40 protein-coding genes (1 of these 40 cut by a window edge) are annotated in these 57671 nt (G+C 54.2%); 30 read left to right on the forward strand and 10 right to left on the reverse strand.

Annotated elements, in window-relative coordinates; all coding sequences use genetic code 11:
- From Mag101_RS04245 to Mag101_RS04310, 14 genes are all read left to right on the forward strand, one after another.
- Window positions 1–1102, forward strand: the 3' portion of a protein-coding gene (locus tag Mag101_RS04245) for a mannose-1-phosphate guanylyltransferase/mannose-6-phosphate isomerase (protein WP_335645075.1). It extends 272 nt beyond the left edge of the window; only the last 1102 of its 1374 coding nucleotides appear in the window; the start codon falls outside the window, past its left edge; it ends in the stop codon at window positions 1100–1102.
- A gap of 178 nt (window positions 1103–1280) precedes the next feature.
- Window positions 1281–3980, forward strand: coding sequence for a glycosyltransferase (locus Mag101_RS04250; protein WP_077401264.1), 2700 nt, complete (start codon window positions 1281–1283; stop codon window positions 3978–3980).
- A 27-nt stretch (window positions 3981–4007) separates the two neighbouring features.
- A complete protein-coding gene (locus tag Mag101_RS04255) occupies window positions 4008–4733 on the forward strand; it encodes a sulfotransferase family 2 domain-containing protein (RefSeq protein WP_077401267.1) in 726 nt (241 codons plus the stop codon).
- Between the two features lie 40 nt (window positions 4734–4773).
- Window positions 4774–5862 carry a glycosyltransferase family 61 protein gene (locus tag Mag101_RS04260; RefSeq protein ID WP_077401269.1) on the forward strand — a complete coding sequence of 363 codons (1089 nt, stop codon included), beginning with the start codon at window positions 4774–4776 and terminating at the stop codon, window positions 5860–5862.
- A gap of 306 nt (window positions 5863–6168) precedes the next feature.
- The gene (locus Mag101_RS04265; RefSeq protein WP_077401272.1) at window positions 6169–7311 is read left to right on the forward strand and encodes a glycosyltransferase family 92 protein; all 1143 of its coding nucleotides are present in this window, start codon (window positions 6169–6171) and stop codon (window positions 7309–7311) included.
- 22 nt (window positions 7312–7333) lie between these two features.
- Window positions 7334–8284 (forward strand): sulfotransferase family 2 domain-containing protein, encoded by a 951-nt coding sequence (locus Mag101_RS04270; RefSeq protein WP_198040085.1) that lies wholly within the window; start codon window positions 7334–7336, stop codon window positions 8282–8284.
- A 35-nt stretch (window positions 8285–8319) separates the two neighbouring features.
- Window positions 8320–10578: a glycosyltransferase family 2 protein gene (locus Mag101_RS04275; RefSeq protein ID WP_077401278.1), complete on the forward strand. Its 2259-nt coding sequence runs from the start codon at window positions 8320–8322 to the stop codon at window positions 10576–10578.
- 24 nt (window positions 10579–10602) lie between these two features.
- The gene (locus Mag101_RS04280; protein ID WP_077401281.1) at window positions 10603–11553 is read left to right on the forward strand and encodes a hypothetical protein; all 951 of its coding nucleotides are present in this window, start codon (window positions 10603–10605) and stop codon (window positions 11551–11553) included.
- A 20-nt stretch (window positions 11554–11573) separates the two neighbouring features.
- On the forward strand, window positions 11574–13616 hold the full coding sequence (locus Mag101_RS04285) for a capsular polysaccharide biosynthesis protein (protein ID WP_232325131.1): 2043 nt from the start codon (window positions 11574–11576) through the stop codon (window positions 13614–13616).
- Window positions 13617–13632: 16 nt separating this feature from the next.
- Window positions 13633–14664, forward strand: a complete 1032-nt coding sequence (locus Mag101_RS04290) for a phytanoyl-CoA dioxygenase family protein (RefSeq protein WP_198040086.1) — start codon at window positions 13633–13635, stop codon at window positions 14662–14664.
- A gap of 210 nt (window positions 14665–14874) precedes the next feature.
- Window positions 14875–16125, forward strand: a complete 1251-nt coding sequence (locus Mag101_RS04295; RefSeq protein ID WP_077401291.1) for a capsule biosynthesis protein — start codon at window positions 14875–14877, stop codon at window positions 16123–16125.
- Window positions 16126–16329: 204 nt separating this feature from the next.
- The gene (locus tag Mag101_RS04300) at window positions 16330–17745 is read left to right on the forward strand and encodes a mannose-1-phosphate guanylyltransferase/mannose-6-phosphate isomerase (RefSeq protein WP_077401294.1); all 1416 of its coding nucleotides are present in this window, start codon (window positions 16330–16332) and stop codon (window positions 17743–17745) included.
- A gap of 108 nt (window positions 17746–17853) precedes the next feature.
- Window positions 17854–18594, forward strand: coding sequence for a tyrosine-protein phosphatase (locus tag Mag101_RS04305; RefSeq protein WP_077401296.1), 741 nt, complete (start codon window positions 17854–17856; stop codon window positions 18592–18594).
- A 202-nt stretch (window positions 18595–18796) separates the two neighbouring features.
- Window positions 18797–20653, forward strand: a complete 1857-nt coding sequence (locus tag Mag101_RS04310; protein WP_077401299.1) for a DEAD/DEAH box helicase — start codon at window positions 18797–18799, stop codon at window positions 20651–20653.
- Between the two features lie 82 nt (window positions 20654–20735).
- On the opposite strand, the gene Mag101_RS04315 is transcribed toward Mag101_RS04310, so the two are convergent.
- Together Mag101_RS04315 and Mag101_RS04320 are read right to left on the reverse strand one after the other, a co-directional pair.
- Window positions 20736–21284, reverse strand: coding sequence for a cytochrome b (locus Mag101_RS04315; protein ID WP_077401302.1), 549 nt, complete (start codon window positions 21282–21284; stop codon window positions 20736–20738).
- A gap of 22 nt (window positions 21285–21306) precedes the next feature.
- Complete coding sequence (locus Mag101_RS04320; protein WP_077401305.1) at window positions 21307–22242, reverse strand: LysR family transcriptional regulator; 936 nt, start codon at window positions 22240–22242, stop codon at window positions 21307–21309.
- Between the two features lie 114 nt (window positions 22243–22356).
- Between Mag101_RS04320 and metE the strand changes: the two genes are divergently transcribed.
- Entirely contained in the window at window positions 22357–24591 is a 2235-nt protein-coding gene (metE, locus tag Mag101_RS04325; protein ID WP_077401308.1) for a 5-methyltetrahydropteroyltriglutamate--homocysteine S-methyltransferase, read from the forward strand.
- Window positions 24592–24649: 58 nt separating this feature from the next.
- Here metE and pepQ read toward each other — a convergent pair whose 3' ends face one another.
- Window positions 24650–25954, reverse strand: coding sequence for a Xaa-Pro dipeptidase (pepQ, locus tag Mag101_RS04330; RefSeq protein ID WP_077401311.1), 1305 nt, complete (start codon window positions 25952–25954; stop codon window positions 24650–24652).
- A gap of 177 nt (window positions 25955–26131) precedes the next feature.
- Here pepQ and purU point away from each other — a divergent pair, with 177 nt between their 5' ends.
- The gene (purU, locus tag Mag101_RS04335; RefSeq protein WP_077401314.1) at window positions 26132–26968 is read left to right on the forward strand and encodes a formyltetrahydrofolate deformylase; all 837 of its coding nucleotides are present in this window, start codon (window positions 26132–26134) and stop codon (window positions 26966–26968) included.
- A 16-nt stretch (window positions 26969–26984) separates the two neighbouring features.
- Window positions 26985–27377, forward strand: coding sequence for a hypothetical protein (locus Mag101_RS04340; protein WP_077401317.1), 393 nt, complete (start codon window positions 26985–26987; stop codon window positions 27375–27377).
- A 96-nt stretch (window positions 27378–27473) separates the two neighbouring features.
- On the opposite strand, the gene gcvP is transcribed toward Mag101_RS04340, so the two are convergent.
- Window positions 27474–30365, reverse strand: coding sequence for an aminomethyl-transferring glycine dehydrogenase (gcvP, locus tag Mag101_RS04345; protein ID WP_077401320.1), 2892 nt, complete (start codon window positions 30363–30365; stop codon window positions 27474–27476).
- A 466-nt stretch (window positions 30366–30831) separates the two neighbouring features.
- Here gcvP and Mag101_RS04350 point away from each other — a divergent pair, with 466 nt between their 5' ends.
- Window positions 30832–32607, forward strand: coding sequence for a diguanylate cyclase domain-containing protein (locus tag Mag101_RS04350; protein ID WP_157520158.1), 1776 nt, complete (start codon window positions 30832–30834; stop codon window positions 32605–32607).
- Window positions 32608–32855: 248 nt separating this feature from the next.
- The gene (locus Mag101_RS17975) at window positions 32856–33095 is read left to right on the forward strand and encodes a putative signal transducing protein (RefSeq protein ID WP_010133582.1); all 240 of its coding nucleotides are present in this window, start codon (window positions 32856–32858) and stop codon (window positions 33093–33095) included.
- A 42-nt stretch (window positions 33096–33137) separates the two neighbouring features.
- On the opposite strand, the gene argS is transcribed toward Mag101_RS17975, so the two are convergent.
- The gene (gene argS / locus Mag101_RS04360; protein WP_077401326.1) at window positions 33138–34874 is read right to left on the reverse strand and encodes an arginine--tRNA ligase; all 1737 of its coding nucleotides are present in this window, start codon (window positions 34872–34874) and stop codon (window positions 33138–33140) included.
- A gap of 139 nt (window positions 34875–35013) precedes the next feature.
- On the opposite strand from argS, the gene sbcB reads away from it, so the two are divergent.
- The gene (sbcB, locus tag Mag101_RS04365) at window positions 35014–36465 is read left to right on the forward strand and encodes an exodeoxyribonuclease I (protein ID WP_077401329.1); all 1452 of its coding nucleotides are present in this window, start codon (window positions 35014–35016) and stop codon (window positions 36463–36465) included.
- A 112-nt stretch (window positions 36466–36577) separates the two neighbouring features.
- Window positions 36578–37594, forward strand: a complete 1017-nt coding sequence (locus Mag101_RS04370; RefSeq protein ID WP_077401332.1) for an aspartate carbamoyltransferase — start codon at window positions 36578–36580, stop codon at window positions 37592–37594.
- A 110-nt stretch (window positions 37595–37704) separates the two neighbouring features.
- On the opposite strand, the gene Mag101_RS04375 is transcribed toward Mag101_RS04370, so the two are convergent.
- The 3 genes from Mag101_RS04375 to Mag101_RS04385 all read right to left on the reverse strand — a co-directional run bounded on the left by Mag101_RS04375 (window position 37705) and on the right by Mag101_RS04385 (window position 41512).
- Window positions 37705–38979, reverse strand: coding sequence for an aminotransferase class I/II-fold pyridoxal phosphate-dependent enzyme (locus tag Mag101_RS04375; protein WP_077401335.1), 1275 nt, complete (start codon window positions 38977–38979; stop codon window positions 37705–37707).
- A gap of 246 nt (window positions 38980–39225) precedes the next feature.
- Window positions 39226–40095 (reverse strand): DUF6279 family lipoprotein, encoded by an 870-nt coding sequence (locus tag Mag101_RS04380; protein ID WP_077401338.1) that lies wholly within the window; start codon window positions 40093–40095, stop codon window positions 39226–39228.
- A 58-nt stretch (window positions 40096–40153) separates the two neighbouring features.
- Window positions 40154–41512 carry a substrate-binding domain-containing protein gene (locus Mag101_RS04385; protein ID WP_077401341.1) on the reverse strand — a complete coding sequence of 453 codons (1359 nt, stop codon included), beginning with the start codon at window positions 41510–41512 and terminating at the stop codon, window positions 40154–40156.
- A 484-nt stretch (window positions 41513–41996) separates the two neighbouring features.
- Between Mag101_RS04385 and nagK the strand changes: the two genes are divergently transcribed.
- The 4 genes from nagK to Mag101_RS04405 all read left to right on the forward strand — a co-directional run bounded on the left by nagK (window position 41997) and on the right by Mag101_RS04405 (window position 46652).
- Window positions 41997–42947, forward strand: coding sequence for an N-acetylglucosamine kinase (gene nagK / locus Mag101_RS04390; protein WP_077401344.1), 951 nt, complete (start codon window positions 41997–41999; stop codon window positions 42945–42947).
- Between the two features lie 87 nt (window positions 42948–43034).
- A complete protein-coding gene (nagB-II, locus tag Mag101_RS04395; RefSeq protein WP_232325132.1) occupies window positions 43035–44078 on the forward strand; it encodes a glucosamine-6-phosphate deaminase NagB-II in 1044 nt (347 codons plus the stop codon).
- A 43-nt stretch (window positions 44079–44121) separates the two neighbouring features.
- A complete protein-coding gene (gene nagA, locus Mag101_RS04400; RefSeq protein WP_077401347.1) occupies window positions 44122–45249 on the forward strand; it encodes an N-acetylglucosamine-6-phosphate deacetylase in 1128 nt (375 codons plus the stop codon).
- Window positions 45250–45320: 71 nt separating this feature from the next.
- Window positions 45321–46652: a sugar MFS transporter gene (locus Mag101_RS04405; protein WP_077401350.1), complete on the forward strand. Its 1332-nt coding sequence runs from the start codon at window positions 45321–45323 to the stop codon at window positions 46650–46652.
- Window positions 46653–46794: 142 nt separating this feature from the next.
- Here the strand turns inward: Mag101_RS04405 and Mag101_RS04410 are convergent, their stop codons facing one another.
- Window positions 46795–49260: a TonB-dependent receptor plug domain-containing protein gene (locus tag Mag101_RS04410; RefSeq protein ID WP_077401354.1), complete on the reverse strand. Its 2466-nt coding sequence runs from the start codon at window positions 49258–49260 to the stop codon at window positions 46795–46797.
- A gap of 401 nt (window positions 49261–49661) precedes the next feature.
- A complete protein-coding gene (locus Mag101_RS04415; protein ID WP_077401356.1) occupies window positions 49662–50711 on the reverse strand; it encodes a LacI family DNA-binding transcriptional regulator in 1050 nt (349 codons plus the stop codon).
- A gap of 311 nt (window positions 50712–51022) precedes the next feature.
- Between Mag101_RS04415 and pgi the strand changes: the two genes are divergently transcribed.
- From pgi to eda, 5 genes are read left to right on the forward strand one after another with little or no spacing between them, the layout of a single operon-like run.
- Window positions 51023–52756: a glucose-6-phosphate isomerase gene (pgi, locus tag Mag101_RS04420; protein ID WP_077401359.1), complete on the forward strand. Its 1734-nt coding sequence runs from the start codon at window positions 51023–51025 to the stop codon at window positions 52754–52756.
- A 46-nt stretch (window positions 52757–52802) separates the two neighbouring features.
- Window positions 52803–54635: a phosphogluconate dehydratase gene (edd, locus tag Mag101_RS04425; protein WP_077401362.1), complete on the forward strand. Its 1833-nt coding sequence runs from the start codon at window positions 52803–52805 to the stop codon at window positions 54633–54635.
- 60 nt (window positions 54636–54695) lie between these two features.
- A complete protein-coding gene (gene zwf, locus Mag101_RS04430; RefSeq protein ID WP_077401365.1) occupies window positions 54696–56153 on the forward strand; it encodes a glucose-6-phosphate dehydrogenase in 1458 nt (485 codons plus the stop codon).
- 46 nt (window positions 56154–56199) lie between these two features.
- Window positions 56200–56910 carry a 6-phosphogluconolactonase gene (gene pgl, locus Mag101_RS04435; protein WP_077401368.1) on the forward strand — a complete coding sequence of 237 codons (711 nt, stop codon included), beginning with the start codon at window positions 56200–56202 and terminating at the stop codon, window positions 56908–56910.
- A 59-nt stretch (window positions 56911–56969) separates the two neighbouring features.
- The gene (gene eda / locus Mag101_RS04440; RefSeq protein ID WP_077401371.1) at window positions 56970–57599 is read left to right on the forward strand and encodes a bifunctional 4-hydroxy-2-oxoglutarate aldolase/2-dehydro-3-deoxy-phosphogluconate aldolase; all 630 of its coding nucleotides are present in this window, start codon (window positions 56970–56972) and stop codon (window positions 57597–57599) included.
- The last annotated feature ends 72 nt before the right edge of the window (window positions 57600–57671 follow it).

The raw sequence follows: 57671 nt of genomic DNA on the forward strand, positions 1-57671 counted from the left end.
GGCCGGTGAAGATTCCTTGTTGCTGGTGCTTGCTGCGGATCACGTAATTAAAGATCACGACGTCTTCCAGTGCGCCGTGACTGCTGCGGCTGAGAGTGCAAAGGCCAACAGTCTGGTTGCCTTTGGTGTTGTACCACGTTCTGCGCATACCGGTTACGGATACATTAAGGCCGAATCCATCCACAAGCCCTCCACGATTGAGCGGTTCGTGGAAAAACCTGATGCGGAGACCGCTGCTTCCTACCTCGCCAGCGGCGAATATTTCTGGAATAGCGGTATGTTTATGTTCCGTGCCCAGGCATACCTCGAAGAGCTCGGTCGCTACCGCCCAGAAATACTAGAATCTTGTCGCATGGCTATGGCAGATGCGAGTAAAGAAATGTGTTTCATTCGCCCCGAGGCCGACACGTTTAGTGCCTGCGCTGAAGATTCAATTGATTACGCTGTGATGGAGAATACGGACAAGGCGGTAGTCGTTCCAATGGACGCTCAGTGGAGCGATGTGGGATGTTGGGCAAGTATCTGGGAAATCAGTGAGAAGGATGACCGGGGTAATGTCGTCCGAGGCGACGTGATTGGTTGGAACAGTCGTAACTGCTATGTTGATGCTGGTGAAAGACTCGTTGCCACTGTGGGCCTGGAAAATATAGTCATCGTACAGTCAAAGGATGCACTACTCGTAGCCCATCGCGACAGTGTTCAGGATATTAAGAAGGTCGTAACCCATTTACAGGATAAGGGACGATCTGAATACCTTCACGATCGAGAAGTATATCGCCCTTGGGGCAAGTACGATTCCATCGATTTCGGCGAACGAGATCAAGTCAAACGAATTACAGTAAATCCGGGCGCTAAGCTGTCAGTCCAAATGCACCACCATCGTGCCGAGCACTGGATAGTGGTCTCGGGGACTGCGCGTGTGACCGTGGGAGACCGGGTATCTCTGATTAGTGAGAACGAATCTACCTACATTCCGATTGGTGTTGTCCACTGCCTGGAAAATCCGGGTCAGATTCCTCTCGAAATGATCGAAGTTCAAACCGGATCCTATCTTGGGGAGGATGACATTGTGCGGTTTGAGGATCAGTATGGTCGTACTTAGTACGTTAAATCCAAATTTTGCATTTTAACTATTAATTGGTTGTCAGGCTTTTTGGCTTGGCGACAAGTATCTTAAAAATAAATTGTTTTCGGGGGAGCTCGTGACGAGTCCATTACAAGGCGCTGTAGATTTAGGTGAGACACAATCACAGACTGCTAACGAACCTGCGATAAAGATCATGGGTAGTATCGATGCGCTTGAAGCTGGTGTTATTCGCGGTTGGGCCGCTGTGATTGGCGAAAGCGAACCAGTACCGCTGCAGGTCGTGGTCGATGATCGTGTGGTAGGTGCTGGTACCGCAAATATTCATCGCCCTGACTTGGTTGGTGCGGGAATAAATGATGGCGAACATGGGTTTGAAATCCCGGTTGATATTGTCACCTCACGTTCTGGAAACGTTGAAGTCACTTTGCTTCATGGTGAGACTTCCAAGCCTGTCGACCATCAAGCTTTTGAAGTCGTCGTGAATGAACAGGCGGTATTTGCTGAGTTGCTGCGAGTGCGTGACGGCCATATCGTGGCGCGCCTTCAGGCGACGGTATCGGTTGGCGTAAGGTCTGTCACACTCTACCACGATGATCTGCCTATATTCTCCCGCGACCTTGATTGTACTGCTGAAGCTCAGGAAGTTCTATTGCCCATACCGGTCAGCTTACAAGATGGCCGGCCCAAACTGTTTAAACTGGGCATACACGGGGAGCCGAATGCTCTCGCGATGGAATGGTTTACAGTACATCCGGTTTCCACGCCCTGGCAATTTATTCGTGAGAGCTACCGCGAACCTGGCTTTATGTCGCGCCCTCCGCAGGCTGGGCATCGTTACGAGTCAATGAATTATCACCTGGAAGCACAGGCGAAAGCTGAGTCCGTGCTAGAAATTGCGGATTTAGCTACTGTACATAAAGTGATAGTTGAGGGCCATGAAGGCCGTCGAAAATTCCCGAGTTTCAATCTGCCGAAATTTGACGCTCCGCGAGTTTCCATAATTGTACCGGCGTACAACAAGTTTGAACTCACATACCACTGTATCGCATCCATCGCGCTTGCCTATAACAAGGTGAGCTATGAAGTGATCTTAGCAGATGACTGTTCAACGGACGAAACGCGCTTTGCAGAGCAGATAGTAGGCAATTTAGTAGTATCCAGAAATCCTGAGAATTTGCGTTTTCTGCGTAGCTGTAATCGTGCCGCTGAAGAGGCAAAGGGCGAGTTTATTGTATTCCTGAATAACGACACCGAAGTTACATCCTATTGGTTGGATGAGCTGGTGAACAAGTTGGACAGTGATCAATCTATTGGTATGACTGGTTCAAAGCTGTTGAACCTTGACGGTACGTTACAAGAGGCTGGTGGTATTGTTTGGGGTAACGGCGAACCATGGAATGTGGGTCGCAACGAAAATGCGTATACTCCTGAGTACAATTATGCCCGCGAAGTCGATTACCTTACTGGCGCTGCCATGTGTATCCGTTCCGATCTATGGGAACAGGTAGGTCGTTTCAGTGAAGAGTTGGTTCCGTGCTACTACGAAGATACTGACCTCGCTTTCAAGGTCCGTGATGCAGGGCTCAAAACGGTCTATGTTCCCCACTCTGTGGTTGTACATTTTGAAGGGCAAAGTCACGGCCGCGATGTCACTAAGGGGCTCAAACGCTATCAAGCGGTTAATGAGCGGACTTTCCGTAGCAAATGGTTCAAGGAGTTCCGCTACAACGGTCAGCCCAGCTTTGAAGCATTGGCCCAGGAAAAAGACCGCAATGTTGATCAGCGCATTCTTGTAATTGACTATGCCAGCCCAATGCCGAACAAAGATGCGGGTAGCTATGCTGCGGTCCAGGAAATCAAGCTAATGCTCGAGCTCGGCTTCAAAGTAACTTTTGTCCCCGAGAATATGGCACACTTCGGCAAGTACACGGTTGAGTTGCAGCGCCTTGGTGTGGAAGTTCTTTATGCGCCTTTTTACACCTCCGTTCAGAACGTATTGGAGCGACGTTTACCGGAAATGGACGCGGTATATATCACGCGGTATGAGGTCGCGGAAAAATTCATTGATCAAATCAAGCAGACCTCTAGTGCGAAGATTATCTTCAACAATGCTGATCTTCACTTCTTGCGCGAAATGCGCGGGGCCCTTAAAGGCGAACGGGACGAAGCGAAACTTCAGCAAGCGCTGGAGACCCGTGATAAAGAGCTTGCGGTTTGCAGGAAGGCCGATGCCGTATTGTGTTACAACGCCACCGAGCACGCGGTAATTACATCCCATATTCTTGAGGCGGAAAAGTTACATATAACCCCTTGGGTATTGGAAGGAAAAAGTGAGGGGCCAGATTTTCAAAAGCGTGAAGGTATCGCTTTCCTCGGTGGATATAACCACTACCCCAATGTTGAAGCAGTAGAATATCTTGCCCGCGAGGTAATGCCACGCTTGGGCAAAAGTAGGCCGGATATCTGCCTATATGTTTACGGAAGTAATATGCCGGAAAGCTTTAAAGAATTTGAGGCCGAAAACATAAAAATGGTTGGCTTTGCTGAGCACTTGGATCAAGTGTATATGGGGCACCGAGTGTTTGTTGCACCTCTACTTTCTGGCGCTGGTATCAAGGGGAAGGTTCTCGAATCGATGGCCTATGGGTTGCCGACGATCCTGACTGAAGTTGCGTCGGAAGGGACTGGGCTCACCAATGCGGTTAGTGCTCTCATTGCTGAGACCCCAGATGCTTGGGTTGAGGCAATAAGTAAGCTTTACGACGATAAAATGCTCTGGAAAAGATTTTCAGAAAATAGCAAGGCGATAGTGCAGGAGCAGTTTTCATTGGAGCATGGAGTAAGTCAATTTAAGAATATATTTTCGTCAATTGGTGTGTACTCTGTTCGTTGATCGTTGTTGGAAAGATTTGAGGTTTAAATGAGAAAAATTATTTTTCATTATCATTTGTTCAAAAATGCAGGTACATCTTTAGATGCGGCATTTAAAGAAAATTTGGCTGTGGACGAGTGGGTTACAAGCGAATTTCCTGGGAATCCTTCCTTAAACAGAAAGATGGTCCAAGAATGGATTGTTAGCAACCCTAAAGCAAAGTGTTTCTCATCTCATACTGCTGTGCTTCCACCGCCGAATATAAAAGGTATAGATATATTGCCGGTGATATTTGTTCGTCATCCAATTGATCGTATTGCCTCGGCATATGCATTTGAGCGTAAGCAGGATGGATCTTCTTTTGGGTCTGTGCTAGCGCGCAATACGGACTTTAAAGGGTATGTTGAAACTAGGCTTGCTTTATTGCACGATCGGCAATGCCGAGATTTCCACGCCCAAAAATTGTCGGCAATGTTTGAGCAGGGCGACGAGAAGAGTAGAGCGTTTAGGGCTTTAGATGCTTTACCTTTTGTTGGTTTGGTAGAGGATTTTCAAGGATCATTAAAGACTCTTAACGCTATGGCTATTGATCGAGAGTACACAGATACTCCGCTATCGATAGTTAGGAAGAATGTCTCTCGAGCTTCAAGTGGAACCCTGGAGGATAAAATTGATCAGATACGGGAGCAGCTTGGTGATGAACTGTATAGCCGTTTGATTGATTGTAATAGTATCGATCTCGAGATATTTGAGTACTTAAAGAAAAACATATAAATACTTTTCAACTTTCAGCTGGTTTCCTTGGGGGTGTTTAATGTCTCGTTTTTTTTGTTTCGATGAGCTTCTCAAGGGTGAAGATCTTGATGTCGAAGTCGAAAGAAGGTGTCTTGTTGATGCTAAGAGGGAAGTCTCACTTTCAGCAAGATTAAAGGCCACCGGCCCTCGTTCTTCGACTTTTCAGGAAAAACATAGAGGTTTTTTTGTTTATCCCGCGTTGGGAGTTTTGGAAATTGCTGAGGCAGAGATATTGTGCACAGGCGTTGTTAAATCTAGATGCGGTTCTTATGTGGCAAGCAAAAACCAATTTTCTGAGGAGCAATTGACGAATTTTAGCTATAGCCCAGTAGGAATTCCTAAAAGAGTGTCTGATTCTGTCGTTCCGCTTTTGCGCCCAGGTGACCATATCTATGGTCATTGGTTGGTAGATATTTTGCCTCGTCTTTGGCTGTTGAAGCAGGTGTATGATTTTAAAGAGCTAAAGTTTCTCGTAAAGGAGTCTGTCCCTGCCTTCGCTTTGAGGCTTCTAAGCGCTGTGGGGGTTGGTAGTAACCAGATTTTAAAATGGGACGCTAAGTCTGGAGGCTCAATTATAGCGAAAAGGGTTGTGATGCCTACAAACCTTCGCTATGGGCAGGTTATACACCCTAGATTGGCGGAATACGCGAGTTGGTTAAAAGGTCAAATTCGCCCCTCTTCTCGAGGATTGGCGGGGGATAAAAAGGTATATCTCTCTAGAGGAAAATGGAGGAAGACCTCTAATGCTACTAGGGATTTGGCGAACTCCTCGTGTGTCGAAGAAATGTACATAGCGAATGGGTATAAAGTTATATACCCAGAAGAGTACAGTTTAGAGGAACAGGTTCGAATTTTTCATGATAGTGATGCGGTTGCCGGGGAAGAAGGGTCTGCGTTGCACAACAATATTTTCATGAGAGAGGGAACTCTTGTTACTTGCTTTCGGGGTGAGCTAAATCATTCTCTAATTCAAAGTACTTTATGTAGTGCCATGAGTCAGCGTTCTGAGCATGCATTCGGTAAAGTCGCAGAGGGAGTCGCGATTCCGAGTAGGACATCGCCGTATTCTGTCGATCTGGCGACGATCCGTGAGCTTATATCGAGTTAGATTAATCATTTCCCGGTCGCGACCTTAAATTTGTTTGTCCATATGATTGAATAGTGTTTGTTCGATATCTGAAGGCACGTGGGATTCTGGACTCTATTGTAGAGCTTTACGAGTTGTATTTATGTTGCTCTGTATCTAGATTGAGGTCGAAGCTAGGCAGTCCATATTTATGAAGTGCGAATTCTTTTCGATTGATTTGTCAGTCTATGAACCGATTGTATAGGCTTTCAATTTAGAAGCGCATGTTTGTGGTAGTTAGTGTGTGGTCGAGTTTAAATTTCCGCACCGAATTTTGGGGTTTACCTTATGACAGTTCCGCGCGTTGGTGTAGCGGCCATATTCAAGAATGAGTTTGAGTACATTCTTGAATGGATTGCATATCATCAGTTGATAGGCGTAGACCATTTTTATATCGCAGATAACGTAAGTAGCGATTATTCGTCAGAGCTTCTTGAGGCACTTGACGCAATGGGAGTTATTACCCGAGTGTATTTTCCTCGGGTAGGAGATCAAGGGCCTCAGGCAGGCGCATATAATAAAATCCTGACTGAATTTGGTGGCCAGGTAGATTTGATGGCATTTATCGACGCCGATGAGTTCATAGTTTCAACGAATGAAAAATCTTTAAAGGAACATCTCCAGCCGTTTTTCGAGTCGGAATCGGCAGGCGCAATGGCACTGAATTGGCGAAACTACGGATCTTCTGGGCATGTGCTGCAGGATTGTGGTCCGGTACTTTCAAGATTTACGCGGTGTTCAGAGCAGCATCACGACTTCAACCGGCACATCAAAACTATCCTGAAGCCTGCTAAGACTAAGCGGATGAACATACACGAGTGCGAACTAGTCGCAGGTAGGTATGTGATGGCGGATATGTCACCAGCAGAGTTTGAAGGCGATGTGGACTTTGGCCCGAAAACTAAGACGGTCTCCTATCCAGGATTGCGGATTAACCATTACGTTGTTAAGTCGAAGCAAGAGCATATTGTTAAAAAAGACCGAAAAGGCTCGGGTGCTGGTAGTGCCGCTCGCCGTAAAGGCGTTGGCTACTTTCGTGGGCATGACTTAAATAGTGTGGAAGATAAATCCATGCTGGATTTTGTTCCCGGTGTTATCGATCGAGTGAACAGTTTAAGAGCTCGGTTGGTCGCTGAATCACCTTTTATGTCGTTTGGTGGTGGTCATGTGGATGTTAATGCTGATGTCATATCTGGTTGGGTTACCTCGGAAGTGGACGTTCCGCTAAGTGTAAAAGTTTTGGTCAATGGCCTGGAATATGTTGTCCCGGCGACACGCGAGCGCCCAGACGTTGTCCGTAAGGGGCTTTCAAATCGTTTGCGTTGTGGGTTCTGGTTTAAGCACCAACGCCCTTTAACACCTGATGACAAGGTTGATGTGTCGATTTTTGGGTCGCTTGCGGACTGCAAGGTCAATTTTGTTGAGCAGTAGGCTAAGCCGCAGAGTAGTAAATATGTTGTTTCGGCGGCGACTGGTCACCTCTCCTATAGTCTTTGTGCACATTCCGAAGACAGCTGGTACGAGTTTTCGAATCGGTGCGGAGAAATCTTTTCGTAGATCCCAGGTTCTCAAAGACTATGGGCGCGGTGCCCGTGCAACTAGTAGCCTGCTTGAAAAGCATGTCTATTCGGAAACCGATCACTGGGCGTTGCGACAGAGTATTGTAAATGGAGGAGTGCGATTCTTAACTGGACACTTTCATGCATCTAAGTATGCCCCACTTTTTGATGCGGCTTGTTTTGTGTCCTTTGTTCGTCATCCTGTTCAGCGTTTGGTTTCAGAATATCATCACGCACAAAAGTATCACGATTACCAGGGCGACTTTCAAAGCTTTTACCGCGCGCCCGAAAACACCAACCGTCAGGCGCGTATCCTTCGGGGGATTCCTTTAGGTGCATTTGGGTTTCTGGGGATAACTGAGCGCTATAATGAAAGTCTGCATCTAATCAATGAAATATACTCTACGAAAATCGGCGTTCTTGAAAAGAATCGCTCTGAGAGCAGTTTGGAGTTGAGCCAATCTACTCTAGATGAACTGATTAAGCGCAACCAGCGAGATGTAAAACTGTTTGAAGTTGCATCCGACATGCTGACGTGGCGTTCAAAACTTGCCAAAGAATCACTTTCCTTTGTCCACGGTGAATACTCCGTGTCGTCGCCTGAGTTGCTTCGAGGGTTTGCATGCATAAGCGCGAGCGATGCGCTTGTGCGTGTACGAGTGCGAGTAAATGGACGCGAGATTGATGTGGTTACTGCAAATGAGTATCGCGATGAGTTGGGTCTTTTGGGCCTCCCAAGAGGTGGGCATGTTGCGTTCTCATTGAAATTGCCACCTGGCGTTGATGTTAACCAAGTGTCTTGCGAGGTTCTGGATACGTCTCAGCCTTTGGCTCGCGTTTTCTGATCGAATTGTTTTGAATTTAGTAAAAGAATATTTTGATGATTAAATCAATTGGTAGTTATTTTTTTCCTGACTTGTGTTCTGAACTTGTGGCTGGCGCAAACGTTCAGCCGGTAACCGGTGACGAGGTTCTAGACTGGGAGTCGACCTCTGACGATCCCCAGTTCTCTTTGGGTGGCGTTTCGCTGTCTGGTGGCTGGTATATGCTGGAGCTTCAGCTTGTACATGCCGCACCTAGTGCAGATGCGCGTTTGTATTTTGATTTCGGGGAAGGGTTTAGTGAGGAGGATAGCGTTTTTCTTCCTGTAAAATGTAATCGTGTTACAAAGCGTTTGGTCTATCTGCCAAAGAGAGCAAAGTCGATCCGCTTTGACCCAATGGAGTCAAAAGGCGGCTTTGGTGTAAAGCATTTTCGTTTGGTTAAGTTGCTGACTGCTTTTGCTATGGATCGACTGATCCAGCGGCTTGTAAATATGCATGACGCATTCCGGGATGTCTCTAAAACAGAGGCTAAGCGTCGGGTGAAACTTGAAGCTAAATCGGTGGGAAAGCCGTTCTTAGCGTTGGCACTAAAGTATTACAATCAAACCTTTGAGCGCAGGCGCCAAACTGTTGATTATCAACATTGGATCGATAACCAAGAGGCGTCGCTTTTTGCTAATGCCAGGAAAGCCGCTTGTGGCGAGGAAGATTGGTCACCTTTAGTTTCAGTTGTTGTTCCTACCTATAACGCAAAAGTGCGGTTTCTGGAGGAGTGCATTGATTCAGTATTGGCGCAATCTTATCAAAACTGGGAGCTCTGTATTGCTGATGATTGTTCTACAAATCCAGAAGTTAAAGAGTGTCTGTCGCGGTATGTGGAAAAAGACTCACGTATCAAAGTGGCTTTCAGGGAGGTAAATGGTCACATATCTTCCGCTAGTAATAGCGCGCTCGAGTTGGTGTCTGGTGAATTTGTTGCTTTACTTGATCACGATGATGTTTTGTCGGAAGAGGCGCTTTCGTGCGTTGTTGGCGTATTGCAGGAAAATAGAAACCTCAAGTTAATTTATTCTGATGAAGATAAAATTGACGAATCTGGTATGCGGTTTGAGCCACATTTTAAGCCAGACTGGAACCCTGATCTGCTTTTATCACAAAACTATATTTGTCATCTAACCGTTCTGGCCAGAGAACTGGTGGCGGATGTTGGTGGGTTTCGAGTGGGTTTCGAGGGTAGTCAGGACCACGATTTGCTGCTCCGTTGCGTGCCACATTTAGATGTGTCGACTGTTGCGCGTATTCCTTTGGTGCTGTATCACTGGAGGGCGATGTCTGGCTCAACTGCACTTGAGGCGCAAAGTAAATCTTACACGAGTGAGGCAGGAGTCAACGCGATACAATCCTATTTAGATCTGAATAGAATTGGTGGGAAAGTGGAGTTCGGTAAGGTGCCAAACACATATCGAATTCGTCGTGAGATTCCAGAGGAGGAGCCTCTGGTTTCGTTGCTTGTTCCCACTCGGGACGGAGTAGATATACTAAAGCCTTGCGTCAATGCAATTCTTGAGCGAACCAGTTACGAAAACTTCGAACTGCTGATTCTTGATAACCAAACCACATGTGCTGCAACACTCGAGTATTTAGCCGATGTGGTCAAGGATCCTCGGGTCAGTGTTCATCGTTGGAATCACCCCTTCAACTATTCTGCGATCAATAATTATGGGGCCGAATTGGCCAATGGATCAATTATCGGCTTGATCAATAATGATATTGAACCAATCAACAATGATTGGTTGACTGAAATGGTTTCCCAGGTTGTAAGGCCGGAAATTGGCTGTGTCGGTGCAAAGCTCTATTATCCGGATGATTCTATTCAGCACGCTGGTGTTATTTTAGGTATTGGTGGTGTTGCCGGCCATTCTCACAAATACTTCAATCGCCATGATTTTGGCTATTTCTCTCGGTTGCATCTTGTTCAGGGCCTGTCTGCCGTAACAGCGGCATGTCTGTTGGTTCGAAAACCAGTTTTCGACGCAGTTAATGGGCTTGATGAAGAAAACCTATCAGTATCTTTCAATGATGTGGATTTTTGTTTGAAGGTGCGTGAGGCTGGATATCAGAACCTATGGACACCATATGCTGAGCTCTATCATCATGAGTCTGTTTCTCGCGGAGCTGATGACACGATTGCAAAAAGGCAGCGTGCGGCGGCAGAGGCTCGGTTTATGAGGGACAAGTGGGGGCACACCCTTGATCAAGACCCTGCGTACAGCCCAAACTTGACCCTAGTTCACGAAGATTTTTCTCTGGCCTGATATGAGCAGATTGTCGGGAGCATTATGAGTAGCCGCTATATTGTGGTGGAAGAAGTCGCAAACCCGTCGAGCGATTACTTTGTATTGCCATACCTTCAGGCGCAGAGAGCAACTGTCGAACGTTACAGTTTTTCAGAGCTGCCGGATTCAGGCGAGTTGCACGGGGCTAATGTTCTATTTGTCCGCTATATTCCGGCTGCCTGGCGTGAGCTGGTTGCTGCGCATCGTAATAGGTTGGCGGGTGTCTGGCTTTTTATGGACGATGATCTGTTCAGCTGGCGGTCTTTCGCTGGTATGCCACTCCGCTATCAATGGAAGCTATGGCGGTTGAGCCGGCGGCACCGTTCCTGGCTGCGCGCGATTGACGCAAAGCTCGCGGTATCTACCCCATACTTACAGGCGCGTTATGCAAGTTGGAACCCGCATCTACTGACGCCTGAAGTCCCGGCTGCGTTTGCCCCTCTTTTGAATCGTAGGGGCTCCTCTGTTGAAAAATCCGAGCAAATAACACTTTTCTATCACGGTTCTGCCTCTCACGGTGCGGATATTAAGTGGCTCCAGCCTGTTATCGCGGAGGTACTGTCCGCGGATGAGCGGATTGTATTTGAGGTAATTGGGAACGGCAGCGTAAATCGCCTTTTTAGAGGGTTGCCTCGTGTGCATGTGCTACACCCGATGAAGTGGCCAGCCTACCAATCATTGCTCCATCGTCCAGGGCGAACCATTGGCTTGGCGCCACTGCTGGACTCGCGATTTAATCGCGCACGTGCCCACACTAAATTCCTAGATATTACCCTAGCGGGGGCGGTAGGTATTTATGCGGAAGGGGCAGTATATGGTCAGGTCGTATGCCACCAAAAAAATGGTCTTCTGCTGCCGATGGAGCAGAATCGTTGGGTAGAGAGTATTTTACAATTGGCGGCAGATGAACCGACGCGGGCGCAGATACTAAGCGAGGCTCGCCAGTGCCTTTAATCGGCTTTTGTTCCCGGGGATTGAAACGGCTTTCTCATCTCGACGTGTTACTGGAAGCGCAGAGCTACTGGTTTGCGCTGCGCCCAGTACAATCTACGACACATATTGCCGGCTGGGGACGTAAGCCCAGTGCAACACGTGCGCGAGAGATAGCAGTCGAAGCTGGCTTGCCATTCGTGAGCCTGGAAGATGGCTTTCTGCGCTCCTTTGGCCTGGGTGTGCAGGGTGCGCTGCTGCACAGCCTGATCGTGGATTACACCGGTATCTATTACGACGCGACGGCGCCCAGTGATCTGGAGAACCTGATTCGTGCGGCGGATTTTTCAAGCGAAGAGCTTACCCGCGCGCGCGCCGGTATTGCATTACTGCAGCGGCTTCGCCTGTCAAAGTTCAATTGCGCTTCCGATACGCCTGTTGTGTGGCCGGATGGGCGCCGCAGGGTGCTCGTGGTGGACCAGACGTTTGGCGATGCAGCGATTACTTATGGTGGCGCCGACGCGTCGAGTTTTACTCAAATGCTGGAAACAGCCATTGCTGACAACCCGGATGCAGAGGTGGTGGTTAAGGTGCACCCGGATGTTATCGCGGGTAAAAAACGCGGTTATTTACTGGACGCAGCACGTGAGCACGACTGTCGCGTTTGGTCGGAAGACATTTCTCCTTGGGCACTGCTCGATGCGGTGGACAAAGTGTATGTGGTCACCAGCCAGTTTGGCTTCGATGCGCTGCTGGCAGGCAAACCGGTGTGTTGTTTCGGGATGCCATTTTTTGCTGGCTGGGGGCTAACTGAAGATTTGCAGACGTGTGCGCGGCGCGGGCAACACCGCTCATTGGAGCAGGTTTTCGCGGCGGCCTATCTGCGCTATTGCCGATATATCAACCCGTATACGGGCAAGCGTTGTACTTTCGAAGATACTGCTCGTCTGATTTCAGAGCAGGTAAAGCGGAGCCAGCACCTCGCCGGATCCTGGTTAGGTGTAGATTTTTCACCGTGGAAACGCGGGTTCGTGGCTGATTTTTTGGCTCGCCCTAAGCAGTGCCGGTTTGTGAGAAGGCATTCGAATGCTTTCAGCGAGGTAGAGGCAGAGACTCAGGTAGTGGCTTGGGCAAGTAGCTTGACGGAGCCGGTTGTAACCAAGTGCAGTAACTCCCGGTTACCGCTTTGGCGGCTTGAGGATGGATTCCTGCGGTCGGTGGGTTTGGGGTCCGATCTGGTGCGCCCGCTCTCGTTGGTTCTGGATAAGCAGGGGATTTATTATGATGCTTCCCGACCGTCTGACCTGGAATCTATTTTAAAGGACGCAGAGCTATCTCCGTTGCTCTGTGCTCGTGCGGCCGCGCTGCGAGAGACCCTTGTTACCCGACAGTTGAGTAAATACAACGTAGGTGAACAGGGTGTGGCTCTGGATTTGCCATCAGACCGAACCATTATATTGGTGCCCGGGCAGGTGGAGAGTGATGCATCGATCGCCAGCGGCTCTCCTTGGCTCAAAAGCAATCAGCAGTTATTGGAGCAGGTACGCAGAGCGAACCCCGATGCTTATATTATTTATAAACCGCACCCGGATGTAGTCGCGGGTGGGCGCATTGGGAAGTTGGCTGACGATGCTGGTGTTCTTTACGATCAGCTGGTAGCCGATGCACCAATGCCTGCAGTACTTGCACGAGTGGATGAGCTACACACACTTTGTTCTTTAAGTGGCTTCGAGGCGTTACTGCGGGGCGTTAAGGTCGTGACTTATGGCTTGCCGTTTTATGCCGGTTGGGGGCTGAGTGATGATCGTCTTCTTGGCGAGGGCTGCGACGAAATGCCCAATGCCCTCTCGGAGTTGGCAATGGTTCGTCGCTGCAAAAGAGCTCGTGGACGGAGCCGCACACTGGACGAGCTGGTAGCCGCAACGTTGATTCTATACCCCACCTATGTGGATCCGCACCGTGGCGACATCGTGGATGTCGAAACTGCGGTGCAGTTGTTGGCGTCCCAACAACAGGGCTCGTCTTATCTCAGCTGGTGGCGACGTGGGCTTTATCGCATCGTTCGCAACCAATTTTTCAAGAAGTAGTCGCGGGTCATTGCGCGTGAATTCCAGATTCCTCAAGAAAATTTATCTTCTGCCCAAATGGCTCCTCGAATTGGTTTCATGGGGTAAGAGCTTTAAGAACAATCCCATTATTGGCAGTTTCTGGCTCAATCGTTGTGGGCTTCACGTTGCCCGGGTAGTGATTGCGCACGGTTTGTTCCGTTTTCGACTGTTCCTGTTGTCGCCGCTGATTCCCGCAGAAGATCGCCGCCATTTCCGTAAATACGGCTTTGTCCTCAAACGCAACTTTCTCTCCAGTGACGATTTTGAAAAATTGGCGCATGAATTGCAGAACTATGAAGACGGTGGCCGTGAATTCGTTGAGGGCACCACGCTAACCCAGCGAGTGTTTCTTACTGGCGCAGAGCGAGAAAAAATGCCCTCAATTCGTGCGCTTATCGAGAATCCGAAGCTCGACCGATTAATGCGCTATTGCTCGTCCAAGAATCGTCGCCCGCTGTACTACGTGGAAAACCTGTGTAATCACGCGAATGTGGTGCCGCGTCCGGATCCGCAACGGGACATGCACGCAGATACCTTCCATCCCTGTGTAAAAGGGTGGCTGTATCTGGATGCCACTGACGACCTGAATGGGCCGTTTGTGTATGTACCGGGTTCCCACCGGTTGAGTTGGCGCCGCCTGAAGTGGGAGTACCGGCAGAGCCTGGAGGCGAGTAAGCGCGGTGAAGCGCGCGATCCGCAGAGATACTGGGATGGGTCTTTCCGAGTAACTACGGCAGACCTTGAGGAAATGGGATTTGAACCCAAAGCCCTCCATGTACCCGCGAATACGCTTTTGGTCGCGAATGTTTATGGCTTTCATCGCCGTGGCGAGGCGCGAGAGCAGTCGCACCGTATGACGGTTTGGATGCAGGCGAGGGACAACCCATTCAATCCATTATTCACCTTGTGGCCAAGGTCGACGGCCACGATGTTTGAATGGGGATGGTCGAAGGTACTGCAAAAACTGGATAAGGCAAAACTCGCCAGCGGTGAACAGCGAAGTTTTGTCGGCAAATTCACCCGTTAGGGTCTCGTTCTAGCTAGCTAAAGCAAGACAATCGTCAAATATAAGAGTATAGTTTTGCGCCAGTTATGTGGTTTATATCGCAAAACTTGGCGTATTTTGCTTTTTTCGGCTCTACTTGGTCGTTCTTGTTGTTTTTAGGTGCGGGGGTTGCCCGCGCGTGTTTAGTGCCCCGGGGGGCGGCGAATTTCGCCGTGGGGCTAAGTGGGGAAAATGTCAGGGGTTGTATTTTTGCAGGGGCCACATGGTCCTTTCTTTGCCTGTTGTGCCCGTTATTTCTCCGCACGGGGCATTGAAACTCATAAGATAAACTTCAACGGTGGGGACCGTTTATTCGGCTGGGCCGCCCACCAGGTGGACTATGTGGGTGGGCAAGCTGGCTGGCCAGAGTTTTTTGCCGGTTACTTACGGCGGAACGATATTCGTGCGGTGATTGTGTATGGCGATTGCCGGTATTACCACCGTAAGGCACGAACAGTTTGCGATGAAATGGGCGTCAGCTTCTGGGCTTGTGAAGAGGGCTACTTGCGCCCTGATTTCGTCACCCTTGAGCAGGGAGGCGTAAACGCATTTTCAGGCGTTGATTGGTCCCGTGATGCCATTGAGGGATATGTTCCTCATGGCCGCTCGCCCTCGATAAAAGTGGGTAGGACTTTTTGGCAGAGGGCCCGCTATGCCATTTGTTATTACTTTGCCGTCCTTGTCTATGGGTTGCGCTTCAACCATTACCGTCACCACCGCCCAAGGGCTTGGTGGCAGGAAGCTGGATGCTGGTTGCGCAGTTTTTATCGCAAAGGTCTCTACCGCATAACCGAGCGTAACTACACGAAAGCGCTGGTACAGCGTCATGGCGGAGAGTTCTTCCTTTTTCCCTTACAGACTGCGGATGACTTTCAGATTCGCGAGCATTCGGACGTACATTCGCTGGAAGATTCGATTAGAGATGTGATTGCGTCTTTCGCTCTTAATGCAGCGAATAAAGATATCTTGGTGATCAAGCATCATCCCATGGATCGAGGCTTTTGCCACTATGGCAAATTTATTCAGCGTGCTGCGCGCGATTCGGGTGTGGATGGACGTGTGGCATATTGCCATGATCTGCACTTACCTACGCTGTTGGATCACGCCAAAGGTGTGGTGACGATTAACAGCACGGTAGGAATCTCAGCACTGTTGCACCGGGTGCCGACGATTACTCTGGGGCGCGCTCTTTACGATATTCCGGGAATGACCCATCAAGGCGGATTGTCGGATTTTTGGACGGAACCAGAGCCCGTAGACATGGCGCTGTTTCGTGCCTTTCGTACCTACCTATATGAGCAGACCCAGCTGGACGGTAGTTTTTCCAAGCATATTGACTTCACTGTTCCTCAGATGATGGCGCGCATGCTGCCATCACTTAAAGCCGCACAAGCATCTGTTGACGACGCTGTTTCTGTCGATGATGAAGTGCTCGCCGCTTGATTCACCGCAGTCCTTGGGGTGGAAAAATGTAAACGGGGAGTGCTACAGATAGCGCTGCCCACGCATTCGAGGCGGCTCTTTACCGCTTGAGAATGGTCACAGATGACTCCTAAGCGTGACATAATGGGACTTAAATGCCATCTCCTCTTATCTGGTGTTGTACGGAGGAGTACGTTAGTACTATTTCTGTAGCAGAATAAGTTTATGATTTTACCGGTAATAATGGCCGGCGGTTCAGGCTCTCGCTTGTGGCCGCTTTCGCGCAAACTTCATCCGAAACAGTTTCTGCCGCTTACGGATGATGCGACTATGTTGCAGAACACCTGTGCGCGATTGGAGGGCATTGAGTCGCAACCTCCATTGCTAATATGTGGCGATGATCACCGCTTTATCGTGGCAGAGCAGTTGCGCGAGGTAGGTCAGGCGCATAGTGGGATCTTACTCGAGCCTGCAGGCCGCAATACCGCTCCGGCGGTAGCGTTGGCTGCGTTAAGGGCCATGGCCGGGGGGGCGGAAGATCCGTTGCTGCTGGTATTGGCCGCAGATCACGCAATAAAAGACGTAGCGGCCTTCCAGGCTGCGGTGATGCGTGCGGTTCCTCACGCCGAGGCTGGCAAACTGGTGACCTTTGGTATTGTGCCCTCGGCCGCCGAAACCGGTTACGGCTATATCAACAAGGCAAGGGCCATAGATGAAGCTGAGACTGCGTTTGTGGTTCAGCAGTTTGTAGAAAAGCCTGACTTAGCTACCGCAGAGAAATACGTGAGTTCCGGTGAATTTTACTGGAACAGCGGTTTGTTCCTATTCCGCGCCAGTCGTTTCATTGAAGAATTGTCTAAATATGGCCCGGATATCCTTGAGGCTTGCGAGAAAGCTATGCAGGGCGCAACCTTTGATGTCGACTTCGTGCGCCCCGCAAGTGAGGCTTTTCTGGCCTGTACCGATGAGTCTATTGATTATGCAGTTATGGAGCACACCCGCGATGCAGTGGTAGTGCCGATGGATTGCGGTTGGAATGATGTGGGTTCCTGGTCAGCGCTTTGGGAGGTGTCTGAGAAGGACGAACAGGGCAATACGTCGAAAGGCGATGTTATCCTGGAAGATAGCCATAATTGCTATGTGCAGAGCGATAGTAAGTTAATTGCTACTGTAGGCCTGAATGATATCGTGGTGGTAGAAAGTGATGACGCGGTGCTAGTTGCCACTAAAGATCGCGTGCAAGATATCAAGAAAGTGGTTGAACGCCTCAAGGCCGAAAATCGTTCGGAAGCGCAGTTACATCGTAAAGTCTATCGCCCATGGGGCTATTATGACTCCGTTGATTTTGGCGAGCGTTTCCAAGTGAAGCGAATTGTAGTGAACCCAGGTGCACAACTTAGTTTACAAATGCACCATCACCGTGCGGAACATTGGATAGTGGTGTCTGGTACTGCGAACGTGACTTGTGGGGAAAAAGAGTTTTTAGTTACAGAAAATCAGAGCACGTATATCCCGCTTGGCGTTGTCCACCGTCTTGAAAATCCTGGAACCATTCCGCTGGAACTGATCGAGGTTCAGTCCGGCTCCTATCTGGGGGAGGACGATATCGTCCGTTTTGAAGATCGGTACGCTCGTAACTAAGAAGTTCTTTTGTGCTAAGTAAGTGCCTCGGCTCAGATATGCCGAAGTTGTTCGGGTTTGTGTATATGCACACCTTGAATGCGTAAAAGAGGACAGCGTAGTACTCGCATGATCGATCTGCATTGCCACCTTCTCCCGGGTATCGACGACGGTGCCCGGGATCTCGACCAGGCGCTGGTGCTCGCCCGCGCCGCGGTTGCCGATGGCATTACCCACATCGTGGCTACCCCGCATATTCACTCTGGTCGCTTTCCCAATACCCTTTCGACCATCTCTAAAGCGCACCGACAGCTGGTCTCCGCGTTGGATACAGCCGAGATCCCACTGCATGTGGGTATGGCGGCAGAAATTCGCCTGTCCGAAGAAATTCTGAATATGGTGATGCTGAAGCAGGTCCCATTTTTGGGCGAGTGGGGAGACGAAAAGGTGCTGCTGCTGGAACTGCCGCACAGCCATATCCCGCCGGGAACTGAGCAGTTGATCCGCTGGTTGCGCAAGCAGAAGGTCCGTCCGATGATTGCACATCCGGAGCGCAACAAGGATGTTATCCGTGACTTTAACAAGGTTATGCCGCTGGCGGACGAGGGTTGCCTGTTCCAGGTAACTTCCGGCGCCGTATGTGGTCATTTTGGTGAGCCGGCACAGCAGCGTTCTATCGAGATGCTGGAGAACGGGCTGGTTACCATACTAGCCACTGACGCCCATCATGAAGTGCGCCGTCCGCCAGCGTTGAAGGCTGGCCGAGAGGCTGCGGCTAAAGTAGTCGGTGAAGAGAAGGCCTGGCAGCTGGTGCGCGATAACCCAAGTAAGATCGCTGCAATGCACTTCGCCCATCACAAGACCCTTTGACCGCCATGAAGAGCGTGACCTCACTGACTACTGGGTTCGCAGGCACGTAACCGGCATGTTCATATTCTACGGTCTCGAACAAAATCTACCGGTTAAAAAATAAACTGGCCTTCTCGGACTAAACTGTTAGACTGCGCAGCCTTTTAAAGGCCAATCCGGCCCCTCAAGTACCGGCGTTAGACGCCGCAAGTGATTCCCAAATATGACCGATACCCCCACGGCCACTGGCTTTGACCAGTTGGGCCTGCCCGCTGAAATCCTCGACGCTGTCACCAAACTTGGCTATGAAACCCCATCTCCGATTCAGGCAAAGACTATCCCGTCTCTGCTGGAGGGTCGCGATGTGCTGGGCCAGGCACAGACAGGAACGGGCAAAACAGCGGCATTCGCGCTCCCTCTGCTGGCGAGCCTGGACCTGAAGAACAAGCGCCCTCAGGCACTGGTGCTGGCACCCACCCGAGAACTGGCCATTCAGGTGGCCGAGGCCTGCCAGTCCTACGCGGCCAACCTCAAAGGTTTCCACGTTGCGCCTATTTATGGCGGCGCTGACTACCGCGGCCAGATCCAACAACTGAAGCGCGGTGTGCAGCTGGTAGTGGGCACCCCGGGCCGTGTGATGGACCACATGCGCAAAGGCACCCTGGACCTGTCTAATCTGAAGACCTTGGTCCTCGACGAAGCCGACGAAATGCTGCGCATGGGCTTTATCGATGACGTGGAGTGGGTACTGGAGCAGATTCCAGAAGAGCGCCAGATCGCGCTGTTCTCCGCCACCATGCCGCGCGAGATCGCCAAGATTGCCCGCGACCACCTGGACAACCCGGTGGACGTCAAGATCAAGGTCAAGACCGAGACCGCAGAAACCATTCGCCAGCGTTACTGGCCGGTGGGCGGCCTGCACAAGCTGGACGCACTGACCCGCATTCTCGAAGCCGAGCCGGTGGATGCCACCATCATCTTCGTGCGCACCAAGAACACCACCGTGGAACTCGCCGACAAACTGGCCGCACGTGGTTTTGCCTCTTCCGCCCTGAACGGGGATATGGCGCAGAACCTGCGTGAGCAGGTGATCGACAAGCTGAAAGCCGGCAAGCTGGATATCGTTGTGGCCACCGACGTGGCCGCCCGTGGCTTGGATGTGAAGCGCATCAGTCACGTGATCAACTACGACATCCCTTACGACACCGAAGCCTACATCCACCGTATTGGCCGTACTGGCCGTGCGGGACGTGAAGGTGATGCAATTCTGTTTGTGGCCCCGCGTGAGCGTCGCATGCTGCGCGTTATCGAGCGCGCAACCAAGAAGTCGATCGAGCGTTTAGAGTTGCCAACGGCGAAAGCGGTCAACGCATCGCGTATGGAAAAATTCCGCCAGCGTATTAGCGATACCCTCGGTGGTGAAGGTGACCTGGCGCCGTTCCGCGATTTGGTTGATCAGTTCTTGGCAGACAATGAAGTGGACCCGCTGGATGTGGCCGCGGCTCTGGCTGCCATGGCGCAGGGCGATCAGCCGCTGCTGCTGGACGAGCGTGAGCCGAAGCAGCGTGACTTTAATGATCGGAATGACCGCGACGACCGCCGCCGCGATCGCGATGGCGACCGCAAGCGCGAACGCAAAGGCGGTTACGAAAAAGACAAACGTATGCCGCCGCCTGATGAAGGCAAAGAGCGTTTCCGCATTGATGTGGGTCGTGAGCACGGCGTGCGCCCGGGCAGCGTGGTTGGTGCTATTGCCAACGAAGTAGAGCTGGACAGCTCTTACATTGGTCGCATCGAAATCTACCCGGAATACACCACCGTCGACCTGCCGGAAGGTATGCCGAAAGAGATCTTCCAACACTTGAAAAAGGTGCGGGTAAACGGTCGCCCGATGAACATTGCCAAGTACGACCCGAATACGGCAGACAGTGGAAAACCGTTCAAGAAAAGCGGTTCCTTCAAGAAACGCAAGTTTGAAGGTAAGCCTGAAGGCAAACATGGTGGTAAACACGGCGGTAAGCATGGTGATAAGCCGCACCACAAGTCTGGCAAGCCAAAGCAGCATCGCGATCGCGACTGATTCAGGCTTGTAGGGCCAACAAAAAAGGGCACCAGATGGTGCCCTTTTTCTTTGTCTGCAATATGCCAGTTATTTGACTCTGTTATTTCACTTTGCCGAACGGCAGCATCTGACGCAGGGTGTTGTCTTTGTTGTAGAAGTGATGCCACAGAGCGCCACCGATGTGAAGCACCAGCAGTACCAGCAGGGCATTCCACAGCAGTTCTTTGTGCAGGAAGGCAAACTGCTTGGCCACATCGATATTCTTTTCAAAGAAGGCGGGCAGCTCGAACAGCCAGAACAGCGTGGTGTCACGGCCAGCGAACTGGCGCATCAACAGGCCGGTGAGCGGCATACCGATGATCAGTACATACATCAGGCTCTGGGTGAGCAGGGAAACCGGCTTTTGGAAACTGCCACCGTACAGGTTGGGGCGACCGTGGGTGGCACGGTAGTAGAGACGGAACAGGCCCAGGAACAGTACCAGGAAGCCGAGGGAGAAGTGGAGCACCATCCACCAGCCGCGCATGTAGGAGCCTTTTTCATATTGCTCATGCAGTTCTACGGAAGCCCAGGCGAACAGGATAAAAAACGCGATCATCCAGTGCAGAGTTTTGAGCGCTTTGCTCCAGCTATTGGGTGTGGAGGCCATACATATCCCCTTGTGTGTTTTATTACTTGTTTATGTTATCGGTCGCGGCAAGCACGCCATTCAGATTGGCGAAGCAGGTATCCCGTGCTGTGGTGAAGAAGTCCCTTAAAAAAGCCTGTTCCAGCATCTCCTCGCGCACCGCAGCGTAGAGTGTACTCCACACGCCGGATTTTCCTAGTCTCAATTGGTTTACCAGCCCCTTTTGTAAATATTCGTAAAGAGCCCAGTTGGGCAGGGCGCAAACACCGCGGCCACTGACCACCAGTTGCACCATCATTACGGTAAGTTCTGCGGTGCGCACCGCGGCGGGTTCGATACCGGCCGGGTCGAGAAACTTCTGGAAGATATCCAGCCGCTCTCGTTCGACCGGGTAGGTGATTTGCACCTCATCTGCTAGATCCTGAGGAGACACCGTCTTCTTTTTCGCCAGCGCGTGCTTGCGGCTGACCGCCAGACACATCTCGAAGCTGAACAGTGGTTCGTAGTGGATACCTTTAAGAGAGGTATCCGGGTTACTGGTAACCACCAGGTCCAGGTCGCCGCGCACTAGCGCGGGTAGTGGGGCGAAGTGGAAACCACTGGAGAGGTCCAGCTCGACTTCCGGCCAGTCATCCCGGTAGGCATCGAGGGTTGGCATCAGCCACTGGTAACAGCTGTGGCATTCGATAGCGATATTCAGTCGTCCTGCCTGTCCAGATGCCAGCCGCGCCAAGTCTCTTTGTGCCACCGCCACCCGCGGCAGCACATCGTCTGCCAGCTGCAACAGCCGCAGCCCGGCGCTGGTAAAGCGCAGGGGGCGTGACTTGCGCACAAACAGCGCCTGCGCGTGGCGGTCTTCCATCTCGCGGAACAGGTGGGAGAGCGCGGATTGGGTAAGGTGCAGTCGCTCGGACGCACGCACCATGCTGCCGGTGTCCCGCAGCACCGTCAGGGCGCGCAAATGCCTCAGCTCAATCATTCGTACTTATCATCTTTAGTTAAATTCATGTTTCTGGCGAAAAATATGAAATTGATTGAACATGCTGGGAGCCCCAGAATCAACCCCGAATTTTACGGACCCAGGGGAAAGGGCATGGCAAAGACACATATTCTCGGATACCCGCGCATTGGCGCGCATCGCGAGCTCAAACGCGCGCAGGAAGCCTATTGGAAAGGTGACATCGACCAGCAGGCACTGCTGGCTGTCGGTGCGCAGATACGCAGTCAGAACTGGCAGGCCCAGCAGGCGGCTGGATTGGCACTCACTACCGTGGGGGACTTTGCCTGGTACGACCAGGTACTGAATCACTCGCTGATGTTTGGTGTTATTCCCGAGCGCTTTCAGAATGGTGCGGCAGACAACAGGCTGGACCAGTACTTCCGTCTCGCTCGCGGCCGCGCACCTTCCGGCGAGCCGGTGGCCGCCAGTGCCATGACCAAATGGTTTGATACCAACTATCACTACCTTGTGCCGGAGTTCTCGGAAGATCAGCCGTTCACGCTGGATGCGGAATGGCTGCTGGCAGAAATCAAGGATGCACAGAGCCTTGGTCACAATGTTAAGCCGGTCATTATAGGTCCGCTTACCTATCTTTGGCTGGGGCGCGGTGTGGATAACGCGCTCGATTTACTGCCGGCTCTGTTGGCCTGCTACGAGCAGTTACTGGTACAGCTGGCCGACGCCGCCGCGCAATGGGTGCAGGTCGACGAGCCAATCCTGGGGCTCGATTTGCCCGCCCAATGGCGTGATGCGTTTGCGCTTGTGTATAAAACTCTGGCAAAAGCCAGTGGCAGCAAACTATTACTCGCTACCTACTTTTCCACATTGCGGGAAAACCTGCCGCTGGTATTTGATCTGCCTGTGGATGGAATTCATATCGATGCGGTGCGCGGTGGTGAAGATCTGCAGCCTGCGTTTGAGGCGTTGCGTGGAGACCAGATACTCTCGGTCGGCGTAATCAACGGCCGCAATGTGTGGAAAACCGATTTGGCCCAGTGGCAGCAGGCTCTGAAAAAAGAAGCGGAAGTTCTCGGCGACCGTTTGTGGATATCTGCCAGCTGTTCACTGCTGCATTCGCCAGTGGACCTGGAAACCGAAACGGGATTGAGCGAAGAACACAAGAGCAAACTGGCCTATAGCCGTCAGAAACTCGATGAGCTACAGAAGCTGCAATCGGCACTCGAACCAGGGGTTGAGCCGCTGGCGGCTTTCCCTCAAACCGATAGTCGTAGCGAGGCGGATATACGTCAGCAGCTGGAAAGTACCTGGCGCCCGCAGAAGTTTTCCGAACGGGTTGAGGCTCAGCGCGAGCGCTGGCAGCTGCCACTACTGCCGACCACCACTATCGGTTCTTTTCCACAGACCGACGTTTTACGTCAGGTACGTAAACAGTTTCGCAATTCTGAAATCAGTCAGCAAGATTACCACGATCACTTGCGTGCAGAAATAACTGAAGCGATTCGCCGTCAGGAAATCCTGGGGCTGGACGTATTGGTGCACGGCGAAGCCGAGCGCAACGACATGGTGGAATACTTCGGCGAGCAACTGGACGGGTTTATCCACACTGGTAATGGCTGGGTGCAGAGTTACGGTTCCCGCTGTGTAAAGCCGCCGATTATTGCCGGTGATATCAGCCGACCCAATGCGATGACCGTACAGTGGAGTGAATATGCCCAGAGTCTCAGTAAGCGTCCGGTAAAAGGGATGCTTACTGGCCCGGTTACTATTTTGAACTGGTCCTTCCCCCGGGAGGATATTCCACGCGCGGTAAGCTGCCTGCAGATCGCCAAAGCACTGCGTGACGAGGTTCGGGATTTGGAGGCGGCGGGTATCGGCATCATCCAGATCGACGAGCCGGCACTGCGGGAAGGTTTGCCATTGCGGCAGGCCGATCACAAGGCGTATTTCGATTGGGCGGTGGGTTGCTTCCGTTACACATGCAGTGAGGTAAACACGCAAACCCAGATCCACACCCATATGTGTTATTCCAACTTTAACGCCATTATGGACGCGATTGTGGCGTTGGATGCGGATGTGATTACCATCGAATCTGCCCGTTCGGATCTACGTTTACTAGATGTCTTTGCCGGTGAAAATGGTGGTTATCCGAATGAAATCGGCCCAGGTATCTACGATATTCACTCGCCCAATGTGCCGGAACGTGAAGAGTTGAAAGAGCGATTGCAGCAATTACTCGAAGTGATCCCGAAGGAAAAGCTCTGGGTAAATCCAGACTGTGGATTAAAAACCCGTAATTGGGCAGAAGTAGGTTCGGCGTTGCTGAATATGGTGGAGGCGACGCGCACGGTACGCAGTGCGTTAGTTTGATTCCATTTCACAGCCAATAGAAAAGGGCCTGTATTCAGGCCCTTTTCTATTTTGAGATTTAATAGCAATCCCGCGTCATATTTTCCACACGGTCTTTGTGCACGATCAGGTTGTCCTCGATACGTACACCACCGTAAGGCCGCAGTTTTTCCACCTTGTCCCAATTCACTTCATCCGCCAGCTGGGATTCTTTCAGGTCCGACAGCAGACTGTGGATAAAGTACAGACCCGGTTCGATGGTGAAGACTTGGTTTTCTTCGATGGTACGGGTGGTACGCAGGAACGGGTACTCGGTCGGCGGTGGGGTGGTGCCACCTTCCGGTGCGGTCTGGTGGCCGCCTACATCGTGTACCTGCAGACCGAGGAAGTGGCCCAGGCCGTGTGGCATAAAGGTACCGGTGAGACCAGATTCCACCGCGCTTTCCGGCGATGTTTTGATCACACCAAATTGCTGTAGGAGTTGGCCGATTTTGTGGTGGCAGTCTTTGTGTAGTTCTACATAGGAGGCGCCGGGAACCAGGCCCGCAACCAGCTCCTGCTCTTTCTCGTGCATCGCCGTTACCAGGTCGGCGAATTCGCCATCGCGGTAGGCATAGGAGCGGGTGATGTCGGCACAGTAGCCGTTGCAGTCGGCACCGGCATCGATCAGGAAGCTGCGACGCTCGTTCTCCGACAGGCGCTGTGTAGATAAGTGGGTGTAGTGCAGGATGGCACCGTGCTCGTTCAGGCCCACAATATTGCCGTAGGGCATCTGGTTTTCACCCTGGCCGGCGGCATTCAGGTAAGCCAGGTTGATTTCGAACTCGCTCGCGCCACTGCGGAAGGCTTGTTCCGCGGCCTGATGGGCACGCACCGCAACGCGGTTGGCTTCGCGCAGGCAGGCAAACTCGTAAGGGGTTTTGTAGGCGCGTGCCCAGTGCAGCTGGTCGATCAGGTGCTGCGGGTTGCGCTGGCCGATCTCCCAGCCCTCAAGTTTTCCTGTCTCACCAATAAAGGCCGCGTTCTCGCCGCTGAGAAACGCTTTGGCTTCGTCCGGTTTCGACAGCAGTTCGATATCGTACTCGTCACTCCAGAAAGTCTGCGGAGCGGGCGGCACGTAGTGCCAGAAGTCTACCGGGCGGTAGAACAGCAACTTGGGCTTTTGGCCGCGACGATAGATGACCCAGCTGTGTGGGTTGTCGGTGACCGGCACCAGTGCTTTGAACTGGGGGTTAACCCGGAACGGGTAGTAGTTGTCATCCAGGAACTGTACGGACGGCGAACCGCTATACACGTTGAGGGTCTCGAACCCACATTGCTCGAGGATCTCATCGTAACGCTTGCACAGGATGGCAAGGTGTTCACTGAAGAGTTGCTTGTCCATAACGCCCCTTAGTTAGGTAGATAGTTTCGGTCGAAAGTTCTGGTAGATAGGTCTGCTAAATAAATGTCGGGTCAAAAGATAACTCGACGAATTGGTCGAAAACTAGTCATTGTCGCGGGTACACGAAAGCACATAGTGTATAGTCACTGTTCTGGATAAATAGTCTGATTTTGGACCATGGAAAAGAAGATACTGCTAACGGACTGCCCCGATGCCAAAGGGCTGATCGCGAAGATCACCAACATCTGCTACAAGCACCAACTGAATATCACCAAGAACGACGAGTTCGTGGACCGCGCGCAGGGCCGCTTTTTTATGCGCACCGCGCTGGAAGGTATCTTTAATGATGATACCTTCCTCGAAGACTTGGACATGACACTGCCCCAAGGGGCAGAGCGCCGGCTGGTCGCCAGTGGGCGCAAGCGTGTGGTGCTGATGGTTACCAAGGAATCCCACTGCCTGGGTGATATCCTGATGAAGTGCTATTCCGGCGCCCTGGATGTTGAGATTGCCGCGGTAGTTGGCAACCACAAGGTGCTGCAGCCCCTTGTGGAAAAGTTCGATATCCCGTTCCACTGGGTACCTGCAGAAGACCTTGAACGTGCCCAGCACGAGGAGCAGGTCATTGAGATTGTGGATCGTTACGAGCCGGATTATTTGATCCTCGCTAAATATATGCGGGTGCTCACCCCCGAATTTGTCGCCCACTTCAAAAACCGGATCATCAATATTCACCACTCTTTCCTGCCGGCATTTATCGGTGCCAAGCCTTACCTGCAGGCGTTTGAGCGCGGGGTGAAAATTATTGGTGCCACCGCGCATTTTGTCACCGATGATCTGGACGAGGGCCCGATCATTGAGCAGGATGTGATTCATGTGGATCACTTCTATTCCGCTGACGATATGGCGAGCGCCGGTCGCGATGTGGAAAAGCAGGTATTGAGCCGCGCGTTACAGCGGGTTTTGGAAGAGCGCGTGTTTATTCACGGTAACCGCACCGTGGTATTTAAGTAGTTCTCTTGGGGGAAAGATGAAACAAGCAATGGTTAAGGTCGCAGCTTTGTTGCTGATGATGCAATTACTTGGTGGTTGCGCCAGCGAACCGGCAGCCCCAAATCCTGGGATTAAAGAGTCTTTCCACACCGAGATTTCTGCTAACGGCTCCAAGCGATTTACCTACGTGCTGGAAATTGCTGCGCCCGCGTTGCGCGGACCATATACGCAGAGTGCGAGCGAGCGCGCGCGTATGGGCAAGCAGTACGAGGGCTTCGGCCGACCGCGCCGGGTGAACTTCGACCACGCGTTACAGCTCAAACTCCAGGAAACGGGTTTCTGTCGCGACGGGTATTTTGTGATTGATCGGGCGGTTTCGCCGCAAGGTGGTGAACTGCGCGGTGAATGTCGGGAAGGTGCAGAGAGATAGTGGGCGAATGGCTTGGCGCCTTTTGCTGAGGCCCAATCAAAAATGCCGGAGCATTGCTCCGGCATTTTTGTTTCTGGGTTACTTATTCCTGGCTATTTAGTCCATGTAGCTCTCAACCGGCGGACAGGAACAGATCAGGTTCCGGTCGCCGTAGACGTTGTCTATACGGTTGGACGCTGGCCACACCTTGTGGTGCTTCAACCAGGCTGCCGGGCGACCGGCAATTTCGCGGCTGTACGGGTGGGTCCAATCGTCGGTCATCACGTCGTCTTGAGTGTGCGGCGCATTGTGCAGTGGGTTGTCGTCTGCACTGTATTTGCCGCTGGCCACATCATCGGCCTCCTGGCGAATGGTCGCCATGGCTTGTACAAAGCGATCGAGTTCTTCCTGCGCTTCCGATTCGGTCGGCTCGATCATCAGGGTACCGGCTACTGGGAATGACATGGTCGGCGCGTGGAAGCCGAAATCCATCAGGCGCTTGGCGATGTCTTCTTCGGTAATACCGCTCACTTCTTTCAGCGGGCGCAGATCGATCAGACACTCGTGGGCGATAAAACCGTTACTGCCTTTGTACAGCAGCGGGTAGTGTTCGCTCAGTTTCTTGGCCACGTAGTTGGCATTCAGGATCGCGGTTTCGGTGGCGAGCTTCATGCCTTTTTTGCCCATCATACGAATGTACATCCAGCTGATTGGCAGAATGCTGGCGGAACCCCAGGGCGCAGCAGAAATGGTGCCGTTGACCGGATCGTTGCCCGGTACCTCGGTTACCGGGTGGCCTGCCAGGTAAGGCTTCAGGTGTTCGCCGACCGCAATCGGACCCATGCCCGGGCCGCCACCACCGTGGGGAATACAGAAGGTCTTATGCAGGTTCAGGTGGGATACGTCACCACCGAATTTACCCGGTGCGGCTACGCCAATCAGCGCATTCATGTTGGCGCCGTCGATGTACACCTGGCCGCCGGCGTTGTGGATAAGCTCGCAGATCTCGCGGATGCCTTCCTCAAATACACCGTGGGTGGAGGGGTAGGTCACCATCAGCGCCGCGACGCGGTCGCCATGCTCTTCCACTTTTGCTTTCAGGTCGGCGATGTCCACGTTGCCGTTGTTGTCACAGGCAACCACCACAACCTTCATGCTCACCATCATCGCCGAGGCGGGGTTGGTGCCGTGGGCGGAGGCCGGGATCAGGCAGATATCGCGCTGGCCTTCACCTTTCGCTTCCAGGTATTTCTTGATTGCTACCAAGCCCGCGTACTCACCCTGGGAGCCGGCATTAGGCTGCAGGCTCACGGCGTCGTAACCGGTACATTCCGCCAGCATGGTCTCCAGCTGGGTGAACATCTCGCGGTAGCCCTGCGCCTGGTCGGCTGGGGCAAACGGGTGCAGCTTACCGAACTCCGGCCAGGTCACCGGGATCATTTCGGCAGTTGCGTTCAGCTTCATGGTGCAGGAACCCAGCGGAATCATGCTGTGGTTCAGGGCGATATCTTTGGACTCAAGGGTCTTCAGGTAACGCAGCATTTCGGTTTCGGAATGATGCGTATTGAACACCGGGTGGGTCATGAATTCACTGGTGCGCTGCAGGCTTGCGGGTACGCCGGCGGGGCCTTTCGCGGCCAGCTCCGCATCTACCGCATTCAGGTCGAGACCGTGCTCTGCACCGATGAAAATGTTCAGCAGTTCGGAAACATCTTCCAGCTTGGTGGTTTCGTTCAGGCTCACACCCAGCGCGTCTGCACCCACTTTGCGCAGGTTGATCTCGGCGGCAATGGCGCGCTCGAAGATTTCAGATTGCTTGTCACCTACGGAGACGGTGAGGGTATCGAACCAGCTGTCGTGGGTGAGGCTCAGGCCTTTTTCTTTCAGGCCGGAAGCGAGGATGTCGGCGAGGCGCTGGATACGCGCGGCGATGGTCTTCAGACCTTCCGGGCCGTGGTAAATGGCGTAGAAGGCGCTCATCACTGCCAGCAGTACCTGGGAAGTACAGATGTTGGAGTTGGCCTTTTCACGGCGGATATGCTGCTCGCGCGTCTGCATGGCCATACGCAGTGCACGCTTGCCCTTGCTGTCCACGGAAACACCGATGATGCGGCCGGGCGCGGAGCGCTTGTAGGCTTCGCGGAAGGCGAAGAAGCCGGCGTGCGGGCCACCGTAACCCATGGGGATGCCGAAACGCTGGTTACAGCCAACCACCACGTCCGCTCCCATTTCACCCGGCGCTTTCAGAGCCACCAGGCTCATCAGGTCTGCGGCCACAGTTACCAGCGCATTGGCTTCGTGCACCTTGGCAATCAGGTCGGTGAGGTCGCGTACCACACCGGTAGAGCCCGGGTACTGGAACAGGGCGCCGAACAGTTCTTCCGGCAGGTCGGTTTCCGGGTTGCCCACAACCACTTCAAAGCCGAAGTGCTCCGCGCGGGTCTGTACCACCGCGATGGTTTGCGGGTGGCAGTCTGCGTCCACAAAGAAGACGTTGGATTTATTCCGCTTTACCTGGCGCTTACACATGGCCATGGCTTCCGCCGCAGCGGTGCCTTCGTCCAGCATGGAGGCGTTGGCCAGGTCCATACCGGTCAGGTCCATGATCATCTGCTGGAAGTTCAGCAGGCCTTCCAGGCGACCCTGGGCAATTTCCGGCTGGTACGGGGTGTAGGCGGTGTACCAGCCCGGGTTTTCCAGCACGTTGCGCAGGATTACGTTGGGGGTGATGGTGTCGTGGTAACCCATACCGATAAAGGTACGGAAAATCTTGTTGCGGCTTGCCAGCGCTTTCAGCTCCGCCAGCGCCTCCTGTTCGTCCACCGCATCTGCCAGGTTCAGGTCATCGGATTTGCGGATGGCGGCAGGCACGGTCTTTTCAATCAGTTCGTCCAGGGTGGCGACACCGAGGGTGTCGAGCATGGCCTGGGTCTGCGCGGCGTCCGGGCCTATATGGCGGCGGATAAAGGCGTCGTGCTGTTCCAACTGCTTGAGGGAAGGCTGGGTCATGGTGGTCGGATTCCTGTAAACGCTGAGGGCACTCGGGGACAGATTCCCGGAATGCGTTAACGCTCAAAAATAGCAAAGTGGATCGGACGAACGGATCCGTATTCATTCTGGGGCGGCGTGGCGGATGACCAGCCGTTCCCGCATTCGACGTTCAGTAATAATGGTGTGGCAAAGTGAACTTGCCCAATTGCCGGCGCGACACCGTCGTTGTGACCCCACCGACAGTTCGAGTCTGTGGGGGCGCCAGTCGGCGCGCATCTTAGCAACAGCAGTGTTTACGGGCAATTCACGGGTTTGGGGGGCGAAATGTACTGGAGTGATCGTATTTTTGTGAGATATATCCTGTTTCAGCCAGCTTGGCGCTATTTTTTCCTGTGAGTTGGGACGTCGGGCGGGCCAGATTGGGGATTTGCGCCATACTCCTTGAATAGTCAAATAATGCGACAGGGCCCGAAGGACCGCGGCCGTGTGTATCTGCTCCCAGGGAATAGGGGATTTCACCGTGTTGCCACAGGCAAATTTCAACTCGCTGCGCGTTAAGGCCTGCCTCTCTTCGGCAATGCTGGTCGTAGCGGTTTGCCTGTTCTTTATCCTACTGGGCAATGGCAGCCTGCAGTCCCTGATGTCCAAAAACCGCGAACAGCGGCACCTCAATTTTCAGTTTCAGGTTTCCGGCCTGCTGCAGCAATCTCGCGAGGAGCTGGTGCGCCTTGCCGAGTTGATCGCGCTCAGCCCCCGTGGGCGAATTTCATCTCAGGAAGAATTGGGTAAGGCGCTGGACCGGCAGTGGGAGCTGTTGCAGCAAAGCTGGGTACTGCACTCGCTCAAGGTCTACGACGCCGACAGCCAGCTGGTAGACAGCTGGGGTGCGCCGCAGCGTAAGTTGCGGCCGGGGCAGGTGGCACAGGTGCTACTGGGCGGGCAGCCGTTGGAGCTGGTGCACTGTGAACCGGTATGTGTGCAAAGTCTCGCGCTGCCCATGCGCGCGCGCGGCGGCGACTACGTGTTGCAGTTGGAACGACCACTGGGCAAAGCCTTGCAGCGATTTCGCGAAATGACGGGTACCGATATCGGTATTCTTTCCGCGGTGCGGGAGCAGACGCCTGCGAATAGCGGCGTTTTTTACCTCGCGAATTGGCAACGTGAAATTCTGTCCCTGACTTCCCGCGAGCGAGTACTACCTCTGCTTGAACGCGTTGCTTCGGATGTGCCGCACCTGTCGGGACTGAAGCGGAAGAGGGTGTATGAACTGGACGAGCGTCAATTTGATATTCGCACCATGCGTATGGATGCGCACGATGAAGGCCCACAGTTTGTCTTTATTGAAGATGTGTCGACGCAAGTGGAGCACATCAGTGAGTCGATAAAGGTCCTATTTCTGTTCGCAGTGCTGGGAGCACTGATTTTCAGCGCGGCGGTGGCGGGGACTTTGTGGGGGCCAATTGTCCGTTTACGCCGCCTGGCGCAGGCGCTGCCGCTGCTGACCAATGGGCGCTTCAGCGACGCCCGCCAGTTAATTCGGCCAGTGCAAAAAAATCTGGAAAAATTCGACGAGTTGGATGTTCTGGATACAACCGGCCACGCGGTGTGTGACCAGTTGGAAGACATGAACGACATGGTCACCCGTAAAACCGCTCAGCTCGAGCAAATCGCCATGCACGATAGCCTTACCGGCCTGGATAACCGGTACAGTTTGATCGAACAACTGGAATTTCATCTGGAGCTCGCGCGGCATCAACCGGATACTTTGCAGCAGTTAGGACATTTATTTTTTATTGACCTGGATGACTTCAAGCAGGTGAATGACACTCTGGGGCATCAGGGCGGTGACGAGCTGTTGTGTGTGATTGCCCGCCGCTTGCTCAGTGTGATGCGCTCCAGCGATATCGTAGCGCGCCTCAGTGGCGATGAATTCTGTGTATTTGTGCGCGATGCAGAGGGCGATAGTTGCCGTGTTCTCGCAGAAAAACTGCTGAATACGGTGGCCCAGCCAGTGAAGATTTGCGACAACTTGGTGACAGTTACCATGAGTATTGGTGTTGTTGCGGTCGACGGTAAGGCTGAGACGCTCGAGGCAATTTTACAAAAAGCTGACATGGCGATGTACCACGCCAAGCGCCACGGGAAAAACAAATTCCAAATCTACGATGCATCACTGCCAACACTGGCCGCTGATGTGCAAGGTGGTACCAAAGGTGATGTGGTGCGTCCGCTGGAGCTGGTGAATTCCACTAAAAATTAAACGCAAACAAATCAGCGCCATTGAGTGATTAGTGCCGCGTATTTCACCCTCATCACGCGGCGCCTCCTGCCCCTCTAGTCTATCTTTTTATTATGCCATTCCGATTTGCACGCCGGTGCCAGAAAGGGACACTGGGCCCCTGGCGGGGAATGGTAAATTCCACGAAATATCATTTCAGAATTTGGGTAAGACTCGAAGTCGGACCAAAAGTCCGCCGAGTAGGGATTGCAAGGTTACTCACTCGCATCATGGCGCGAAAAATATACACCACGGATGATCAATTACTGGGCAGCTATCTGCAGAACCTTTTGCAGTCCGCGGGCTATTCGGTCTTGACGCAGAAAACACGGGTAGAGTCTGCACAGGGTGGGCACGGCTTTGGGGCGGGGAACCTGAATTGGAATTCCGAGCTCTGGCTGATCCGCGACGCAGATCTCGCCAGTGCCCAGCAGGTGTTGCAGCAGGCACTTTCCAGAGAAAGCGCCTGACGCCGTTCTTCTTTTTCTTTTTACGAGTTACATCTTCTCGCGTTACATCTTCTCAAGTGTCTCGATACCCAGCAGGCCCAGGCCGGTAGACAGGGTACGCGCTACCAGGTCACACAACTGCAAGCGGCTCTGCTTCTCTTCTTCGGTCACACCTTCTTTCAGCACCGGGCAGGCCTCGTAGAAGGCCATGTAGGCGCTGGCCAATTCATACAAGTAGGTGCACAGCACGTGCGGGAAGGTGTCTTTCGCCACCTGATCCAGAACTTCACCAAACTGATTCAGCTTGATGGCCAGCGTACGCTCCGCATCGGTACCCAGGGTAATGGCACCGCTCAGCGCGGATGGCTCGACTCCGGCGCGGCGGAAGATGCTGCGTACGCGGGTGTAGGCGTATTGCAGGTAGGGTGCGGTATTGCCCTCGAACGCCAGCATGGCATTCCAGTTGAACACGTAATCGTTGGTGCGGGTTTTGCTCAGGTCTGCGTACTTCACCGCGCCGATACCCACTACGCGGCCTATCTCGGCCTGTTTCTCGGCACTCAGCTCCGGGTTTTTGCCGGCGACCAGTGCGGTGGCACGCTCCACCGCTTCGTCCAGCAGCGCGGCCAACTTCACGGTGCCACCGCTACGGGTTTTAAATGGCTTGCCGTCGTCGCCCATCATGGTGCCGAAGGCACAGTGTTCCAGAGTTTGGCTGTCGGCGATGTAGTCGGCCTTGCGCGCTACGGTAAAGGCCTGCTGCAGGTGCAGGGACTGGCGCGCGTCCACTACGTACAAGATACGATTGGCCTCCAGGATATTGGCGCGATAGCGGATAGCCGCCAGGTCGGTGGTAGCGTAAAGGTAGCCACCGCCTTTTTTCTGGATAATCACCACGCTCGGGTTGCCTTCCTTGTCGGCCATTTCCGGCAGGAAGGCCACAATTGCGCCCTGGTCTTCCACTGCGATACCGCGGTCCAGCAGGTCTTTCACCAGCACCGGCAGGTCGTCGTTGTACTGGCTCTCGGCGTATACATCTTCCCGCTTCAGGGTGACACCCAGCTTCTCGTAGATTTCTTCCGCGTGGCTGATAGAGATGTCGATGAAACGCTGCCACAGCTTCAGGCAGTCGGCGTCGCCACCCTGCAGTTTCACTACGTATTCGCGCGCGCGGTCGGCAAAGCCTTCCTCTTCATCGAAGCGCACCTTGGCTTCGCGGTAGAAGACTTCCAGGTCCGCCAGCGCTACTTCCGCGTCCTGGTTTTCCATCTGGTCTGCCAGGTGGGCCAGCAGCATGCCGAACTGGGTGCCCCAGTCGCCCATATGGTTCTGGCGAACCACCTGGTGCCCCTGGAACTCCAGCAGGCGGGCGAGGGCGTCGCCGATGATGGTGGTGCGCAGGTGGCCCACGTGCATCTCTTTGGCGAGGTTGGGGTGTGAGTAATCCAGTACCACGGTTTCGGGGCTGGCGACGGCGGCGATGTTCAGGCGCTCATCGGCACGCGCAGCGGCCAGAGTTTCACCCAGCCAGGCTTCATTCAGGTGAATATTGATAAAGCCGGGTCCCGCGACCTCGACCTTCTCGATCATGGGCTGTTCGCCCAGATTGTTGATGATCTTGCCGGCCAGCTCGCGTGGGTTAGTGCCCACTTTCTTGGCGGCTGCCATGGCACCGTTGGCCTGATAGTCGCCAAAGCCCGCCTTTTTGGCCGGGGCGACCGCCGGGCCGCATTCCGCGGGAATGCCCGCGTTGGTCATGGCGGTTTGGAAAATGTCGTTAAGCTGCTGGCGAATATTCATAGATGGGCGTTATCCCGTGGACGTTCTGGACAATATAGAAGAAGGCGGGATTTTAATGGGCAGCGAAGGCTTTGCAACCTGCGCGGTGCACTCCAGCTGGGGTAACATGGCGCGCAGTTGAAGGAATTTGGGGGAAGACATGTCCGGCAAACCGTCTGGCACCACGCTGTACTGGCACGATTACGAGACCTGGGGCGTAGATCCGGGTGCGGATAAACCCTCCCAGTTCGCCGGTATTCGCACCGATGAGGAGCTGAATATCGTTGGCGACCCGCTGATGATTTACGCCAAGCCCACCAGTGATTGCCTGCCCCAGCCCATGGCTGCGCTGGTGACCGGGCTGGCACCGCAAAAGGCGTTTGCGGAAGGCCTGCCGGAAATCGAGTTTATCCAGAAGATCCTCAATGAGCTGGGCGCGCCGGGTACCTGCGGTGTGGGTTACAACAGCCTGCGCTTTGACGATGAAGTGACCCGCCACACCCTGTACCGCAATCTGCTCGACCCCTACGAGCGCGAGTGGAAGTCCGGCAACAGCCGCTGGGATATCATCGATATGGTGCGCCTCACCTATGCGCTGCGCCCCGAGGGCATCGACTGGCCAGAGCGCGATGGTGCCGACGGTACCCGCGTACCTTCCTTCCGCCTGGAAGAACTGACCGCCGCCAACGGCATCAGCCACGAAGGGGCGCACGATGCACTCTCCGATGTGCGCGCCACCATCGATATGGCGCGGCTGATTCGCGAGAAGCAGCCCAAGCTTTACGATTATGTTTACAAGCTGCGCCGCAAGCAGAAAGTGGCGAAGATCCTCAATCCGCGCGAGCGTAAGCCCTTGCTCCACATCTCTGGCAAGGTGCCCGCCAGCCACGGCCACCTGACCTACGTGCTGCCTCTGGCCATGCACCCGGTGAACCGCAACGCGGTCATCTGTGCCAACCTGGCCATGGACCCGCAACCGATCTTGGACCTGGATGCGGAGGCGCTGCGCGAGCGCCTGTACACCTCGCGAGATAAGCTCGTGGAAGGGGAGCTGCCTGCGGGCCTGAAACTGATCCATATGAACCGCTGCCCGGTGCTGGCGCCGGCCAACATGCTGTCCGATGAGCGCGCAGTCGAACTCAAGATCGACAAGGAGGCCTGCCGTGCTAACTGGCAGGCGCTGCAGGGGCTGGACCTGACGGAAAAACTCCATCAGGTGTTTCTCGATGGCGATTTCCCGAAGAAGGATGTGGAGGCAAGGCTCTACGACGGCTTTATGAACGACGCCGACCGCGATACCTGCCGGCAGCTGCACAATGCGCTGACCAGCCGTGGCCCGGAATCGCTGGCGACAGAGGTGCCATTTTCCGATGCGCGCCTGCCGGAGCTACTCTTCCGCCTGCGTGCGCGCAACTTCCCGCAGACCCTGAATGAGGAAGAGCAGGGGCGCTGGGAAGAGTGGCGCTACCAGCGCCTGACGGACCCGCAGTTTGGTGCCAGCATTACCATGGAGCCGTACTTTGAGGAGATTGCGCGCCTGCGGGAGGAGCACCCGGACCGCAATGCGCTGCTGGATCAGCTGGAAGCCTGGGGCGACGCGCTGCTGGGCTAAGTTGTGGCTACTATTCCAGACGTACTATTCCAAACAGGGCCCGCCGCGTAGAATACCGCCCGCTAAGCCGCCGGCGATCCCGGCGCAAACCTGTGCATAAAGTGGAGCATCAATGGACTTTATCGGCGCCAATATCCTTTCCGTCAGCCAGTTTGAGCGTGGCGACATCGACCGAATCTTTACCGTAGCGGACACCATGGTCCCCTACGCGCGCCGGGAAAAAGTGACCCGGGTTCTCGAGGGCGCGATCCTCGGCAACATGTTTCTCGAGCCAAGCACCCGCACCCGGGTAAGCTTCGGCTGTGCTTTCAACCTGCTCGGCGGCACCGTGCGCGAGACCGTGGGGGTTTCTGCCAGTGCCATGGCCAAGGGCGAGTCCCTTTATGACACTGCACGGGTGCTGTCGGGCTATTCCGATGTGATCTGTATGCGCCATCCGCAGGCGGGTTCGGTTGCCGAGTTTGCTGCTGCCAGCCGAGTGCCGGTGGTGAATGGCGGTGACGGTGCCAATGAACACCCCACCCAGGCGCTGCTGGACCTGTACACCATCCGCAAGGAGCTGGAAGGCAAGGGCGGTTCACTGGATAACTTCCGCATCGCCATGATTGGCGATCTCAAATACGGCCGTACCGTGCACTCCCTGTGCAAGCTGCTGTGCCTGTTTAAAAACGTACAGCTGGTATTTGTTTCTCCGGAAGAGCTGGCAATGCCTCCGGTGGTAATCGAAAAACTGCGCGAGGCCGGCCACCAGGTGACGGTTTCCGACCAGCTGGAGCAGTCCATCAAGGCGGTGGATATTGTGTACTCCACCCGCATCCAGGAAGAGCGCTTCGAATCCCAGGAAGAGGCAGATCGCTATCGCGGGCGCTTCCGTTTGAACCGGGATATTTTCACTCGTCATGCCGAGCCCAATACGGTCATCATGCATCCGCTGCCACGGGATTCCCGCGCGGAAGCCAATGAACTCGACCCGGATCTGAACGAGCACCCGAGCCTGGCCATTTTCCGTCAGACCGATAATGGTTTGCTGGTGCGTATGGCGTTGTTTGCGATGCTGCTGGGGGTGGAAGACAAGGTGGATCAGTACGCGCGGCCGATTACCTGGCAGACGCGACGGAACCAGATTTGACGTATGTAGATTTGACCCAAACAGATTTATTACTGGCGTAGAAAATCAGAAATAAAAAAACCGGCAATTTGCCGGTTTTTTTATTTTTTCATGAAGGGTGCGTTGGGCGATCAAGCGTTGGCCAGTGCCTCGCGCACGGTGGCCAGTTTCACACATAGGGTGAAAACCGCCATCGCCGTATCTAGCTCTTCTAGCGGTGGGAAGCTTGGGGCGATACGGATATTGGTGTTTTCCGGATCTTTGCCGTACGGGAAGGTGGCGCCGGCAGGGGTCAGCTTCACACCCGCTTCTGCGGACAGGCGAATCACTTCAGAGGCAACGCCCGGACGGGTGTTGAAGGAAACAAAGTAGCCGCCCTGCGGTTTTTCCCACTCGCCCAGATCGGTATCGGCGAAGTTTTTGTCCAGGTGCTCGAGCACACAGGCAAACTTCGGGCGCAGGATTTCTGCGTGCTTCTGCATGTGTTCTTTCAGCTGGGTCAGCTCCGGGAACAGGCGCGAGTGGCGCAGCTGGTTCACCTTGTCGGGGCCGATAGTCATGGCAGACATTTGCTGCTTGATGGACGCCAGGTTAGCCGGGCTCGCACTTACAAAGGCCACACCAGCACCGGCGTGCGTTACCTTAGAGGTGGAGGCGAACTGCAGTACTGAATCCGCGGTGTCGTTGCTCAGTGCCGCTTCGCGGATATTCGGCAGGATTACTTGGTGGTCCAGATCGTGGATCGCGTAAGCGTTGTCCCAGAAGATACGGAAGCCCGGGTTGGCAATTTTGCCCAGCTGCGCGAGGCGGTTCACGGCGTCTTCGTCGTAGGTTACGCCGGTGGGGTTGGAGAACTTGGGTACACACCACAGGCCAATGATCTGGTCGTCTTCACGAATCTTCTGTTCCAGCACATCCATGTCCGGACCGGTGGCGGTCATGGGCACGGTGTCCATGGTGATACCCAGTTGCTCACAAATGGTGAAGTGGCGGTCGTAGCCGGGCACCGGGCACAGGAACTTGGGCGCGCTCATGTCTTTCCACGGCTGGTTGCCGGCAAAGCCGAACAGGTAGCCGGTGAGCACGGCGTGGTACATCAAGGTCAGCGAGCTGTTGCCGCCGGCGAGCACTTCTTCAAACGGTACCTGCAGGATGTCCGCACCCAGTTCGCGGGATGCAGCGATACCTTCCAGGCCGCCGTAATTGCGGGTATCGGTGCCGTCGGGGGCGCGGTAATCACCGGTCAGAATACCGTCGAGGCTGTCGGAAAGGGAAAGCTGATCTGCCGCCGGTTTACCGCGGGTCAGGTCCAGGCTCAGGTTGTGTTGGCAAATTCGCTGGTACTGTTGCTCCAGGTCTTTTTCCCACTGTTGCAGCTGGTCGCGATGAGCGGTTTCGATACGCACGGACTTTCCCCTTCTCTAGCCAAAATATTTGGCGATTAAATTCGGAGCGGGAGCTTATCAGCAGTGGGTGGAAGCCGTCATGTTTTCTGTAATTTTTTTACAGAAAAAACGTCAAAATACACGGGGATTCGGCAGAAAATTTGTTGCAGTTGAAACGGACTGTAACAATGTCCATTCAGTGCTGATTGGCGGGGGCGGAGCCGTTGCTCTCCGTCGACGTCCGGAGTTAATTACCCATGTTGTTTATCAGTGCTTCTGGGCTGCCAGGTGGCGGAAGTCAGACGCGAATTCCAGCAGGGTTTCTTTCATGTGCGCGCGCTGCTCGGGGGTGGTGCTTTCCAATATCCCGATGGCCAGGGTTCTTGCTTGGTCGCGCAACGCATCCTGCATCTCACGGTAATCTTTTGGCCACAGGGCCTGAGGGTCGATTAGTAATTCACGCAGTGCGCGCTCGTAACCTTGTGGCTTGTTGCGCAAGGTATTGAGGAAGGTTGTAGTCCAGAGCTCACGCTGCGCGATGCGGCGTGCGGGGTCAAACTTGGTATTGGCTACCTGCTCGTCGATCATGGCTTGCTGCCCGGCGGTAAGGTCTCCCAGCCAGCGCTCCGCCTGTTTGCGGAACTGCTTCTCGCGTTTGCGCTGCGATTTATCCCATTTCTTTAGCGACTTTTCCCGCTCTTTGCGTGCGTTTTCGGATAGCTGATTAATTTGACTGTCGTCCAGCTGTACCAGGATGGGCAACAGTAGATCACTGAGCATGACCACGGAGGAATGCCAGAATTCATCGACCTGTTTTTCGATTCTTTCCAGGTTTTCAGGACTGGCGTCGGGAGAATCAACCTGCGCGGCCAATTGTTCCATGTAGTCGGCGTAGCGCGGTAATTGCGTCTGGCGATGCCAGCGGTGGAATTCGTCGACCCGCTGGGACAGAAGTTCTTTTTGCGGGCCTTCCAGGTCCAAATATTTGTTGAGCGTGCGGTCCATCCACCAATCGAGGTGGCCGTAAACCAGGCGTACACTGGAACATCCGGACAGCGACAACAGAAGCAGGGCAAGCACCAGCGTGATGATGCGTGCGCAGCAGTTGGTTCTGTTTGGCAAAATCGCTGTGGTCATGGCGTTAAATATAGTTGCTATGCTCCGCCACCGCATTGCTTATGTGCTAAAGGGCCGCCTAATTAATCCAGACTTCGACACGGCTGTTTTTTACCGGCCCCTGCTCGCTATCGGCGGTAAGCGGCGCGAAGGCGCCTACCGACATGATCTGGCTGTCGCCCATCTGATGGTCACGCAGTAGGGCGCCCTGAACCTTGAGTGCACGGAAACGGGAGATAAGGTCGGAAATCGTTTCATTGGCCTTGCGATCCGAAAAACCTACCAGTGTCAGGGAAAGGTCGCGGTTTTCCTCTTGCGCCATGTAGTCTTGCAATCGGTGCAGGTCGCGCAATGCGCGGTTATCGAGCTCGGTGCTGCCGTTGGCAAACCGGAACGAAATACTGAGACGCGATCCGTTCTCCATCAGCGCGCGATAATTCTCCGGCGCATTGGCAAACGGTGCCATTTGCAGGGCAACCGGGGTCAAATTGATAAAGCCGATGTCCTCGACGATTAGCTGCCCGGCGTGGGATTCAGCGAAGTGCAGGAAGGCGTCGACCTGCGGATTGTAGCGGCCCGGATTGCGGTACAGATACAGCCGGCGGGTGAGGGGAAAGTCTTCGGTCGCGATGATGCCGCGGTCGGGCACCACCGCGGCCAGTTCCCCGGATTTGATCGCGACCTTGTGCAGGCCCGCGGCATCGGCAAATGGCAGGTAGCCAATGGCGGCTCTGTCCCGCAGTACCAGCCCGCGGGTCTCGTGGTTGCCGGATACTTCGTATACGAAGGGTTTGGCCGGCCGGCTGCCACCAAAAATTTCACTGTCAAACGTGGAGCGGGTACCGGACTCAATATCCCGGTGCAGTGGCCGAATCGGTAGGTCGTCACCGCCCAGCTGTGCCCAGTTACGGATCTCACCCCGGTAAATCTGCGCCAGTTGTACAAGACTTAGCCGCTTGATGGGGTTGTCTTTGTGCACCGCGATCACCAGCGCATCCAATCCGATAACGTGCTCCGCTTGGGGGCCGGTAAAGTCGCCGAAGCGCGCCAGCATTTCGACTTCTTTAGCTTTGACGCGGCGCGAGGCCATACCGATGTCAGCGGTATCTCCGTCAAGTGCCTTGAAGCCAGTACTGGAGCCCAGTGCAATAATGGGCACAACCACCTGCTCATTCTGCAGGCGAGCATCGATCCAGTGTTTTTCGCCCTGGGTGCGTTGACTGATCTCGGTGGCGCCCAGGGAGTGCAGATATTGTTTCACCAGTGCCGGTGCCAGATCAGCGCCGACGGTATTGGAGCCAGTCATACGAAACAGAACCTGCGCCTGGCTATTTTCGGTGGCCTCCGCAAAGCAGGCTGGCAGCAAGCCTGCCAGAGCTGTCATAAGCAGCAGAGTTACTGCGAAAAAATTTCCCTTGCGTGTTTGAGCGAGTTCCATCCTGTCTCCTATCACTGCATTTGGCTCCTCGAATGACGTCCCGCACGACCTACGGTTGCTTGTAATGAGGTGTGGGCGCGCGCTTTATCGCAAAAAAATGTGACAGATTTGTTTCAGCTGAATTGAACTGCTGCACATTTGTATCTGGCTGGTTTGTGGGGGCGGGCGAGTGGCGGGAAATAGTACGGGTGGTCGCTCTTATGCACCGATGTGCGGCTCTATCTAACGTTCAATCTAACCCTTTCGGGTGAATTAGCGGGTTTTATCACCAATCAGGTCGTAATACAGACATATAATGAAAAGAATCTTTGTAGATTTTTTGAAAAAAGGCATGACAACGCTGTCATTTGTCTTGTACTATTTCCTCATACACAGATTGGTACAGGCGTCACTGGCGTCTCACCGGAATCCCCTGGGGCGCAGACGATGCGGTGGGGAGGTCCGGTAAGGAAACATAACAATAGAAATCTTAGGGGCCGGTTAGATGGTTGCTTTGAGAGACAGCAGGGACATACTCTTTATTGGCGTCGATGGTGGTGGCAGCAAATGCCGCGCATCCATCTTCGATGCCGACAATCGCCTGCTTGGTACCGGGGTCTCTGGGCCCGCAAACCCCCTTCATGGTTACGCTCAAACCATTGATTCAATCGTGCGTTCTGCCGCCCTCGCGGTGACAGATGCTGGTCTGCCCGCCGAAACCCTTGGCGAGTTGGTGGCTGGTGTTGGTCTTGCCGGGCTCAACATGCCTCGTCTTTACAACGAGATGAATGCCTGGGCGCACCCGTTCAAACAAATGTTCCTCACTACCGATCAGCACTCCGCGTGCCTGGGCGCCCATCGCGGCGGCGACGGCGCGGTGATTATTGCTGGCACCGGCTCTGTCGGTTACTCGTGGGTCAATGGCCGCAGTGAGATTATCGGTGGTCACGGTTTCCCTCACGGTGACAAAGGTAGTGGTGCCTGGCTGGGTATGGAGGCGGTGAAGTACCTGCTGATGGCAATGGAAGGACTCGCCGAAGACTCCATGCTCAAACGCGAGCTGGAATCAGCGCTCGATACCAGTGATCCCTACGATGTAATTGAAATGATGGCCGGTAAACCGTCCAGCCAGTACGCCAAGCTGGCCGTGCCCGTGGTGGAATGTGCCGAGGCAGACTGTCCGGTTGCTGCATCGATCATGCGCGATGGTGCGGCCTACATCAGTGATCTTGCGGATAAGTTGATGGAAGGCAAGTCGCCTCGTCTGGCCATGATAGGTGGCCTGGCACCGCGCTTGAAGCCCTGGCTGAAACCGCATGTAGCGGAGCAGGTTGCCGACCCGCTGGACCCGCCGGAACTGGGCTGTGTGTACTTTGCGCAGCACTCTCTCGCGGCTCTGGGCGGCAATGATTCCGGTTCTGGTGATGAGGTTGAGGCCAAAGCGCTCTTTGGATGAGCGCTGTAAGTCGTTAGAACACACAGGTTGTCGGAAGGCCGCAGGCTGTCTGAAGACACGGTCAGATATAAGTTACGGATAGATTTTATGAGTGCAGTGACCTCTGGTGAGGCCAACAAGGTGGATGCTTCTATGGCGATGACAGTAATGGAGCGCGAGGCCCGTGAAGCCCCGAGCCGGGTTGCCGAGCAACTGAAAAACAATGCGCCGATTATGGAAGCGCTGGGTGAGCGCTTGCGGAGCAAGCCGCCGCGTTTCGTGATGATCGTCGGCCGTGGCTCTTCCGATCACGCTGGTGTTTTCGCCAAGTACCTGATCGAAATTGAGACCGGTACCCCGACGTTCGCTGCGGCGCCTTCGGTGTCCAGTGTGTATGGCAAAAAACTGAAGCTGGAAGATGCACTGGTTATCGTCATCTCCCAGTCTGGCCGTAGCCCGGACATCCTCGCGCAGGCGCAAATGGCGAAAGACGCCGGTGCCTATACCATCGCGCTGGTAAATGATGAGTCTGCACCGATTAAAGATATCGTTGACCAGGTTGTGCCGCTAAAGGCCGGCCCGGAATTGGCCGTTGCTGCGACCAAGAGCTATCTGTGCACCCTCTCTGCGGTGCTGCAGCTGGTAGCCAACTGGACGCAGGATGCCGAGCTGATGGCCGGTGTTGAGATGCTGCCGCAAACCCTTACCGATGCAATTGAGTCCGATGTGCAGCTGCGCCCGGAAGATCTGGCCGCTGTAAAGAACTTGGTTGTTCTCGGTCGCGGCCCTGGCTACGGCATTACCCGCGAGCTGGCGCTGAAGCTGAAGGAAGTGTGCAGTGTGCACGCAGAATCTTTCTCCAGTGCGGAATTCCTGCACGGCCCGGTAACTCTGGTAGAGCAAAAGCTCACCGTGGTGAATGTCCCGATTGAAGATGAATCCTATCAGGCGCACAGCGAACAGATCGCTGACATTATCCGTCGCGGCGGTACCCTGATTAATCTGCATGTGCCGAGTAAAGGTGTGCACCCGCGGGTTGCTCCGCTGGCCTTGCTGCAGCGCTTCTATATCGATGTTGCCCACGTGGCGGTGAGCCGTGGTATCAACCCAGACGAGCCGGCGGGTCTGAAAAAAGTTACTCAAACCGTGTAACTAGACCGTTTAATTGCAGTAATCCAGGACGCGGGGCAAAACAGTGGCACAGGCATATATCGCCGAACAGCTTTTTGATGGAGAGCAGTTGCGCAAGGACGTGGCGCTTACCATCGACGGCGGCAAGATTGTCTCCTTGGGTGGTGCGCCTGTTGCTGATGCAACCCGCCTGCGCGGATTGTTGGCGCCGGGCTTGATTGATGTTCAGGTGAACGGTGGCGGTGGTGCCCTGTTTAACAACGACACCACCGTGAATGCCCTGGGCAAAATGTCGACGGCCCACGCGCGCTTTGGCACCACGGGTTTTGTGCCCACCCTGATTACCGATCAGGTGGATGTAATGCAGAAGGCCGCGGATGCGGTGAGCGCGGCGCTGAAAGAAGGTGTGCCCGGCGTGCTGGGTGTGCACTTTGAAGGACCGCACTTGAGTGCACCGAAGAAGGGTACGCACGAAGAGCGGTTTATCCGTCCACTCAGCGATGAAGAGTTGGCGATTTATGCCCGCGATGACCTCGGTCTGAAAGTGGTGACCCTGGCGCCGGAAAATGTAGCGCCGGAAGATATCGCCAAGTTGGTATCGCTGGGTGTGAAGGTTTGTCTTGGGCATTCCAATGCCGACGGCAAGACCGCGGCGGCAGCCGTCGCTGCTGGCGCGACCGGATTTACCCATTTATACAACGCCATGTCGCCGTTGCATTCTCGCGATCCAGGCATGGTCGGCACTGCACTGATCAGTGACGGTTGCTGGTGCGGCTTGATTGCCGATGGCCACCACGTAAGTGCGGAAGCCATGACGCTGGCGCTGAAAGCCAAGCCGCGCGGCAAGATTATGCTGGTGACCGATGCGATGTCGCTGGTTGGCAGTGACGAGATGAGTTTTCCGTTGTTCGATCGCGTGGTAACGCGCGATGGCGACAAGCTGACTTCGACGACCGGTGAGCTGGCCGGGTCGCACCTGGATATGATTGGTGCGGTGCGCAACATTCGCGACTGGTGTGGCGTCGAGCTGAGTGAAGCCTTGCGTATGGCGGGTTTGTATCCCGCTCAGTTCCTTGGCTTTGACGGCGGACGCATTGCGGAGGGGAGTGCGGCCGACATGATTTTACTGGGTGGCGATGGCCAGATGCGCAAAACCTGGATCAGCGGACAGGAAGTGTTTTCCGCAGACTGACCATCTGCATGCATACAAAAATTGATGACGAAATTTATTAACGCTAGATAACGATAATTAAAGGTGACTCTATGAATACCGCAGTTATTAGCCAGAGCGAAACGCGCAGTAGCGTTTTGCCGATGGTAATCATCGGCCTGCTATTTTTCATTTTTGGTTTTGTTACCTGGCTGAACGGTGCTCTGATTCCGTTCCTGCAAACCATTTGTGAGCTGAGTGCCTTTGAGGCCATGCTCGTAGCTTCCGCCTTTTATATCGCCTATACCGTAATGGCGTTGCCCATGGCTGCGATCATTGAGCGCACCGGTTACAAAACTGGTATGGCACTGGGACTTGCCCTGGTTGCTGTGGGTGCCCTGATCTTTATTCCGGCGGCTTATAGCCGTATGTTCGGTATCTTCTTGCTCGCGCAGTTTGTTGTGGGCTCTGGTCTCACCATTCTGCAGACTGCCTCTAACCCGTACGTAGTAAAAGTTGGTTCTCCGGATACTGCGGCGGTGCGCATTTGCATCATGGGTCTGTTGAACAAAGGTGCCGGTATTGTTGCGCCGCTGGTATTTACCGCGCTGGTTATGTCTGGCATCAGCGGTGTAAGTGACGCAGAACTGGCTGCACTTGCCGCAACTGCGAAAGATGCCAAGCTGGACGAGCTGGCGGGTCAGCTGGTTACTCCGTACATCGGCATGGCAATTCTCGGATTTATCCTGGCCGTTGCGATGATGTTCGCACCGCTGCCGGATATTGAAGACGAAGCCATCGAAGGCCAGGAAGAGATGGCGGTAAACCTGCCTGCGCTGCTGAAGTTCCCGCAGCTGATCCTAGGTTCCATTGCGCTGTTCTTCTACGTAGGTGTTGAGGTGATTGCCGGCGATGCGATTGGTCTGCTGGGTAAGCAGGCGGGTCTGGATACCGCGGTGGCTTCTGTGCTGACGTCTTACACCATGGTATTTATGGTATTGGGCTACCTCTGGGGCACCGTTGCGATCCCGCGCTTTATCAGCCAGCAAACCGCGCTGCTGCTCTCCGCTGTGCTGGGAATCCTGTTTACTATTGCGGTAATGACCGGTTCTCTTGAGAGCACCGTGATGTCCTCTGCAACCCTGGCTATCTTCGGTCTGCCTGAAATTCCCAACGCAGTTTACTTCGTAGCATTGCTGGGCTTTGCCAACGCCATGTGCTGGCCGGCAATCTGGCCGCTGGCGCTGGATGGTCTGGGCAAGTTCACCTCCAAGGGTGCCGCGCTGCTGATTATGGGCATCTCTGGTGGTGCGATTCTGCCGCCGCTGTACGGCCACTTTGCCGACACCGGTGACGGCCAGCTGGCATACGCCATCGCCATTCCGGCTTACCTGTTTATTCTTTTCTATGCTCTGAAAGGGCACAAAATGCGCAGCTGGAAGTAACCCTTCCCGCTGTTGTTATCGCAACAGTCAGTTTTATGCTTTCTCTTTGGTTCTCGTCATCTTTGCCCTCCTAGTGAGGGCTTTTTTTTGACCAAAAAAGCCCGCTCAATGAGCGGGCTTCATTAGGTCGTCAGCTTGTCCGTCAGAATTCGTAACGGGTGCGGAGGTAGTAGAAGCCACCTTCAAAGCCGAAAGGTGAGAACTGGCTATAGCGGTTGCCTACACCGCCTGCCGCACCTGGGTTTTCTTCTGGAGTTTGATCCAGAATATTTTGCGCACCCAGAATGACAGAGGCCTGTTCGTTGAATGCGTAAGATACTTCGGCATCAACAATGACTTCACCACTGTATTTCTGGTCATCTTCCGAATCGTACCAGTCATCGTAGTAGCTAGCGCGCGCCAGGAAGCGCCAGTCGCCAACGAAGGTAGTGCTGGAAAGATTCCAGCGTGTTTCCGGCAGACCCTCTTCCAGTTCACGGATTCGCGTCGCATCGATAGTTTCAGGGGTGAAGCTGTCTACCGAAGTTTGCGTTTGGTTAAAGGCCAGGCTGATGTCAGTACTATCGCCAATGGCATCGGTACCGTAGGTCGCGACAATGTCGAAACCTTTGGTGGTGGTGTCGAAGTCATTGGTGAAGAAACGGAAGTTCTGCAGGTTTGCAGCGCTGGTTACGCCAGAGGCGACCAGGGTGTCTACTTCCGTCTGGGTGAGGGAGTAAAGCTGCGAAGGTGCAATACGTCCTTCCAGTTCAATGTTGAAGTAGTCGACGGTCACGTCGATAGGACCGGCACTGAATACCGCACCAATAGTCCAGTTAGTGGATTCTTCCGGGTCCAGCGCCTCACCGCCACGCAGCTGCGCAACCGGGTTGGTGGAAGGGATGGTGCCGTTGTTCACAAGGTCATTGAGTGCAACATCAAACTCGGTGGAGACGTTGAACGCGTTGGACTGCCCTGGAGTTGGTGCACGGAATCCAGTACTCCACGAGGCGCGCAGGGAAACCGCTTCGCTTAGTTCCAGATTGGTCGCCAGCTTTCCGTTGACGGTGGTACCGAAGTCTTCGAAATCCTCAAAGCGCAACGCCCCCGCCATTAACCAGCCATCTACGATGTCGGCTTCCATATCGATATAGGTAGCTAGGTTGGAGCGGCTCCACTGACCGCCAGCGAGAGGGCCAAAGCCTGGGAATCCGTTCGACGCCGCACTAAAGCCTTGTGCGGCCAGAGGGCCAATTTCATAAGACGCCTGGTCGCCAGTGGTAATCTCGAAGGTTTCGTCGCGCCATTCGAAACCGGTGGCAACACTCAGTTCAGAAGCGAGGCCAACTTCGAACCCTTTAATCAGGTCGATATTGAAGTTCTTTTCAAGCTGGGTGTAAGCGCCCGGATTGAAGCTCGTCGGGGATTGTGGGCCCAAGGACGCGTTAACGGTGTTGTAGATAAAGAAGTCGACATCGTTATAACCGAGCGAGGCACTTACGTCGTAAGCCCAGCCATTGTCGAGTTCGCCACGAACACCGGCGAGGCCGGACAAGTCGGTTACGTAACCACCGAAACGGGGGGTGAAGCCGCCCGGGAACATTTCCTGGAAGGAAAAGCATTCATCGCTGGCGATGGCCTGGGCATGGGTGAAGCCCGCACAGCTGTCCAGGCCATTGTCTGGGTTCAGGTCGCCAATAAGCGGGCCTGATCCATCACTGAATACAGCGCTGCGTGTTTCGGGGTTACGGAAGTAGAAACCACCATCAACAGTTTTGCTGCCATAGTTACCAAAGGCGTAGAACTCTTTGCCACCACCAAGCTCGAGTCCGAGGTTAACAACCGACTTGAAATCGTCTTTGATTTCAGGGCTGCCCCACACTTGTGCCGGCGTGGCTACCGCGGTGTTACCTGCGGCAATCAGCCCGGCGGCGTCATCCCTTTGTACGCTGCGATCGGTATCTTGCTTGCTGCCTGCTTCAAAACTGACGTTTACAAAGCCTTGGTCGGTAAACGGCATACCGTAATTACCGGCGACGGTAAACTGGCGTCCGTCACCCTCGTAGAACTGACCCGCTTTGACTTCGATGGCTCCGCCGTCGCTGTCATCTTTTAGTTGGAAGTTGATGACGCCAGCAATCGCGTCAGAACCGTATTGTGCTGCTGCACCATCGCGCAGTACTTCAACTTGTTGCAGGGCGATCGAGGGAATCTGTGAGATGTCCGGGCCCTGTGCACCGTCAGAAACACCGTTGCCCAGCCAGGCAATTACGGCGGCACGGTGACGGCGCTTGCCGTTGACCAGAACCAGAGTGTGGTCGGGCGCAAGACCGCGCAGGTTGGCGGGGCGAACCAGGCTGGCAGCGTCACTGATGGGTTGGGTGTTGACGTTGTAGGAGGGTACAACGTTGCGCAAAAGGGAGTTCAGATCGGAGTCGCCCTGATTGACGAAGTCTTCTCCGGTAATGATGTCGATAGGGACGGCGGAGTCTGCGGCGGAACGGCCCTCGACTCGCGTACCAATGGTGATTACCTCTTCGATAATTTCACTTTCTTCCGCGACAACGGGCGTCGATGCAGCGGCAATAGCGATAGCCAGAAGCGATTGTTTTTTAAGCGTTTCGATCATCTTCAAATGCGTCCTTGAATTATTATTTTGGGCAACGGCAAAAAGCCTTCCTGCCGCCCGAGAATTTGAATGTAAATCGTTGGTTGTCTCTCCTAGACGCCGATATACGGCGTAATTCCCCTCCCTGTGATCTTGAAAATTAGTGGAGTACTCGCCGAAGCAGTTTGTGTGACTGGCGAGAGGTTCATATTCTCGTAAATTCCGGGCTCAGGTGAGAACTGTGTCACATTGGGTGCGGGGTGACGCTGAAATCATTCTGACGTGATCTAGGTATCAAGCTCGGTGGAAGATTGTTGGAGAGAAGAGAGAAGAGAGAAGAGAGAAGAGAGAAGAGAGAAGAGAGAAGGAGAGAGGGGCTTAATAGCCCCGATAGGAGAAATTAGGAAAGGCTGGGGGTAACGTTAGCCCGCTGGTGAATCGCCAGTAGAGTCACGTACCAGCAGTTCCGGCACAAATACCTTAGTAATACCGGCCTCTTTGTTTGCCGCAGCGCTTTCCGCAGCCCCTTTGCTTCGGGCTTTATTCAATACCAGCGCGGCCGCGCACTTGGCGATTTCACTGTTGGGCTGGTGCGCGGTAGTGAGTTTCGGCCACGTCTGACGGGAGAAGGGGCTGTCCTCGAAGCCGACAATAGAGAGTTGCTCCGGGATCTCGATATGCATCAGGCGTGCGGCAAACAGTGCCCCCGCCGCCATTTCATCGTTACTCGCAAAGATGGCGGTGGGTGGGTTGTCGCTTTCGAGTAGTGCCTTAGCGCCGGCCACACCGGAGTCAAAGGAATACTCGCCAGGGATGACCAGCTCTGGCGCCAAGTTGATGCCAGCCTGCTGCAAGGCTTGCTTGTAGCCGTCCAGGCGCCCGTGGGTGGAAACGTGCTCCTCGCCACCGGACAGGAAGCCGATGCGCTGGTGGCCATGCTCAATCAGGTGCTTGGTGATATCGAAGGCTGCCGCAGTATCGTCAACCTGAATACAGTTGTCTTCGTCGCCTTCGGCGGCGCCGCTGGAGACGATACGGACATAGTCGAGGTTGAGCTTGTTTACTTCATCAATGACCGACTGGGTCTCGGAGAAGGGCGGGGTCAGTACTACGCCGGCAACCTTGGAGTGCTCCACCAGGGCCCGCAACTCGTCGTTAACCGTATCGGACTTTGAATTGCTGGGGTGGATCAGTAGCTCGTAGCCACGCGCCTTACACGCCTCGAGAATACCGTTCTGCATGTCGATCACGTAGTAGGCGTTCGGGTTGTCGTAGATCAGCGCAATGGTGTAACTGCGGGTGCCCGCAAGGTTACGGGCCGCCAGGTTTGGTTGGTAGTGAAGCTCTTCAACCGCATCCATCACTTTCTTGCGGGTGGCGGGCCGTACCGAGGGTTCATTATTGATCACCCGGGAAACGGTCTTGATCGACACCCCGGCCCGTGCAGCCACGTCGTTGATGGTGCTTTTCATGTCTGGCGTTTTCCTTGTCTTTGCCTAACCCGCAAGTTTAACCGGTTCCGGGCTGCGCGACGATGGCCTGACAGTCATTCACGCTTTTGTTGTGCCTAGTTCAGTGCGCGCCGCACTGGCGCCTGTGGAAAAAAACTACAAGCCCGATTGACAGCTTCCACCAACTATGTGACTCTCTCGCCAATTTGACAGCGTTGTCATTTTGCTCGGTGGTTCTCGCTCAGGGGGTGTGAAAGCAGCGAGATAAACGGGTAAATAACAATAACCGGTGCCCGCAACCCCAGTGCTGGCATCACTTTCCGGGGGTCGCTATGCACTCTGACACTTCTTCATCTCAACCACTAGCACATTCACCTATCTGGCAGGCGCTGCAGGCGCAAGCCGCCGAGTTCAAGCAGGCGTCGCTGAAGGGCCTGTTTGCTGTAGATCCGCAGCGGGCCGAGCGTTTTTCGCTCGAGCTGCCGGAGTTCCTGCTGGATTTCTCGAAAAACCTGCTCGACCAAGAAGTTTTTGTAAATTTATTACGCTTGGCGGAAGAGGCGGAATTGCCCCGCTGGTGCGCAGATTTCTTCGCCGGCAAGCCAATTAATGCAACTGAGGGCCGGGCAGTGCTGCATCCCGCGCTGCGTGGGGGTTTACAAGAAGATATCGAGATCGATGGGGATTTCGTCACGGCCCAGGTCGAGGCTGAATTGGAGCGCTTGAAAAAGTTTGTAGTTTTACTACATAATGGGGCCCTGACTGGCTATCGGGGTAAAAGGTTTACCGATGTAGTCAATCTTGGGGTAGGTGGCTCCCATCTCGGGCCGCAAACCACCATCGAAGCGCTGCGAGCCCACCGGAAGGGCGATGTCGCAGTGCATTTCGTTTCCAACGTGGATGGAACTCAGCTCACGGATGTGCTGGCCGGCCTGGATGCCGATTCGACACTATTTATTGTCTCGTCCAAGACGTTTACGACCAGCGAGACAATGACCAATGCCCGCAGCGCACATGCGTGGCTGCAGCGGGCGATGCCGGAAGTGGATGGGGAGGTGTTACTACAGCAGCACTTTGCTGCGGTGACCTCCAGTCCCGATAAGGCGCAGCAGTTTGGGGTATTGCCAGAGCGGACCTTCCGGTTCTGGGATTGGGTTGGGGGGCGCTTTTCACTCTGGTCCTCCATCGGCTTGCCAATTGCGATCGCCTGCGGCTTTGAGAACTTCCGCGCGCTGCTGGATGGCGCTGCGAGCATGGACAAGCACTTCCGCGAAGCGCCGCTGGAAACCAATGCGCCGGTGATTATGGCGCTGCTGAGTGTCTGGTATTGCACCTTTATGGGCTACCCGGCACACGCCGTACTGCCCTACGAGCAGGCACTGCATATGTTGCCTTCGTATTTGCAGCAAGCGGATATGGAGAGCAATGGCAAATCAACCACCCGCGCCGGGGTGGCGGTGGATTACCCCACCGGCCCTCTGATCTGGGGGCAGACGGGTATTAATGGGCAGCATGCGTTTTATCAGTATCTGCACCAGAGCCCGGAAGTGGTGCCGGCGGACTTTATTGGCAGCGTGGCACCCGGGCACGACCTGGATGGTCACCACGAAATTTTGCTGGCCAACATGTTTGCCCAGAGCCAGGCGCTGATGAACGGTGTGGATGCCGAGTCAGTGGCTAGCGAGCTGGCAGCCAAGGGGCTGTCGCAAGAAGAGATAAAAAGGCTCACCTCATTCAAAGTACACAGGGGTGGAAAGCCAAGTAACACAATACTCTTGAAAGAGTTGGACCCCCGATCACTGGGAGCGCTGATCGCACTCTATGAGCACAAAATTTTTGCGCAGGGTGTGATTTTGCAAATTTATTCTTTTGATCAGTGGGGAGTGGAACTGGGTAAGGGCCTGGCGAATAAACTGGAGCCGAAACTGGCTGCGGGAGATTTGTCGGGCGAAGACAGTTCTACGACTCAACTGATCGAATACTACCGCCGGAAAAAGAACGGCGCGGTTATGTCCACGGAGCTACCGGAAGTTGCGGTGGCTGAGTCTGCTGGAGAACAGGCTTAACAACAACGTGTGGCGGGCCGATAAAAAAACGAAGAGTTGATCAAAAATGGCAAACCAAACAGCGGTAAACAGTCGCATACAGGCGGTGACCGACAGGATCATTCGCCGCAGTGAAGAAACCCGGGCCAAGTACCTGGCCCAGGTTGAACGCGCGCAAGGCAAAGGCCGGGCACGTCACAACCTTGCTTGCGGGAACATAGCGCATGCAATGGCGGCTTCCAGCGATCACGATAAAAATCTGATCGCATCCGGACAGGGTCCAAACCTGGCCATCATCAATGCCTACAACGATATGTTGTCTGCGCACCAGCCGTACGGCGCCTATCCCGATATGTTGAAGGCCGAAGCGCTGCGCAACGGCGCAACAGCACAGGTTGCCGGTGGCGTGCCGGCAATGTGCGACGGGGTGACTCAGGGGCAGCCGGGCATGGAATTGTCACTGTTTTCCCGTGACGTCATTGCCATGGCTACAGCCATTTCCCTGTCCCACGACATGTTCGATGGTGGCCTGTATCTCGGTATTTGCGACAAGATTGTTCCTGGACTGGTAATTGGTGCGCTGTCATTCGGCCACCTGCCTGCGGTATTTGTGCCCGCAGGCCCAATGCCCACCGGCCTGTCAAATTCGGAAAAGGTTCGCGTTCGACAGTTGTATGCAGAGGGCAAAGTTGGTCGTAAAGAACTGCTGGAAGCCGAGAGTGCTTCTTATCACAGTGCCGGTACCTGCACCTTCTACGGCACCGCCAACAGTAATCAGATGCTCGTGGAGATCATGGGCCTGCAGTTGCCGGGCAGCTCCTTCGTTAATCCGGGTACGGAATTGCGCGACGCGCTGAATCAAACTGCAGTGAAGCAGCTGGTGCAAATTTCCGAGCCCAGCAACTACACCCCAATTGCCAAAATTCTTACCGAAAAAGCGTTTGTGAATGGCATTGTCGGCCTGCATGCCACCGGTGGTTCTACCAACCACACCATGCATTTGATTGCGATGGCGCGCGCCGCCGGTATCCAGATTACCTGGCAGGATATGGCTGAGTTGTCTGAAGTAGTACCGCTGCTGTGTCACGTGTACCCGAATGGTACTGCCGACATCAACCACTTTGCGGCCGCAGGTGGTATGCAATACCTGATTCGCGAGTTGCTGGGTGCAGGTTTGCTGCACAACGACGTGAGCACCGTGCTCGGCGACTCCGGTATGGAGTCTTATACCTACGACCCATTCCTAAACGATGACAAGACTGGCCTGGTGTGGCGCCCGACTGCGGAAGAGTCCGGGAATCCTGACATTATTCGCCCGGCGAACGATCCGTTCTCTAGTCATGGCGGCCTGCAGTTGTTGAAAGGCAATTTGGGTAATAGCGTGATCAAGGTGTCTGCGCTGAAATCTCCACAGCTGAAAGTTACTGCTCCGGCAGTGGTGTTTAACAGCCAGAATGATCTGCTGGATGCGTTCAAAGCGGGCGAGCTGGAAAAGGACTTTGTCGCAGTGGTGCGCTTCCAGGGGCCGCAAGCGAACGGCATGCCGGAACTGCACAAGCTGACGCCTTCGCTCGGCGTTCTGCAGGATCGAGGCTTCAAAGTAGCGCTTGTTACTGACGGCCGTATGTCTGGTGCCTCCGGCAAGGTACCAGCGGCAATCCATCTGTCTCCAGAAGCTCTGGAAGGCGGCATGGTAGCCAAAATTCAAGATGGCGACCTCATCGAGCTCGATGCGGAAGCCGGTGTTCTCAAAGTACATGTAAGTGATGAAGAGCTGGCGGCAAGAGCGCCAGCGGAATGCGATTTGTCTGGCAATGACACAGGCATGGGCCGCGATCTCTTTACCAATATGCGCAAGCTCGCAAGCGGCGCGGAAACCGGTGGCAGCATTCTTTTTTAACTGAAATTCACGCGGGGTCTGCAAAAAAAGATACCCGCGTCTTTGTTTGAGAGCAGAACAATGGCAAAAGCATTCGACATGGTACTGTTTGGTGGCGGCGGAGATCTGTCACTGCGCAAATTGATTCCCGCGTTGTACCGCGCATTTATCGAAGGTGGCCTCGACAAGGGCACCCGCATTTTCCCGGTGTGTCGTCGCCAGGAAGATGCCGATGCGTACATGAATACCGCTCAGCAGGCGCTGAAAACCCACCTGCGTGACGGTGAGTATTCGGATAAGCAGTGGAAAGCTTTCAGCCCGCTGCTACGCGCGGTGTCTTTGGATATTTCCAAGCCCGACGAGCAATGGGATGTATTGGTAGATTTGCTGGGCAACGATGTCGAGCGCACTCGTCTGTTTTATCTGGCGATTCCTCCGGCAGTTTTCGGCCCCTGCTGTGAAAACCTGTCTGTTAAAGGTTTGATCCACGAAAACTCCCGCGTCGTGGTAGAGAAGCCGCTGGGCTACAACGCCAAAACTTCCGACGAAATTAACAGCAAAATCGCAGAGTACTTCCGCGAAGAAAGTATTTTCCGTATCGACCACTACCTGGGTAAGGAAACGGTTCAAAACTTGCTGGCGCTGCGCTTTAGCAATGTGCTGTTTGAGCACCTGTGGGATGCCAAGACCATTGATCAGATCCAGATCAGCATTAATGAAACCGTGGGTCTTGAAGGGCGCGCCGGTTTCTACGATGACACTGGCGCAATGCGGGACATGGTTCAGAACCACCTGCTGCAGTTGCTGTGCCTGATTGCGATGGAATCGCCCAACAGCATGTCCGCCCGCAATATCCGCTCCGAGAAAATCAAGGTGTTGGAAGCCCTGCGTCCGCTGACAGACGACGATGTAGATGAAAATATCGTGCGCGGCCAGTATGTGGCCGGTGGCCTGGGCGAAGAGCTGGTGCCCGGTTACCTGGAAGAATTGAAAGCACCGAATAGCACCACCGAAACATTCGTCGCGATTCGTGCGCACATCGACAACTGGCGTTGGACCGGTGTGCCGTTCTACTTGCGCACCGGCAAACGTATGGAAAAGCGTTGTGCGGAAATTGTTATTCAATACAAGAACGTTTCCCATAGTGTGTATCAGCCGGAAGCCGGCGAGGTGTTGCCCAACCGCCTGGTGATTCGCCTGCAGCCGGAAGAGAGTATCAAGCTGGTGCTGATGGCGAAGAAAATGGACAGCCTGACCATGGAGCTGCAACCAGTTGAGCTGAACCTGTCGCTGTCTGAAACCTACGACAGCTTCAAGAGTGACGCCTACAAGCGCCTGATGCTGGATGCGGCGGCGAATAACTCGGCGCTGTTTATTCACCGCGATGAAGTCGCTGCGGCCTGGGCATGGGTCGACCCCATCATGGACCGCTGGCGCGAAACCAACAACCAGCCGCAGCTTTATCGCGCGGGCACCTGGGGGCCACAAGCCTCTAACCAACTGCTGGCGGAAAATGGTCACCACTGGTTTAACCCTTAAACGAATTATTCAGTAAAAGAATTAATTTCAAAATCGGTCATAAGACATGGTTGAAGAAAAGTTTTTTGCAGATCGAGAGCGCCTGACGCTGGCGCTCGCCAATGAGTGCGCTGCTGCTCTGCATGAAGGTATCAAAGAGAACGGTCAGGCGACGTTCCTGGTAAGTGGCGGTAGCTCGCCCGAGCCGGTTTATCGCGAACTGTCCCGTCGCCCGCTCCCATGGGAGAAGGTAAATGTAGCGCTGGTTGATGAGCGCTGGGTAGAGAAAGACGAATCGGGCAGCAATCTGGCATTTATTTCTAATACCTTGCTGCAAAACGAAGCGGCCAAGGCGCCGTGTCTGGGTATGAAAAATGCCGCAGCCACGCCATCCGCAGGCGAAGCAGATTGTGAGCGCGCTTTTCAAGAGTTGCCACGCCCTTTCGACGTGTGTGTATTGGGTATGGGTAACGATGGCCATACCGCTTCCTTCTTCCCGTACGCGGAAGGATTGGAAGAAGCGCTCGATCCGAAGAGTGAAAAGCTGTGCAAAGCCATTACTGCCAAACAAAGCGCAGTCACCGGTGTGCACACCGAGCGTATGACGCTGACACTTGCGGCAATTTTGCAGGCAAAAGAAATTAAATTGCTGATCTCTGGCGAAGAGAAGCTGAAAGTGTATCGCCAGGCTCTGCTGGGCGATGACGTGCTGGAAATGCCCGTTCGCAGCATTCTCAAGCAGGGATCAAAGCCGGTCACTGTGTACTGGGCACCTTAATTTATCGGGCCCTAGGCCATTTAAATAACAACGAATTAGACGAGATTTAGGAATTGACCATGCAAGAGACTCTTGTACCCGTATTGGAACAGGCTGGCGTTGTGCCGGTAATCGTGATCGATAACGTGAGTGATGCACTGCCGCTGGCGCAGGCGTTGGTAGAAGGCGGCCTGAACGTACTGGAAGTCACTCTGCGCACAGAGGCAGCGCTGGCTGCGGTTGAAGAGATTGCCAAGCACCTGCCAGATGCACACGTAGGTACCGGTACGGTGTTGAATGCTGGCGACATCCGTCGCTCCGTGGATGCCGGCGCGACCTTTATGGTGAGCCCGGGCGCGACCGACGCTTTGCTGGATGCCGCTGCCGATGTATCGGTACCCATGTTGCCGGGCGCTGCTAACCCCTCAGATGTTATGCGTCTGCTGGAACGTGGCTATGGCTACCAGAAGTTCTTCCCTGCGGAAGCGGCCGGTGGTGTGCCGATGCTGAAATCCATCGGCGGCCCGCTGGGCCAGGTTAAGTTCTGTCCTACCGGCGGTATTGGACCGAAGAACGCGATGGATTATCTGAACCTGTCCAACGTTGTTTGTGTTGGCGGTTCCTGGATGGCGGCTCCGAAATTGGTAGCAGAAAAGAACTGGGCTGAGATCACGCGTCTCGCGAAAGAGGCTTCCCAGTTAAAAGGCTGATTCAGCCTGAATGGATTCCAAAATCTCAAGATTGAGACAACGCGCTGGGGGGGATTTGCACTCAGCGTCGCG

Source organism: Microbulbifer agarilyticus (assembly GCF_001999945.1).
Taxonomy (GTDB): Bacteria; Pseudomonadota; Gammaproteobacteria; order Pseudomonadales; family Cellvibrionaceae; genus Microbulbifer; species Microbulbifer agarilyticus_A.

What these genes read in the sequence shown, in the direction of transcription:
- Mag101_RS04250 (WP_077401264.1), top strand. Translation starts at nt 1,281, where the DNA reads ATGGGTAGTATCGATGCGCTTGAAGCTGGTGTTATTCGCGGTTGGGCC.
- Mag101_RS04255 (WP_077401267.1), top strand. Translation starts at nt 4,008, where the DNA reads ATGAGAAAAATTATTTTTCATTATCATTTGTTCAAAAATGCAGGTACA.
- Mag101_RS04260 (WP_077401269.1), top strand. Translation starts at nt 4,774, where the DNA reads ATGTCTCGTTTTTTTTGTTTCGATGAGCTTCTCAAGGGTGAAGATCTT.
- Mag101_RS04265 (WP_077401272.1), top strand. Translation starts at nt 6,169, where the DNA reads ATGACAGTTCCGCGCGTTGGTGTAGCGGCCATATTCAAGAATGAGTTT.
- Mag101_RS04270 (WP_198040085.1), top strand. Translation starts at nt 7,334, where the DNA reads ATGTTGTTTCGGCGGCGACTGGTCACCTCTCCTATAGTCTTTGTGCAC.
- Mag101_RS04275 (WP_077401278.1), top strand. Translation starts at nt 8,320, where the DNA reads ATGATTAAATCAATTGGTAGTTATTTTTTTCCTGACTTGTGTTCTGAA.
- Mag101_RS04280 (WP_077401281.1), top strand. Translation starts at nt 10,603, where the DNA reads ATGAGTAGCCGCTATATTGTGGTGGAAGAAGTCGCAAACCCGTCGAGC.
- Mag101_RS04295 (WP_077401291.1), top strand. Translation starts at nt 14,875, where the DNA reads ATGTCAGGGGTTGTATTTTTGCAGGGGCCACATGGTCCTTTCTTTGCC.
- Mag101_RS04300 (WP_077401294.1), top strand. Translation starts at nt 16,330, where the DNA reads ATGATTTTACCGGTAATAATGGCCGGCGGTTCAGGCTCTCGCTTGTGG.
- Mag101_RS04305 (WP_077401296.1), top strand. Translation starts at nt 17,854, where the DNA reads ATGATCGATCTGCATTGCCACCTTCTCCCGGGTATCGACGACGGTGCC.
- Mag101_RS04310 (WP_077401299.1), top strand. Translation starts at nt 18,797, where the DNA reads ATGACCGATACCCCCACGGCCACTGGCTTTGACCAGTTGGGCCTGCCC.
- Mag101_RS04315 (WP_077401302.1), bottom strand. Translation starts at nt 21,284, where the DNA reads ATGGCCTCCACACCCAATAGCTGGAGCAAAGCGCTCAAAACTCTGCAC.
- Mag101_RS04320 (WP_077401305.1), bottom strand. Translation starts at nt 22,242, where the DNA reads ATGATTGAGCTGAGGCATTTGCGCGCCCTGACGGTGCTGCGGGACACC.
- metE (WP_077401308.1), top strand. Translation starts at nt 22,357, where the DNA reads ATGGCAAAGACACATATTCTCGGATACCCGCGCATTGGCGCGCATCGC.
- pepQ (WP_077401311.1), bottom strand. Translation starts at nt 25,954, where the DNA reads ATGGACAAGCAACTCTTCAGTGAACACCTTGCCATCCTGTGCAAGCGT.
- purU (WP_077401314.1), top strand. Translation starts at nt 26,132, where the DNA reads ATGGAAAAGAAGATACTGCTAACGGACTGCCCCGATGCCAAAGGGCTG.
- Mag101_RS04340 (WP_077401317.1), top strand. Translation starts at nt 26,985, where the DNA reads ATGAAACAAGCAATGGTTAAGGTCGCAGCTTTGTTGCTGATGATGCAA.
- gcvP (WP_077401320.1), bottom strand. Translation starts at nt 30,365, where the DNA reads ATGACCCAGCCTTCCCTCAAGCAGTTGGAACAGCACGACGCCTTTATC.
- Mag101_RS17975 (WP_010133582.1), top strand. Translation starts at nt 32,856, where the DNA reads ATGGCGCGAAAAATATACACCACGGATGATCAATTACTGGGCAGCTAT.
- argS (WP_077401326.1), bottom strand. Translation starts at nt 34,874, where the DNA reads ATGAATATTCGCCAGCAGCTTAACGACATTTTCCAAACCGCCATGACC.
- sbcB (WP_077401329.1), top strand. Translation starts at nt 35,014, where the DNA reads ATGTCCGGCAAACCGTCTGGCACCACGCTGTACTGGCACGATTACGAG.
- Mag101_RS04370 (WP_077401332.1), top strand. Translation starts at nt 36,578, where the DNA reads ATGGACTTTATCGGCGCCAATATCCTTTCCGTCAGCCAGTTTGAGCGT.
- Mag101_RS04380 (WP_077401338.1), bottom strand. Translation starts at nt 40,095, where the DNA reads ATGACCACAGCGATTTTGCCAAACAGAACCAACTGCTGCGCACGCATC.
- Mag101_RS04385 (WP_077401341.1), bottom strand. Translation starts at nt 41,512, where the DNA reads ATGGAACTCGCTCAAACACGCAAGGGAAATTTTTTCGCAGTAACTCTG.
- nagK (WP_077401344.1), top strand. Translation starts at nt 41,997, where the DNA reads ATGGTTGCTTTGAGAGACAGCAGGGACATACTCTTTATTGGCGTCGAT.
- nagB-II (WP_232325132.1), top strand. Translation starts at nt 43,035, where the DNA reads ATGAGTGCAGTGACCTCTGGTGAGGCCAACAAGGTGGATGCTTCTATG.
- Mag101_RS04405 (WP_077401350.1), top strand. Translation starts at nt 45,321, where the DNA reads ATGAATACCGCAGTTATTAGCCAGAGCGAAACGCGCAGTAGCGTTTTG.
- Mag101_RS04410 (WP_077401354.1), bottom strand. Translation starts at nt 49,260, where the DNA reads ATGATCGAAACGCTTAAAAAACAATCGCTTCTGGCTATCGCTATTGCC.
- Mag101_RS04415 (WP_077401356.1), bottom strand. Translation starts at nt 50,711, where the DNA reads ATGAAAAGCACCATCAACGACGTGGCTGCACGGGCCGGGGTGTCGATC.
- pgi (WP_077401359.1), top strand. Translation starts at nt 51,023, where the DNA reads ATGCACTCTGACACTTCTTCATCTCAACCACTAGCACATTCACCTATC.
- edd (WP_077401362.1), top strand. Translation starts at nt 52,803, where the DNA reads ATGGCAAACCAAACAGCGGTAAACAGTCGCATACAGGCGGTGACCGAC.
- zwf (WP_077401365.1), top strand. Translation starts at nt 54,696, where the DNA reads ATGGCAAAAGCATTCGACATGGTACTGTTTGGTGGCGGCGGAGATCTG.
- pgl (WP_077401368.1), top strand. Translation starts at nt 56,200, where the DNA reads ATGGTTGAAGAAAAGTTTTTTGCAGATCGAGAGCGCCTGACGCTGGCG.
- eda (WP_077401371.1), top strand. Translation starts at nt 56,970, where the DNA reads ATGCAAGAGACTCTTGTACCCGTATTGGAACAGGCTGGCGTTGTGCCG.